The 57671-nt window shown below is 30.0% G+C and carries 53 protein-coding genes, 1 tRNA gene and 2 pseudogenes (2 of these 56 cut by a window edge); 20 read left to right on the top strand and 36 right to left on the bottom strand.

Annotation, left to right across the window (positions count from 1 at the left end; genetic code table 11):
* The 4 genes in view from L8W55_RS02385 to L8W55_RS02400 are tightly spaced (at most 21 nt apart) and all read left to right on the top strand, a layout consistent with a single transcriptional unit that may run on beyond the window.
* Positions 1-74: the end of a peptidylprolyl isomerase gene (locus tag L8W55_RS02385; RefSeq protein ID WP_263677147.1), read on the top strand. The gene continues 1405 nt to the left of window position 1, outside the view; only the last 74 of its 1479 coding nucleotides appear in the window; its start codon lies beyond the left edge, outside the window; the stop codon is at positions 72-74.
* Positions 71-1450: a cell division protein FtsA gene (gene ftsA, locus L8W55_RS02390; RefSeq protein WP_263675245.1), complete on the top strand. Its 1380-nt coding sequence runs from the start codon at positions 71-73 to the stop codon at positions 1448-1450. Before L8W55_RS02385 ends, ftsA begins: the two co-directional genes overlap by 4 nt.
* A gap of 11 nt (positions 1451-1461) precedes the next feature.
* A complete protein-coding gene (gene ftsZ, locus L8W55_RS02395; RefSeq protein ID WP_263677148.1) occupies positions 1462-2568 on the top strand; it encodes a cell division protein FtsZ in 1107 nt (368 codons plus the stop codon).
* A 21-nt stretch (positions 2569-2589) separates the two neighbouring features.
* Complete coding sequence (locus L8W55_RS02400) at positions 2590-3954, top strand: nicotinate phosphoribosyltransferase (protein WP_263677149.1); 1365 nt, start codon at positions 2590-2592, stop codon at positions 3952-3954.
* On the opposite strand, the gene ispG is transcribed toward L8W55_RS02400, so the two are convergent.
* The 6 genes from ispG to L8W55_RS02430 form a co-directional block, all read right to left on the bottom strand.
* Positions 3951-5015 carry a flavodoxin-dependent (E)-4-hydroxy-3-methylbut-2-enyl-diphosphate synthase gene (gene ispG / locus L8W55_RS02405; protein WP_412175261.1) on the bottom strand — a complete coding sequence of 355 codons (1065 nt, stop codon included), beginning with the start codon at positions 5013-5015 and terminating at the stop codon, positions 3951-3953. The genes L8W55_RS02400 and ispG overlap by 4 nt on opposite strands.
* Before the next feature lie 55 nt (positions 5016-5070).
* Complete coding sequence (locus L8W55_RS02410) at positions 5071-6564, bottom strand: C69 family dipeptidase (RefSeq protein ID WP_263677151.1); 1494 nt, start codon at positions 6562-6564, stop codon at positions 5071-5073.
* Between the two features lie 120 nt (positions 6565-6684).
* The gene (locus tag L8W55_RS02415) at positions 6685-8529 is read right to left on the bottom strand and encodes a primosomal protein N' (protein WP_263677152.1); all 1845 of its coding nucleotides are present in this window, start codon (positions 8527-8529) and stop codon (positions 6685-6687) included.
* A complete protein-coding gene (locus L8W55_RS02420) occupies positions 8526-8996 on the bottom strand; it encodes a type II secretion system protein (RefSeq protein WP_263677154.1) in 471 nt (156 codons plus the stop codon). Before L8W55_RS02420 ends, L8W55_RS02415 begins: the two co-directional genes overlap by 4 nt.
* On the bottom strand, positions 8997-9236 hold the full coding sequence (locus tag L8W55_RS02425; protein WP_012661889.1) for a hypothetical protein: 240 nt from the start codon (positions 9234-9236) through the stop codon (positions 8997-8999).
* The gene (locus L8W55_RS02430) at positions 9223-9456 is read right to left on the bottom strand and encodes a hypothetical protein (RefSeq protein WP_012661890.1); all 234 of its coding nucleotides are present in this window, start codon (positions 9454-9456) and stop codon (positions 9223-9225) included. Before L8W55_RS02430 ends, L8W55_RS02425 begins: the two co-directional genes overlap by 14 nt.
* A 155-nt stretch (positions 9457-9611) precedes the next feature.
* On the opposite strand from L8W55_RS02430, the gene uvrB reads away from it, so the two are divergent.
* On the top strand, positions 9612-11585 hold the full coding sequence (gene uvrB, locus L8W55_RS02435) for an excinuclease ABC subunit UvrB (protein WP_263677155.1): 1974 nt from the start codon (positions 9612-9614) through the stop codon (positions 11583-11585).
* A gap of 18 nt (positions 11586-11603) precedes the next feature.
* On the opposite strand, the gene efp is transcribed toward uvrB, so the two are convergent.
* From efp to pheS, 8 genes are read right to left on the bottom strand one after another with little or no spacing between them, the layout of a single operon-like run.
* Entirely contained in the window at positions 11604-12173 is a 570-nt protein-coding gene (gene efp / locus L8W55_RS02440) for an elongation factor P (RefSeq protein WP_039618934.1), read from the bottom strand.
* Between the two features lie 60 nt (positions 12174-12233).
* Positions 12234-13814, bottom strand: a complete 1581-nt coding sequence (gene serA / locus L8W55_RS02445; protein WP_263677157.1) for a phosphoglycerate dehydrogenase — start codon at positions 13812-13814, stop codon at positions 12234-12236.
* Positions 13811-14290 carry a hypothetical protein gene (locus L8W55_RS02450; RefSeq protein ID WP_263675239.1) on the bottom strand — a complete coding sequence of 160 codons (480 nt, stop codon included), beginning with the start codon at positions 14288-14290 and terminating at the stop codon, positions 13811-13813. Before L8W55_RS02450 ends, serA begins: the two co-directional genes overlap by 4 nt.
* A 6-nt stretch (positions 14291-14296) precedes the next feature.
* Positions 14297-15964 (bottom strand): 30S ribosomal protein S1, encoded by a 1668-nt coding sequence (locus L8W55_RS02455; RefSeq protein WP_263677158.1) that lies wholly within the window; start codon positions 15962-15964, stop codon positions 14297-14299.
* 55 nt (positions 15965-16019) lie between these two features.
* Complete coding sequence (locus L8W55_RS02460) at positions 16020-16856, bottom strand: 4-hydroxy-3-methylbut-2-enyl diphosphate reductase (RefSeq protein ID WP_263675237.1); 837 nt, start codon at positions 16854-16856, stop codon at positions 16020-16022.
* Positions 16846-18132, bottom strand: a complete 1287-nt coding sequence (gene aroA / locus L8W55_RS02465; protein WP_263677159.1) for a 3-phosphoshikimate 1-carboxyvinyltransferase — start codon at positions 18130-18132, stop codon at positions 16846-16848. Before aroA ends, L8W55_RS02460 begins: the two co-directional genes overlap by 11 nt.
* Positions 18129-20459 (bottom strand): phenylalanine--tRNA ligase subunit beta, encoded by a 2331-nt coding sequence (pheT, locus tag L8W55_RS02470; protein WP_263677161.1) that lies wholly within the window; start codon positions 20457-20459, stop codon positions 18129-18131. The genes aroA and pheT overlap by 4 nt, the downstream gene beginning before the upstream one ends.
* Positions 20456-21439, bottom strand: coding sequence for a phenylalanine--tRNA ligase subunit alpha (gene pheS, locus L8W55_RS02475; protein ID WP_373274314.1), 984 nt, complete (start codon positions 21437-21439; stop codon positions 20456-20458). Before pheS ends, pheT begins: the two co-directional genes overlap by 4 nt.
* A 93-nt stretch (positions 21440-21532) precedes the next feature.
* Here pheS and L8W55_RS02480 point away from each other — a divergent pair, with 93 nt between their 5' ends.
* Positions 21533-21898, top strand: a complete 366-nt coding sequence (locus L8W55_RS02480) for a PKCI-related HIT family hydrolase (protein ID WP_039626806.1) — start codon at positions 21533-21535, stop codon at positions 21896-21898.
* Positions 21899-21915: 17 nt separating this feature from the next.
* On the opposite strand, the gene pckA is transcribed toward L8W55_RS02480, so the two are convergent.
* Genes pckA through L8W55_RS02505 form a run of 5 tightly spaced genes read right to left on the bottom strand, consistent with a single transcriptional unit; the run spans position 21916 to position 29387 of the window.
* Positions 21916-23490, bottom strand: coding sequence for a phosphoenolpyruvate carboxykinase (ATP) (gene pckA, locus L8W55_RS02485; protein ID WP_263677164.1), 1575 nt, complete (start codon positions 23488-23490; stop codon positions 21916-21918).
* A 10-nt stretch (positions 23491-23500) separates the two neighbouring features.
* Positions 23501-25285, bottom strand: coding sequence for a biotin/lipoyl-containing protein (locus L8W55_RS02490; protein ID WP_263677165.1), 1785 nt, complete (start codon positions 25283-25285; stop codon positions 23501-23503).
* Between the two features lie 58 nt (positions 25286-25343).
* Positions 25344-26678, bottom strand: a complete 1335-nt coding sequence (locus L8W55_RS02495) for a sodium-dependent transporter (RefSeq protein WP_263677167.1) — start codon at positions 26676-26678, stop codon at positions 25344-25346.
* Between the two features lie 9 nt (positions 26679-26687).
* The gene (locus tag L8W55_RS02500; RefSeq protein WP_214116048.1) at positions 26688-28025 is read right to left on the bottom strand and encodes a sodium-dependent transporter; all 1338 of its coding nucleotides are present in this window, start codon (positions 28023-28025) and stop codon (positions 26688-26690) included.
* Between the two features lie 9 nt (positions 28026-28034).
* Entirely contained in the window at positions 28035-29387 is a 1353-nt protein-coding gene (locus L8W55_RS02505; RefSeq protein ID WP_263677171.1) for a sodium-dependent transporter, read from the bottom strand.
* Between the two features lie 194 nt (positions 29388-29581).
* Between L8W55_RS02505 and L8W55_RS02510 the strand changes: the two genes are divergently transcribed.
* The 5 genes and pseudogenes from L8W55_RS02510 to L8W55_RS07945 all read left to right on the top strand — a co-directional run.
* Positions 29582-29905 (top strand): F0F1 ATP synthase subunit C, encoded by a 324-nt coding sequence (locus L8W55_RS02510; RefSeq protein WP_012661906.1) that lies wholly within the window; start codon positions 29582-29584, stop codon positions 29903-29905.
* A gap of 25 nt (positions 29906-29930) precedes the next feature.
* Positions 29931-30016, top strand: a tRNA-Leu gene (locus L8W55_RS02515).
* Positions 30017-30035: 19 nt separating this feature from the next.
* Positions 30036-30470, top strand: a complete 435-nt coding sequence (locus L8W55_RS02520; protein ID WP_263677172.1) for a hypothetical protein — start codon at positions 30036-30038, stop codon at positions 30468-30470.
* A gap of 166 nt (positions 30471-30636) precedes the next feature.
* Positions 30637-31302: pseudogene (locus L8W55_RS07940) on the top strand (PAS domain-containing protein); the annotation flags it as partial.
* 102 nt (positions 31303-31404) lie between these two features.
* A pseudogene (locus tag L8W55_RS07945) lies at positions 31405-31830 on the top strand (methyl-accepting chemotaxis protein); the annotation flags it as partial.
* A gap of 12 nt (positions 31831-31842) precedes the next feature.
* Here L8W55_RS07945 and L8W55_RS02530 read toward each other — a convergent pair.
* The 8 genes from L8W55_RS02530 to L8W55_RS02565 all read right to left on the bottom strand — a co-directional run bounded on the left by L8W55_RS02530 (position 31843) and on the right by L8W55_RS02565 (position 40450).
* The gene (locus L8W55_RS02530) at positions 31843-33006 is read right to left on the bottom strand and encodes a metal-dependent hydrolase (protein WP_263677174.1); all 1164 of its coding nucleotides are present in this window, start codon (positions 33004-33006) and stop codon (positions 31843-31845) included.
* Positions 33003-33905, bottom strand: a complete 903-nt coding sequence (locus tag L8W55_RS02535; protein ID WP_263677175.1) for an NAD(P)H-dependent glycerol-3-phosphate dehydrogenase — start codon at positions 33903-33905, stop codon at positions 33003-33005. Before L8W55_RS02535 ends, L8W55_RS02530 begins: the two co-directional genes overlap by 4 nt.
* Positions 33906-33907: 2 nt before the next feature.
* A complete protein-coding gene (gene gatB / locus L8W55_RS02540) occupies positions 33908-35326 on the bottom strand; it encodes an Asp-tRNA(Asn)/Glu-tRNA(Gln) amidotransferase subunit GatB (RefSeq protein ID WP_263677176.1) in 1419 nt (472 codons plus the stop codon).
* 126 nt (positions 35327-35452) lie between these two features.
* Positions 35453-36133, bottom strand: coding sequence for a F0F1 ATP synthase subunit A (locus L8W55_RS02545; RefSeq protein WP_263677177.1), 681 nt, complete (start codon positions 36131-36133; stop codon positions 35453-35455).
* Between the two features lie 62 nt (positions 36134-36195).
* Positions 36196-37740, bottom strand: coding sequence for a phytoene desaturase family protein (locus L8W55_RS02550; protein WP_263677179.1), 1545 nt, complete (start codon positions 37738-37740; stop codon positions 36196-36198).
* The gene (gene radA / locus L8W55_RS02555; RefSeq protein WP_263677181.1) at positions 37695-39035 is read right to left on the bottom strand and encodes a DNA repair protein RadA; all 1341 of its coding nucleotides are present in this window, start codon (positions 39033-39035) and stop codon (positions 37695-37697) included. The genes L8W55_RS02550 and radA overlap by 46 nt, the downstream gene beginning before the upstream one ends.
* Before the next feature lie 3 nt (positions 39036-39038).
* Positions 39039-39905: a signal recognition particle-docking protein FtsY gene (gene ftsY / locus L8W55_RS02560; protein WP_263677183.1), complete on the bottom strand. Its 867-nt coding sequence runs from the start codon at positions 39903-39905 to the stop codon at positions 39039-39041.
* The gene (locus L8W55_RS02565; RefSeq protein ID WP_263677185.1) at positions 39905-40450 is read right to left on the bottom strand and encodes a TlpA family protein disulfide reductase; all 546 of its coding nucleotides are present in this window, start codon (positions 40448-40450) and stop codon (positions 39905-39907) included. Before L8W55_RS02565 ends, ftsY begins: the two co-directional genes overlap by 1 nt.
* Positions 40451-40517: 67 nt before the next feature.
* Between L8W55_RS02565 and L8W55_RS02570 the strand changes: the two genes are divergently transcribed.
* The 4 genes from L8W55_RS02570 to L8W55_RS02585 are packed head-to-tail and all read left to right on the top strand — an operon-like array spanning position 40518 to position 44449.
* Positions 40518-41147, top strand: a complete 630-nt coding sequence (locus L8W55_RS02570) for a 5-formyltetrahydrofolate cyclo-ligase (RefSeq protein ID WP_263677187.1) — start codon at positions 40518-40520, stop codon at positions 41145-41147.
* Positions 41071-42624, top strand: a complete 1554-nt coding sequence (gene rny / locus L8W55_RS02575) for a ribonuclease Y (protein WP_047208531.1) — start codon at positions 41071-41073, stop codon at positions 42622-42624. The genes L8W55_RS02570 and rny overlap by 77 nt, the downstream gene beginning before the upstream one ends.
* An 8-nt stretch (positions 42625-42632) precedes the next feature.
* On the top strand, positions 42633-43196 hold the full coding sequence (locus tag L8W55_RS02580; RefSeq protein ID WP_263677189.1) for a DedA family protein: 564 nt from the start codon (positions 42633-42635) through the stop codon (positions 43194-43196).
* Positions 43193-44449 carry a ComEC/Rec2 family competence protein gene (locus L8W55_RS02585; RefSeq protein WP_263677191.1) on the top strand — a complete coding sequence of 419 codons (1257 nt, stop codon included), beginning with the start codon at positions 43193-43195 and terminating at the stop codon, positions 44447-44449. The genes L8W55_RS02580 and L8W55_RS02585 overlap by 4 nt, the downstream gene beginning before the upstream one ends.
* Here the strand turns inward: L8W55_RS02585 and L8W55_RS02590 are convergent.
* Genes L8W55_RS02590 through L8W55_RS02600 form a run of 3 tightly spaced genes read right to left on the bottom strand, consistent with a single transcriptional unit; the run spans position 44396 to position 47300 of the window.
* Positions 44396-45208, bottom strand: a complete 813-nt coding sequence (locus tag L8W55_RS02590; RefSeq protein WP_087685400.1) for a YihY/virulence factor BrkB family protein — start codon at positions 45206-45208, stop codon at positions 44396-44398. The genes L8W55_RS02585 and L8W55_RS02590 overlap by 54 nt on opposite strands.
* The gene (locus L8W55_RS02595; protein WP_263677192.1) at positions 45208-46590 is read right to left on the bottom strand and encodes an FAD-linked oxidase C-terminal domain-containing protein; all 1383 of its coding nucleotides are present in this window, start codon (positions 46588-46590) and stop codon (positions 45208-45210) included. Before L8W55_RS02595 ends, L8W55_RS02590 begins: the two co-directional genes overlap by 1 nt.
* On the bottom strand, positions 46590-47300 hold the full coding sequence (locus L8W55_RS02600) for a plasminogen-binding N-terminal domain-containing protein (protein ID WP_412175262.1): 711 nt from the start codon (positions 47298-47300) through the stop codon (positions 46590-46592). The genes L8W55_RS02595 and L8W55_RS02600 overlap by 1 nt, the downstream gene beginning before the upstream one ends.
* 125 nt (positions 47301-47425) lie before the next feature.
* Between L8W55_RS02600 and L8W55_RS02605 the strand changes: the two genes are divergently transcribed.
* Genes L8W55_RS02605 through tpx form a run of 3 tightly spaced genes read left to right on the top strand, consistent with a single transcriptional unit; the run spans position 47426 to position 50459 of the window.
* Entirely contained in the window at positions 47426-48583 is a 1158-nt protein-coding gene (locus L8W55_RS02605; RefSeq protein WP_114640562.1) for a peptidoglycan DD-metalloendopeptidase family protein, read from the top strand.
* A 1-nt stretch (position 48584) separates the two neighbouring features.
* A complete protein-coding gene (gene mgtE / locus L8W55_RS02610; RefSeq protein ID WP_263677194.1) occupies positions 48585-49928 on the top strand; it encodes a magnesium transporter in 1344 nt (447 codons plus the stop codon).
* Between the two features lie 12 nt (positions 49929-49940).
* Positions 49941-50459, top strand: a complete 519-nt coding sequence (gene tpx, locus L8W55_RS02615) for a thiol peroxidase (protein WP_263677196.1) — start codon at positions 49941-49943, stop codon at positions 50457-50459.
* Here tpx and L8W55_RS02620 read toward each other — a convergent pair.
* The 4 genes from L8W55_RS02620 to waaF all read right to left on the bottom strand — a co-directional run bounded on the left by L8W55_RS02620 (position 50456) and on the right by waaF (position 54162).
* A complete protein-coding gene (locus L8W55_RS02620; protein ID WP_087699265.1) occupies positions 50456-51841 on the bottom strand; it encodes a replicative DNA helicase in 1386 nt (461 codons plus the stop codon). The genes tpx and L8W55_RS02620 overlap by 4 nt on opposite strands.
* A gap of 12 nt (positions 51842-51853) precedes the next feature.
* Positions 51854-52756, bottom strand: coding sequence for a cysteine synthase A (gene cysK / locus L8W55_RS02625; protein WP_263677197.1), 903 nt, complete (start codon positions 52754-52756; stop codon positions 51854-51856).
* 96 nt (positions 52757-52852) lie between these two features.
* Entirely contained in the window at positions 52853-53155 is a 303-nt protein-coding gene (locus tag L8W55_RS02630; protein WP_039619003.1) for an HU family DNA-binding protein, read from the bottom strand.
* A 92-nt stretch (positions 53156-53247) separates the two neighbouring features.
* Complete coding sequence (gene waaF / locus L8W55_RS02635) at positions 53248-54162, bottom strand: lipopolysaccharide heptosyltransferase II (protein WP_263677198.1); 915 nt, start codon at positions 54160-54162, stop codon at positions 53248-53250.
* A gap of 53 nt (positions 54163-54215) precedes the next feature.
* Here waaF and L8W55_RS02640 point away from each other — a divergent pair, with 53 nt between their 5' ends.
* Both L8W55_RS02640 and L8W55_RS02645 read left to right on the top strand, forming a co-directional pair.
* Positions 54216-55031, top strand: a complete 816-nt coding sequence (locus L8W55_RS02640; protein WP_263677199.1) for a glycosyltransferase family 2 protein — start codon at positions 54216-54218, stop codon at positions 55029-55031.
* Positions 55019-55747, top strand: a complete 729-nt coding sequence (locus L8W55_RS02645) for a glycosyltransferase family 25 protein (protein ID WP_263677201.1) — start codon at positions 55019-55021, stop codon at positions 55745-55747. Before L8W55_RS02640 ends, L8W55_RS02645 begins: the two co-directional genes overlap by 13 nt.
* A gap of 2 nt (positions 55748-55749) precedes the next feature.
* On the opposite strand, the gene L8W55_RS02650 is transcribed toward L8W55_RS02645, so the two are convergent.
* Both L8W55_RS02650 and L8W55_RS02655 read right to left on the bottom strand, forming a co-directional pair.
* A complete protein-coding gene (locus L8W55_RS02650; protein WP_412175263.1) occupies positions 55750-56823 on the bottom strand; it encodes a hypothetical protein in 1074 nt (357 codons plus the stop codon).
* A protein-coding gene (locus L8W55_RS02655) for a hypothetical protein (RefSeq protein WP_263677203.1) crosses the window boundary here: on the bottom strand, positions 56817-57671 show its 3' portion. The gene runs 531 nt beyond the window's last position; only the last 855 of its 1386 coding nucleotides appear in the window; its start codon lies off the right edge, out of view; the stop codon is at positions 56817-56819. The genes L8W55_RS02650 and L8W55_RS02655 overlap by 7 nt, the downstream gene beginning before the upstream one ends.

Consider the following 57671-nt stretch of genomic DNA (forward strand, 5'->3'; position numbering starts at 1 on the left):
TTAAGGAAGAATTATTAAAAAAACTTATAGAATTATATCCAATTCAACGCTATTATAAAGGAAATACAAATTGAATATTTTAGGAATTGATTTAGGCTCAATACAAACTTGCGCCATATTAGCACAAAAAAGCGAAGAAGGACTCAAAATCATTGGTTTTGGAAAGTCAAAATCAAATGGTATAAAAAAAGGAGCAATTACCAATATAGAACTTGCCTCAAAATCTATAGAAGAGGCAGTAGCTGATGCACAAATGATGTCAGGTGTGCATTATGATAAGGTAATTGTATCTATTTCAGGTGCTTATGCAAAAAGTGTAGATAGCATAGGTGTAGTTAATATACCAAATCATGAAATAGGTATTAAAGAAATTCACAGAGCAGTAAGCACGGCAAAACATACTGCAAATATACCTAGTGGATATGAAATCATTCATGTATTACCTTATAATTTTAAAGTAAACGATCTTGAACATGTAGAAGATCCTTTAGGAATGAGCGGAAATCGCCTTGAAGTTTCAACACATATTGTAATCTCACAAGAAGTGCATATTAAAAATTTAAAAAAAGCAGTTGAGCTTGCTGATCTTAGAGTAGATAACATCGTTCTTTCAGGCTATGCTTCTTCTATTGCATGCTTTGATGATAGTGAAAAAGAATTAGGTGCTATTTTAATCGATATGGGTGGAGCAGTTTGTGATATGGTCATTCATGCAGGCAATTCTATACGCTATAATGAATGCTTGCAAATTGGCTCAGTAAATATCACTAATGATTTATCCATAGCTTTACATACCCCACCAAAAGAAGCGGAAAAACTAAAATTAAATTACGCATCTTTAGCGCAAAATGAAAACTCAATCATACAAATTCCATACATGGGTGATGAAAAAAGAAAAAATGAAGTTTCAGTAGAAGTTATATCTAATGTAATTTATGCAAGAATTGAAGAAACTATTATTATTTTAGCTAAAATGCTAAGCGATAATGCTTGTGCAAATCAAGCAGGAGCAGGCATAGTGCTAACAGGTGGAATGACAAAATTTGCAGGACTTGACAAACTTGCTTCAGCTTATTTTGATAATAAAGCTGTTAGAATAGCGACCGCAAAAAAAGATACTATGGATGGCTTTAAAGAAATTTTTGAAGATGCAGAAAATAGCTGTGCTATAGGTCTTTGCTTATATGGTGGTGGGCATTTTACTCCTTATGAATTAGACTCTAATGAGAAGCTAAGATACAAAGGAGAACCTGAATTTATCAATAAACAGATTAAACAAAATCTTACCATAGAAGAGCATGAAGAAGAGAACAAAGATTTTGAAGAAATTTTTCAAGATCAAAAAGACTTTGAAGAGGAAAAAGCAGAATTAACAAAAGTTGAAACCAAAAAAGATAAAAAATCAGGTTTTATGCATAAATTTTGGAATAAATTAATAAACCAGTTCTAATAGGAGATACAATGAGCGAATATCTAGTAGAAGAAATGCAACACGCAAAAGGTGCAAAAATAAAAGTCATAGGCTGCGGTGGCGGTGGTGGTAATATGATAGATCATATGGTAAATATGGGCTTGCATGATCTTGATCTTATTTCAGCAAATACTGATGCACAAGCCATAGCTAAATCTTTAGCAAAAACTAGAATTCAACTAGGTGAGAAAAAAACTAAAGGTTTAGGTGCTGGAATGCAACCAGAAATTGGAGCAGAAAGTGCAAGAGAAAGTTTTGAAGAAGTAAAAGCGGCTTTAAGTCAAAGCGATATAGTATTTATTTCAGCAGGACTTGGCGGTGGAACTGGTACAGGTGCAGCTCCTGTTGTAGCACAAGCTGCAAAAGAAGTAGGCGCATTAACCGTTTCAGTTGTAACTATGCCTTTTGCATTTGAAGGAAAACAAAGAAAAAAATTAGCAGAAGCTGGTTTAACTGAATTAAAAAAAGAAAGTGATTCTATCATTGTAATCCAAAATGAAAAACTTCTTAGCATACTTCCAAAAAAAGCAGGCATAAAAGAAGCATTTAAACTAGTTGATGATATCTTAGCTAGAGCTGTTAGAGGTATGGTGTCTATCCTTTTAGAAGATGGCGATATTAATGTTGACTTTGCTGATGTTAGAACTGTTATGAGTCACAGAGGTTTAGCACTAATGGGCGTGGGTCATGGAGAAGGTGAAAATGCTATCATGGATGCATTATCAAGTGCTATAGAATCTCCATTATTAGATGGTATGACTATGAAAGGCGTTAAAGGCGTAATTATCCATTATAAAATTGGTCCGGAATGCTCATTGATAGAAATTTCACAAGCTACTCAAAGCATTAGCGATATAGCAGATGAAAATGCAAAAGTAATCTTTGGTGCAACCACTGATGAGAGTATGGGTGATCGTGTTGAAGTAACTATCATTGCTACAGGTTTTGAAGATAAAGCTGAAATAGAAAGTGCTAAAGAACAAGAAGAAAGTAAAAAAAATAGCTATATGAATTTGCGCAAAGCTAGCGGTGGATTCGATGAGGAAGTAATTTCTCAACTTGACGTTCCTGCTTTCTTGCGTCGTCAAATGGATTAATTTTTTAGTAAAAATCCTTATATGAATTCTTCATTATTATGTGATTTTTACGAATTAAGTATGGCTTATGCTTATTTTAAACAAAATATGCATAAGCAGATTGTTTATTTTGAAGTTTTTTTTAGAAAAGCTCCTGATAGTGCTTCTTATGCTGTTTTTTGTGGATTAGAACAAATCATAAATCATATTAATCATTTTTCTTTCTCTCAAAGCGATATAGAATTTTTAAAAAATACTCACAAATTTGATGATGATTTTTTAAACTACCTTTTAACCTTAAAATTTAGCGGAGATATACTAAGTGTTAAAGAAGGTGAATGTGTTTTTGCCAACACACCACTAATGATCATCAAAGCGCCTATAATAGAGGCTTTATTATTAGAAACTTTCATACTTTTAACCCTAAATCATCAATGTCTAATTGCCACTAAAGCTAGCAGAATTACTCAAATTGCAAAAGAAAAACTACTCTTAGAATTTGGCTCTCGCAGAGCCCATGGAGAAAGTGCAGCTTTAAATGGAGCTAGAGCTGCTTTTATAGGTGGTTTTCATGCAAGTGCTTGTACTTTAGCTGGAAAAAAATTCGACATTCCTATAAACGGAACTATGTCCCATGCTTGGGTGCAAATGTTTGATGATGAACTAAGTGCTTTTAGAGCATATTGTCAAATTTATAAAGATAATATAAGTCTTTTGATTGACACTTATGATTATAAAAAAGGTATTGAAAATGCTATTTTAGTTTTTAATGAGTTAAATGCGCAAGATTCTATGCAAAATTATTCTATCCGTATTGACTCAGGAGATTTGCTGAAAATCTCTAAATATATTAGAAAAAAACTAGATCTTGCTAACTTAAAAAAATGCAAAATCATAGCTAGTAATGCTTTAGATGAGTTTTTCATAGAAAAATTACTAAAAAACAAAGCTCCAATCGATGCTTTTGGTATTGGAGAAAAGCTTATTACTTCAGCAAGTTCGCCTATTTTTGGAGCTGTTTATAAGCTTGTTGCATTAGAAAAAAACCATCAAATCATCCCTAAAATAAAAATCAGTGCAAGCTCAAGCAAAACAACCTTGCCACATTTTAAAAAACTTATAAGGTATTATAAAAACAATAAAGCAAGTTTTGATATTTTATATACACATGATGAAAATATCAAAAATTACCAAGACTATACATATAAAAATTTACATGAACTTATTTTTAAAGATGGAAAATTAATCTATGAGCTTCCTAACTTAAAAAATATTCAAGAGTATCATAAAAAAAGTGTTGATGGTTTGGATTTTAAACTAAAAAAACTTCAAAATCCAAGTATTTATAAAGTAAAAATTTCTAAAAAATTACAAAATATGCAAAAAACTTACTTAGAAAAAAATTAATCTTTTTCTCTAAGTTTTACCTCATCTTCTACTTCAAGTAAAAATCTATCCACAAGCTCATCTTCTTTTAATTTTGCCACCACTTCACCATGTCTTATAACTAAGCCTTGATTTTTTCCAAAAGCAATCGCTACATCAGCACCCTTAGCCTCACCCAAGGCATTTACAACACAACCCATAACACTTATATTTAATGGTTCTTTTATATGCTTAGTTTTTTCTTCTACTATTTTAATCGCTTTAATCAAATCACTTTGAATTCTTCCACAAGTTGGACATGAGATGATATTAATCCCGCTTTTTTGTACTCCACTATCTTGCAAAATAGCCCTTGCTACTTTAATCTCTTCTTCAAGCTCTCCTGTCATAGAAACTCTCATTGTATCGCCTATACCTTTTAAAAGCAAATTTCCCAAGGCAATCGAGCTTTTAACCGTACTATGAAATTTAGTCCCTGCCTCAGTAACCCCTAAATGAAACGGATAATCACAAAGTGGTCTTAGAGCTTCATAAGCTTTTATGGTGTTTTGCACATCTGAAGTTTTCATAGAAATTTTAATATCAAAAAAGTCTAAATCTTCCAGTAATTTTATATTATACAAAGCACTCTCAAGCATAGCCTCTATATTATAACCATATTTATCACTAAATTGCTTTTCTATAGAGCCATGATTTACCCCTATTCTAATAGGAATTTTTCTTTGTTTACAAGCTTGCACCACTTCTTTGATATTTTCTTTTGATCCTATATTTCCTGGATTAATTCTTACCCCATCGATAAATTCAGCACAAAAGACTGCTAGCTTATGATTAAAATGTATATCCACTATTAAAGGTAAGGGGCTTTTTGCTTTGATTTCTTTTAAAGCTCTTGCATCTGCCATATCCAAACAGGCCAAACGCACTATATTTGCACCAGCAAAATAAAGTCTGTTAAGCTGCTCTAAACAGCCTTTAATATCTCTTGTTTTAGTAAAAAGCATAGATTGCACTGAAATAGGAGCATCACCACCTATTAAAACATCACCTACTTTTATTTGTCTTGTTTTGTATCTTGTCATTAAAATCACTCTAAAATTATTTTAGAGTATTATAGCCCAAAAATGGGCTATATCATTAATCTTTTTTATTTTTATTAAGAGATTTATATTTTATATCTGTATCTCTTGTTAAAAGGGTAAAAATTTGATTTGTTAAATCTTGAGTAAGTTTTTTAGCTTCCTTTTGATTTTGTAATGAAAAATCAACTAAAATTTGCTTTGCTTTATTCTTATCTTTTTTATAAAGACTTAAATATTCTTTTTCCATAGCTTCTTGTTTTAAAGATGTGTCTTTTTCAAATTTAGCATAAGCATTTTTTACAATAGGAGCATATTTATTATAATCACTCATTACAAGAGTTTGCAGCTTGCGATAAATCCAATAAATTGATTCATCATCAGCTTCATTTGTTCCTTGTTGATAGCCTGCAATAAACTCATCATTACCAAAATAATAGGGCAAATACACACTCAAATCAGCCATTCCTATTGCGACATAATTTAACCTACCTATTTCTTTAGGAAGCCACGGTCTAACTTGCATGATGTGAGATTCATAAGTTCTAAACACACTCACAACACGGTAAATGTTTTCATTTTCATTAAAATTTACATATGGATCATATTTTGTTCCATCATAGTGTGATCTTAAAGCTTTTTTTAAATCATCCACATTAAGTTTTTGTTCAGGTTGTAAAAATACATTAAAATTAGCGCCATTTTTTACATCTTGATTTAAAGATGGATTAAACATTTTTTGTATCCACCAAACTCTAGGATAATTATAAGTTAAATCTCTATCATCATTTCTTGTATAAACTTTAAAAAAATCAAAATCCTTATCTACTTTAGGATTATACGCTTTATGAATGACGGCAAAATTTATTAAATTTTTAGAATGCAAGGTATTTTCATCGTTAAATTTTAATTGCTTCAACCTACCCTGATTTGCGCTAACAAAATACGAATTATTAGGAATTTTTACAGCCATCCACTGATGCGCTGTAGCGCTTTCTAAATACCAAATTTCTTTAGAATCCACAAAAGCTACTCCAAAGCCCTCAGCAGCTCCTTGCTTTTCTATAATATCACCCAATAATAAAACACCTTCTTTTGCGCTTTTAATTCTTGGAAGCAAAACATCTAAAATATCATCTTCACTAATACCATTTTTCTCATTATAAGGATCAAATTTTAAAAGTTCATCTTTTGCATAAATTGATTCAGTAGCACTTATCCCAACACCCATTTCATTAAAACCAGTAGCACCGTGTAATTTACTTTGCCAATTAGCTATGGTGCTATATTGAAAAGATTTAGTGGGTAAAGGGTAAGTAAAATCATTCATTCCTTGATGTGCTTTAGTGCTATAAATACCTTTTTGATGTTCAACTCTTGGGTGGATTAGAAAAACTTGTGCTTTATCTGCTTTACTATCAGCACTTCTTGCAACCAACATAGAGCCATCTTTACTTGCTTCATTTGGTACTAAAATAGTAGTACAAGCTAAAGCATTATTAAGCAAAGCACCAAAAAGTACACAACTTGTAAGAAAACTAAACTTTTTCATTTTCTCTCCTTTAAATTTAAGAAATTAAAAAAGTATATTATTATCAAAATAAATTTAAAATTAAAAATAAAATATTGTTTTTATTATAAAATAATAATTATTTATAAATAAATATATTTTTTAAGAAAAATCAACTGGATCTATATCGCAAGTAATATTTTTAAAATTTAAAGCAAAATGCTCAAATTTTACAAGTTCTTGATGGGTATTGGCACGTAACAATACATAAAAACGCCATTTTTTATTTAGCATTTCAATACCACAAGCACCATGTCCTACTAATTGCACTTGTTTTAATTCTTGAACTTTATTAGCTATAAATTCACACAAATTTAATGCTTTGTTTTTATCCTCATCTTCAATAATTAACCTTAAAAGTCTTTTAAATGGAGGGTAAAGCCCGCTTCTAGCATTTAATTCATCTTTTAAAAAACTATCATAATCTTGTATATATTTTTCAAAAAAAGATCTATTTTTAGTTTGTAAAAGCACCCTACCCTCACCCTTACGACCTGCACGACCTGCTACTTGCATAGCAAGAGCCAAAGTCTCTTCCAAAGCTTTAAAATTAGGCCTAAATAAGTACTCATCAAGCCCCAAAATCACACTTAAATCCACGTTGTGATAATCATGTCCTTTAGCAAGCATAGAAGTGCCTACTAAAATATCAATTTTTTCTTGATTAAAATCTTTTAAAGTCATATCAAGCTTTTTTACACTGCTAATCTCATCACTATCAAATCTTTTTATGATGGGATTAAACTCAGCTAATTCTCTTTCTAAAAGCTCACAAAGCTCTGCCGTGCCCATTTTTTTAGCTTCAAGCATAACTCCATTGCAAGTTGGACAGATTTTATCGATTTCTTTGGTGAAATTACAATAATGGCATTTTAATGCATTTTTATTTTTGTGCAAACTCAAAGCAATAGAACAAAAAGGGCATTTAATGGTATTAGCGCATTCTTTGCATAAAATTTGTCTAAAATTTGCCCTTGTAGGCAAAAATACCACGGCTTGCTTTTTATTTCTTAAACTAATTTTTAATTCTAAAAGCAATTTTAATGAAACACCAAGCTCACTCTCATCATACAAAAACTGCTTTTTACTTTCAAAAAAGGTTCCTTTAAGTCTAAAACAAGGATGTTTATAAAAACTTACAACACTTGGAGTAGCCGAACCTAAAAGAACTTTTATATGCATTTTTTTTGCTATAAATAAAGCCAAATCTCTGGCATTGATTTTTGGATTATTAGAAGCTTTATAAGAATTATCATGCTCTTCATCAATAATAATCAAACCTAAATTCTTAAAAGGTAAAAACAAAGCCGATCTAGCTCCCACCACTAAAAGAGCTTTTGAATTTGCCAAATCTTGCAAACATTCTTGCTTTTTTTTCTTAGTAATTTTAGAATGCCACAAGAAAAAATGCTCGCCAAAATACACTTTTAATCTTTTTTGCATTTGCGGAGTTAGAGCGATTTCTGGCATTAAAAGCAAAACCTGCTTTCCTTGCTCTAAATATTCTTTTATCAAGCTAATATAAATTTCAGTTTTGCCACTTCCTGTATCACCAAATAGCAAACTAGTTTGTTTGGTTTTTATAAACTCCAAAGCCTCTTGCTGGTTTTTACTTAAACTAGGTGCTTTTTCTATATGAATTTTTTCATTTTTATATTCTTTAATGCTTTCAAACATACCCAAAACAAAAGCTATTTTACTAGCATAATAATAAGCAATAAATTGAGCAAGTTCGTATTGGTATTGCGTTAGTTTAAAACCTGTTTTTTCCTTTATAGCTTGGGTTTTAAAATCAGGCTTTGGGCATTTTTGTAAAATTATAGCTTTAAGATTTTTTTTCCTTGCAAGATCAACCACTACCTCATCTAAAATTTCAAATTCTTCCTCACTCTCATAAGTTAAGGTATCTAAATAATATCCTTTAATAGCAAGTTGATAAAAATTCAAAACCCATAATCCTTACAATTTAAACTCACACATTCTAAAAAAACCTTTTCGCTATTATAAGAAAAATCTATGTAATTTTTAGCATTTATAAAAAATCTATATTGAGTATTTGCTATTTTCATCCACGATTTTTTAGATGAAATGATTGGTTTTTCTAAAACACTATAAGTACATTGTTTTGTATTTTTATGATTTTGAGAATTAGAACATATAAATAATTTTTGATTTTCACTATTTATTAAAGCTTCATCTAAAATTGTTGGAAAATCCTTACTTTCTTTAAATAAAAACTGATTTTTGAGTAAAGACAAAGAAGCATTGATAAGCTCTACCTCACTTTTTACTTGAATGAGTTTAGCATCGTTTTTTCCAAAAGAAAAATACGGATAAGCAATTACGCTAAGAATAGCAATAATCATCATACAAAAAACAAGCTCTATCAAAGTAAAAGCTTTTTTTATTTGCATTTATTTTATTTCTTCATCGATAGTATTGATAAGTTTATTGAGTTCTTTTTTTAAGATATAGTTTTCGTAGCTAAGTTTTACAAAAGCATTAATGAAATTTGCAAGCTCTATCTTGCCTGTGCCTCCAGAAATTAAAGCAATTTCATCTTCAAGATGATTTGCAAATTCATTACTACATGTTACAACAAAATCTTTTGCATAGACATTAATTGTAACTTTTCTTTGGTTATTGTTTGCCAAGAACTGCCTCTATTTTTTTGATCACATCTTCGCTTTCAATATTTTTATTTTTAAGCTCTTCTTCTAAACGCGCGATTTGATTGTTTTTAGCTTCATTTTGTGCTTTTACACTTACTAATTCATTTCTTAGATTTTCATTGATTTCACATACTTCATTATATTTAGCCAAAAGCTCATTTACTTTATCTGTCATTGTGTTGATTATTCTTTCATCATACATATTTTCTTGCCTTTATTGATTTTATATTTTAGAGTATTTTAAACACATAATTGTAACAAAAAAAAATTTAATTTTGCATAGCTTTTTGTTTTAAAATTTAAATTTTTACAAAAAATTTTGTGTAAAATTAGCAAAAATACAAGTTAGGAAAATTTATGTTTGAACTTACTAGTGATTTTAAGCCAAGTCCTGATCAAAAACAAGCCATTGATGGTATAATAAAAAGCATTAAAGCAGGCAATAAATACCAAACCTTACTAGGTGTTACAGGTAGTGGAAAAACTTTCACTATGGCAAATATCATTAAAAACTTAAACATGCCTACTCTTATCATGAGTCACAATAAAAGTTTATGCGCGCAACTTTATAGTGAATTTAAAGGCTTTTTTGCAAATAATCATGTGGAGTATTTTATAAGCTATTATGATTATTATCAGCCAGAAGCTTATATACCAAGAACGGATGTTTTTATAGAAAAAGATAGCTCTACTAATGAAGACTTAGAAAGATTAAGACTAAGCGCAAGTGCTTCGCTTTTAAGTTATGATGATGTTATTTGTATAGCTAGTGTTTCGGCAAATTATGGCTTGGGAAATCCAAGTGAGTATGTAGGTATGGTTTTGATTTTAGAACTTAGTATGCAAATTTCACAAAAAGAACTTTTAAAAAAACTTGTAGATATGGGTTATAAACGCAATGATAATTTCTTTGATAGGGCTGATTTTAGAGTAAATGGAGATATAGTAGATATATATCCAGCTTATTATGAGGATGAAGCTATTAGGCTTGAGTTTTTTGGCGATGAGCTTGAGGCGATGTATCATTATAATGTCTTAGAAAATAAAAAAGGTAAAGACTTAAAAAAATTTATACTTTACCCAACCAGTCAATTTAGCGTAGGTGAGGCTAGACTTAAAGAGGCTATAAAAGGTATAAAAGCTGAATTAAATGAACGCCTTGCTTATTTTGAAAATGAAAATAAACTCGTAGAAGCACAAAGGCTAAAACAAAGAGTAGAATTTGACCTTGAAATGCTTCAAAGCACTAGCATGTGCAAAGGAGTTGAAAATTACGCCTTGCATTTAACAGGACTTAAAAGTGGCGATACACCTTATACGCTTTTTGATTATTTTGCTATTAAAAACCAAGATTTTTTAGTCATTGTAGATGAATCTCATGTATCTTTACCGCAATTTCGTGGGATGTTTGCAGGGGATAGAAGCAGAAAGCAAACTTTGGTTGATTATGGTTTTCGTTTGCCAAGTGCTTTAGATAATAGACCTTTGATGTTTGATGAATTTATTAATAAAAATTGTAAATTTTTATTTGTTTCAGCTACACCTGCGCCTTTAGAACTAGAATTAAGCAAAGAAAATATTTTTTATCAAATCATGCGTCCAACAGGACTTTTAGATCCTAAAATAGAAATCAAAGATAGTGAAAATCAAGTAGAAATTTTATACGATGAAGCTAAAAAAGTTATAGAGCGTAATGAAAGAGTTTTAATAACTGTTTTAACTAAAAAAATGGCTGAAGAGCTTAGTAAATACTACTTAGAACTTGGCTTAAAAGTAAAATACATGCATTCAGAAATTGACGCAATAGAGCGTAATGAAATCATCCGTGGTTTAAGAAGTGGTGCTTTTGATATTTTAATCGGGATTAATCTTTTAAGAGAAGGACTTGACTTGCCTGAAGTTTCTCTTATAGCTATTATGGATGCAGATAAAGAAGGCTTTTTAAGAAGCACCACTGCACTCATTCAAACGATGGGACGTGCTGCTAGAAATGTCAATGGAAAAGTATTGCTTTTTGCCAAAAAAGTCACAAAATCCATGCAAGAAGCTATCGATACTACCAATGAAAGAAGGGCTTTACAAGAAGCTTATAATAAAAAACACAACATCACACCAACCTCAGTAAAAAGAAATATAGAAGAAAGTTTAAAACATGAACTTGAGCAAGGAGAAATTTATCGCAAAGGCAAAGAACTTGAAAAAATGCCTGCAAAAGAACGCGCCAAAATAGTAAAAGAATTAAGAAAACAAATGCTAGAAGCGGCTAAAAATCTTGAATTTGAAAAAGCAGCAATGCTTAGAGATGAGATTAATAAATTAAGAACTTTATAATCCCTTAAAAATAAGGGATTATTTATTTGCTCTTTCTATATACTCTCCACGCACAGTATCAACACGGATTACTTCTCCTTCTAGTACATGGAAAGGAATTTGCACTACTGCACCTGTTTCTAAAGTAGCTGGTTTTTTGTTTGAGCCTTGAGTGTCACCTTTGAAATTTGGTGCTGTTTCGATAATTTTAAGCTCCATTACTTGAGGTACTTCCACACCGATTGCTTTTCCATTGTGAAATAAAACATCCACCATGGTTCCATCAAGCATCCATTTTTTAGCTTCACCCACATCTTCATCGCTAATTGCAACTTGCTCATAAGTTTGAGTATCCATAAATTGACAATTTTCACCATCATCATATAGATATTGCATTTGTTTTTCTTCTAAATTTGGAGATTCACATTTATCTCCTGCATGGAAAGTTTTTTCTAAAACCTTACCATCGATAAAAGATTTAATTTTAATACGTACAAAAGCAGGACCTTTTCCTGGTTTTACGTGTTGATATTCTACGATTTTAAAAGGAATACCATCAATTTCTATTTTTAAACCTTTTTTTAAATCTCCCATTCCATAAGAAGCCATATATTTTCCTTAATTTTAAAATTAAAAAATAATTGTAACAATTAAGGCTTATAAAAAGCCTTAAATTTCTGCATATTCTGCAAAAATACAAGCATCAACAGCTCTTAATTCTTCAAGCAAAGCTTTTGAAATTTTTGCATCAAGCAAAATCACAGCTAAAGCTTTTCCAAAACCATTTCTACCAAGTCTAAAATCAGCTATATTGACATTATTTTTAGCTAAAATTCCACTAACATTAGCAATAACCCCTGGTATGTCATTATTGTTTAAAATTATCATTTTCCCTTTTGGTTTAAAATCTACATCAAAACCATTTAGCTCTACTATCCTTTGTTCATTTTCGCCAAAAATAGTTCCTGAGATAGAAAGGCTGGAATTATCTGTGATTACCTTTATGGTGATTTTATTACTATAGCCACTACTTGGTAAAATACAAGAAGAAAGTTCCACGCCCTTATCTTTAGCTACAAAATGTGCGTTAATATAATTAATATTTTCACCTAAAATTCCTCTTAAAACACTCACTGTTGCAAAAGTTAGCAAAGACTCATTATACTCACTAATTTGTCCTTCACTTTCAAGCTTAATCGCTTTAATGGGAGTTTTATCAAGCTGAGCAGCCAAAAAGCCCATTTTTGAAATAAGCTCAATATAAGGTGCTACAAAACTTGGTAAATCTTCAGTTTTAATTGGTAAATTTAAAGCATTAGGATAAGAAATTCCTCTTGCAGCATTTAAAGCCTGCTCACATGCTTGGATAGCTATATTTTCTTGACTTTCTAAGGTATTTGCACCAAGATGAGAAGTAACAGAAACATTTTCAAAGTCTAAAAATGGATGATTAGTTGCGGGTTCTTTATTAAACACATCGATACCAAGCCAAGCTATTTTACCACTTTTTAATCCCTCACACAATGCATCTTCATTATAAAGACCACCTCTAGCACAATTTATCAATCTTACACCATCTTTCATTTTAGAAATTTCTTCAAAAGAAATCATATCTGTTGTTTCTTTTGTTTTTGGTGTATGTATGGTAATAAAATCACTTTGAGTTAAAATTGTATCTAAAGAATTCACGCACTCAATACCCAAATCAGTCATTTTAGAAGCTACCACATAAGGATCATAAGCTATAACTTTCATACCAAAAGCTTTTGCGCGTACAGCTACTCTTGAACCTATATTACCAAAACCTATAACCCCTAAAGTTTTGTTCATAAGTTCAACACCATACCACTTTTCCCTTTCCCATCTTCTTTGTATTTTTAAAAAATTATGAGCATTGACAAAAGATCTTGCAGAACATAATAGATGATTCATAGTAAGTTCAACTGCTGCTATGGTATTAGCCGTTGGCACATTCATAACTATAATGCCTTTTTTAGAGCATTCATCTATATCAACATTATCAACCCCAACGCCTGCTCTAACTAAAGCTTTTAAATTAGAACATGCATTGATAAATTTCAAATCCACATCTGTTGAACTTCTAGTAATAGCCACATCTACATCACTTAATTTTGTTAAAAGCTCATCTTTAGGTAAATGTGCTGCTTCAATAAGTTCTACATCATCAGCTTTTCTTAAAAGCTCCACACCCTTGTCTAATATTGCATCACATACAATAATTTTTTTCATAACCAAACCTCCTTTAATTTTGCATTTATGTTGTAAATTTTTAATTTGTCGATCAGTGCGTTTAAAACTTTTTCATTATTTGTATCTAAATAAATTGCCACTTCATCTTTGCTTTGTGTTAAAGTATATTTGATAAAAAAAGAATGCAATGTTTGCTTTAAACAAAACATAGAATAAACATCATTTTTATTTACATCAAGCATATAAAATTTTTGTTTTGGTTTTACTACAGAATCATCCATATTAAAACTCATATAAAATTCATTTGCCGCTGGAGAAAAATCATTAATTTTAAGATTTGAAAGCTTATCTTGCCAAGTTTGTGGCAATTCCTTTTTTATTTCATCAAAAGAATATTTAACATTTTGTGAGATAGGTAAATTTCCAACATTTACATATCTCACCATAAAAACAAAAGCAACAATCAAAGCTAGGCTTAAAAAGCCTAAAATACCATAAAGGGTATATTTTTTCATTTGTTATTAAGAAAGTTGATCTTTGATAATATCACCTAAAGTTACTTTATCATTATCATTGATTTCGTTTAACGCTTCTCTTTCTTTCATTCTTGCAAGACTTTTTACGCTTAAACGAATTCTATTTTTCTTTTCATCAATGAAAACAATCAAAGCTTCTATTGTATCGCCTACTTTTAAACTTGAAAAATCAATATTACCCAAATCTTCTTTGTGAATTAGCGCATCAACACCCTCTTCAAGCTCTACAAAAACTCCAAAATCTTTAATATCTCTAATTTTTCCCGAGATAATATCATTTACTTGGTGTTTTTGTGCATAAACTTGCACAGGACTTTTTTGCAATTCTTTAGTGCTTAAAGAAATTTTTTGATTTTCTTTATCTAGCTTGATGATTTTAACTTCTATAACATCACCAACTTTATACATATCTTTGCATTTATCGTTTCTATTCCATGAAGCGTCTTCATTGTGCAATAAACCTTCTAAGTTTGCAATTTTTACAAAGGCGCCAAAATTAGTTACAGAAGTAACACTACCTTTTACCACATCACCTACTTTGTGTGATTTTAAAAACTCATCAAAAGGTTTTGCTAATAAATTTTTTAAAGAAACTCTAAGTCTTCTTTCTTTAGCATTAATCTCAATTACTTCCACATCAAGCTCTTGGCCTTCACTAATATAATCTTTTGGATTTTTAGCATTTTTATCCCAAGAAATTTCACTTATATGTAAAAATCCCTCTATATCATTTCCCAAATCAACAAAAGCACCATATGGCTCTATATTTGAAACTGTAACCTTAATAGTGTCACCAACCTCTAAACCATCTTTAATTTCATCCCAAGGATCAGGCATAGCAAGTTTGATAGATAAAGAAAGATGTTTTTTATCTTTATCATATTTAATCACTTTTACAGGAACCTTATCACCCTCATTATATAATGAACTAGGATTTACTGGCCCTTTATAAGAAATTTCACTATAGTGAACCAAACCATCAACACCGCCTACATCAACAAACATACCATAGGTAGTGATTTTTTTAACAACACCTTCTATAATTTCTTCTTGATTTAACACATTTGAGATAATCTCTTTGCGTTTTTTTCTTTCTTCATCTACTATTTTTTTTCTAGAAACTACTATGCTTTGAGCTTCTTTATCTATTTTGATGATTTTAACTTTGAAAGTTTTATTGATGATGTTATTTGAATCTTTAAAGCTACTTTGTGATTTTGGCAAGAAAAATTCTACTCCATTTTCATCCACAGCCACAAAACCGCCTCTATTTTTACCAATGATTTTCACATCAAACATACTTTCATCATCTTTATAATTATCAATAAATTCTTTAACTTTTTGCTTTCTTAAAGCTTTTTTATGAGAAAGTAAAGATCTGCCACCGCGAGAACCCACTATAGCAACTTCTAATGTATCGCCTTCTTTGAAGATAAATTCGCCTTTGTCGTTTTGAATTTCTTCTATTGCTAAAATACCTTCTGATTTTTGCCCTACATTTACAAATACTTCATCGCCTTTAATCGCGACAATTATACCCTGTGTAGTTGCCTCCTCATCAGACTTAAAAGATTCTTCAAGCATTTGCTCAAAATCTTCTTCTATGATAATATCCTCTAGTCTGTTTTGAACTTTTTTGTTCACCTCGCTCATCGTGGTCCTTTGTTTTAAATTTTAATTCTTGATTATAGTATTGTTTTCTTTAAACTTAGTTAATTTTGGTATATTCTTTGATTTTTTCCAAAACCAAATCAATCACCCAATCCGGTGTAGAAGCACCTGCACTAATACCGCATTTTTCTTTGCCACTAAACCATTCTTTTTGAATTTCTTTTTCATTTTCGATTAAATAGCTATCCTCGCAGTAATTTTTTGCTATTAAAAAAAGTTGCTTAGTATTAGCTGAATTTTTTCCTCCAACTATTATCATTACATCACTTTTTTTAGCAAGCTCATTGATTGCTTCTTGATTTTTAAAAGTCGCATCACATATGGTATTAAAAACACGCACTTCTTTAACTCTAAGCATTAAAAAATTCACAATCTCCATAAATTTTTCTATCTTTTTTGTAGTTTGTGATACCACTGCAATTTTAGAAGGCAATTTAATATCAAGCAACTCTTTTTCATCAAGCACTACATAAGCCTTAGTACTTACATAACTTCTCACCCCTTTTACTTCAGGATGATTTTCATCTCCAAAAATTACAACTTCATAGCCTTCATTGCTCATTTGCTCACAAATTTTTTGAGGTTTAGTCACAAAAGGACAAGTTGCATCAAAAATTTCTATATCTTTTTGTTTTAATTTTTCTAAATCTTGCTTTGTAATACCATGGGTTCTAATGATAGCTTTTTTTTCTGTGCTTAATTCATTGATATCATTTAATGTTTTAACATTATAATTTTTCCAAAGTCTTGTGATTTCTTCATTATTATGGATTAAAGGACCTATGGTAGCTGCATCTTTAATCTGTTCAGCCTTTTTAATAGCTCTTTTTACCCCAAAACAAAATCCATAGCTTTTTGCTAGTTCAATCTCCAATTTTAGCTCCTATTTGCTTTAAAATCTCAATAAAATTTGGAAAAGAAGTTTTAATACATTCACTATCATCTACTTCCATTCCACATCTTAAACCTAAAATTAAAAAACTCATCGCAATTCTATGATCTCCAAAGCTTTCTATTTTAGCACTTTTAGCTTCGCCGCCTTCTACTTCAAAACCATCTTCAAATTCTTTTACCTTTATGCCACATTTTTGCAAATTTAATACAATTGATTTGATTCTATCGCTTTCTTTTACGCGCAATTCTTCAGCATTTTTTATAACGCTTTTTCCCTTTGCACAAGCAAAAGCTATAGCCAAAGCTGGAATTTCATCAATCAACCATGCGATATTTTCACTCACATTTACCGCCTTTAAAGGCGCACTTTCAACACAAATTTCTCCAATACTTTCAAAATCTTCATTGGTGATATTATAAGTGATCTTTGCACCCATTTTTTCTAAAATTTTAAAGGCTTCAATGCGTGTTTTATTTAACAAAACATTTTTTAAAACTACTTTTGAATGAGGTAAAATACAAGCAGCTAAGGCAAAATAAAAGGCCGATGATGGATCATTTGGCACACATACTTCAAATGCTTTTAATTTTTCTTTTAAAGGATTGATTTTGATAAAAGTTTTTTCCTCATTTAGATATTCAATACAAGCTCCCATTTTATTAAGTATAATCTCACTATGATCTCTTGAAAGCTCAATTTCTTTAAAATAACTTTCTTTTTTGGCAAATAAAGCTGCTAAGATTAAAGCTGATTTTACCTGAGCTGAAGCAATATTACTACTAAAATCAAAACCATCCAACTTAGCTCCTTGTATACAAATAGGTGCTAAATTTGCATTAGCTCTTCCATAAATTTTAGCCCCTAAACTCATCAAAGGCTCACTTACACGTCTCATCGGCCTAGCATTTAAATAACAATCCCCACTAAGTACAAAAATTTCATCTTCAATAGCGCTTAAAAGACCTATTAAAAGTCTCATAGCTGTACCTGAATTGCCACAATCTAAAACACAATTTGGAGATTTTATATATTTTGGAGCTTTAATGCAAATTAATCCATCAATTTCTTCAACCTCAGCTCCCAAAGCTTGAATAATTGCTAAAGTATGTAAAGTATCTTGTGCTTTTAAATAATTTTTAATTTTGCAAGTTCCTTGAGTGAGTAAAGAAAAGATAGCAAAGCGATGAGATATAGACTTATCAGAAGCTATATCTTCAAGCTCTGCTCTAAAAGAACCAATAGGACTGATTTTCATCGAAGTTTTAAACCATGCTCATCATCTAAAGCTTTGATGATTTTATCAATATATTCAAGGATAATATTATCTTCTAAGGTTTTTTCAAAATCTCTAAATACTAAATTAATAGTCAAGCTATAAAAATCGCCTAAATTCTCATCTGTGTATAAATCTACTACTCTAAAACTTTCTAATCTTTCAATATCTAATTTAGCAATAGTGTGTTTGATTTTTTCATATTCAAAACCCTTAGGTATAACTATACTTAAGTCCCTGCTCATAGATGGAAATTTAGAATAAGCTTTAGCGGTTTTAAAGTCTTGTTTTAAGCCTTCTAAATCAAGCTCACAAATATAAGTTTTAACCAGATCTCTTTTATTTTCTATACTTAAATGCACTCTACCTATAAACCCTACACGCTTGCCGTTTTTATATACATTTGCTTGCTCATATGGGCTTAAAAATGTATATTCTGATTTTTGCAAACTAAACTCACCTATAATGCTCTTTAATTCTGCTAAAAAAGTATAAAAATCTACCAAAACAAGCTTGGCTTTATTTGTGATTTTAGCTTCTTCTTTGTAGCCACTAAAGATCATTGCAAATTTAGCATGCTCGTTTGAAAACTCATCAAAAACACTGCCGCACTCAAAAAGTTTGATTTTCTTTTTTGAATTTCTTAGATTAAAGCTTGCTGCATTTAAAAGATGATTTATCAAAGTACTTCTTAAAGTATTAAGCTCATTGGTGATAGGATTAATAAGCTTATTTTTAATACATTTAAATCCTAATTGACTTAATTCTTCTTCATTATCTAAAACATAATGCACGCTTTCAAAATATCCATTACTACTTGCTTTTAATCTTAAATTTTTAAGCTCTTGATAATCAAAATATACTTTATTTAAGCGATTTTTTTCTTTAAATTCTAAAGCTTTTGATGGGATATTGTCAATGCCAATAATTCTTACTATCTCTTCACTAATATCAGCTATATTTGCTATATCACTGCGATGAAGTGGGATTTTGATATTAAATTGTTCATCATTTACCACACTTATTTCAAAGCCTAGTTTTTTAAGAATTTTTACTAAATTATTTTTATCTATAGGCATACCAATGATTTTATCAATCTCTGCACCAAAAATACCAATAATATTTGCTTCATTTTCTTTAAAAACTTGTTGACTTCCTGAAAAAACACCCATCGCGCTAATTTTTAAGCACTCATTAAATAAATACTCCATTCCCAAAGAAAGCTTAGGCTCACTACCTCTTAAAGAACGATATATAGTGTCATTTTTCTTTTTATAAAAGGCTATTGCATTTGCTATAGTTTGAGGATGAGTATAGCTTGCTTCTATAATGATGATTTTACTTTCATCATTGATTTTAAATTTATCTTCTTGCTCTATACCTGCTAAAGCAATCAATTCATCTTTATAATAAACTCCATATTCTCCATGTTCTTGAGTTTTAATTTCTAAGATAATCTTTTCATCGATTTGACATTCTTTACAAAGCTTATGAAAATCATAAGCACAAAAAATCACTCCACTTGCATGAGTTGCATAAGTTAAAAGATTTTCTATGTTGTTGTTTTTATATAATTCAATCAAAGCAAGACGAATTTGTATCGTAATATTTAGCTTAAATTCTTCTTTAATCTCTAATGCTTTATAAGCAAAAAAGCCTTCAACATCGCTTTGATTTTTAATACTTAGTATTCTTCCTATACCTACGCTATTTTCACTTTCTTTTAAAGGATTTAATTCTTTTAAATTTAAATCAAGTGCTGCACTTAAATCTCTAGCAACACCATATAAACTCAAGCAATCTCCGCGATTTGGAGTAAGTTCTATTTCAATTAATTCATCATTAAAAAGTTCATAATCATTTAAGGCTTTTCCTAGAACTAATTCCCCCATGCTTTCATCTAAAACCATAATACCTTCATTGCTTTTTCCAAAACCAAGCTCACTAGAAGAGCAAATCATACCCATAGATTCAACTCCTCTAAGTTTGGCAGGTTTTATCTCAAGTCCATTTGGAAGCACTGCACCCACTAAAGATACGGCTACAAATTGATCTTTATCAACATTTTTTGCCCCACAAACAATTTGTAAAATTTCATTCCCAACATCTACTTTACAAATATTCAATTTATCTGAATTTTCATGTTTAACTTTTTCTAAAACCTTACCTACTACAACTTTTTGAGGAGCTTTAACACTTTTGAAACTATCAACTTCTAATCCTATAGAATTTAAAGTATTTACTATAGTTTGTGTTGATATTTCACTTAAGTCAATCCATTCATTTAACCAATTTCTACTAATAATCATCTAAATTGCTCCAATAATCTTAAATCACCTTCAAACATAGAACGCAAATCAGGAATTTTGTGTAAAAGCATGGCAAAACGCTCCACACCCAAACCAAAAGCATAGCCACTTACATTTTTATAACCAACAAATTTATAAACATTAGGATCAACAACGCCACATCCTAAAACTTCAAGCCATCCTGTTTGCTTACAAACCCTACATCCACAACCTTTACAAAACACACAAGAAATATCTACTTCAGCAGATGGCTCTGTAAAAGGAAAAAAACTAGGTCTAAAACGCACTTTTACATCACCAAACATATGTTTTAAAAAATGTTCTAGCATATCTTTTAAATTTGCAAAATTGACTTTATCTCCCTCTTCTACCACAAGTCCTTCCACTTGATGAAACATAGGCGTATGGGTAATATCAAAATCTCTTCTAAAAACTGCACCTGGTGCTATCATTCTAATAGGTGGCTTTTGAGATAGCATAGTTCTAATTTGCACTGGAGAAGTTTGAGATCTAAGCAAGGTTTTATCTTCAAAATAAAAAGTATCTTGCATATCTCTTGCAGGATGATTTTGTGGTAAATTTAATGCTTCAAAATTATGAAAATCATCCTCAATCAAAGGCCCTTTTTCTATACTGAAATTTAAAGCTGTAAAATATTCTATGATTTTATCCATAGTTTGCATGATTGGGTGCAAAGCACCAGCATTTGAAGTTTCATCAAAAAAGCTAAAATCTTGCACATCTTGTTTCATTTTTTCATTTAAAGCTTTTTCTTCTAGTTCTTTTAATTTTATTTGATAAGCTTCATTAAATTCATCTCTTGCTTTATTTAAACCATTAGCAAATTCTTTTTTTTCTTCACCTTGCAAATCTTTTAACTTTGCAAATTCTAAAGTCAAAATACCTTTTTTTCCCAAAACACTTACTTTTATATTTTCAAGTTCTGCTAAAGTATTTGCAGAAGCAATTTTTTCTAACATATCTTGCAATTTTAGCTCCAACTAAATTTTTTTTAAACATTCTAATGTAAAATTATTTAAAATTAGCAAAAATAATAAAAAAAGGACTATTAAATGAGAGAAAAAACCGTATTTGAATTAATCGTAGAAGGAAAAATTCCTGCTAATAAAGTTTTAGAAAGTGAAAAATTTTTAGCTTTTCATGATATCAATCCTAAAGCACCTATTCATATTTTAATCATTCCAAAAGAACATTTTGAAAACTTTCAAGAATTAAGACCTGAATTAATGAGCGAAATGACACAATTTATCCAAGAACTAGCTACTCTTTTAGGACTAGATAAAAGTGGGTATAGATTAATCACAAATTGTGGAAAAAATAGCGGACAAGAAGTTTTTCATTTACATTTTCATATGTTAGGTGGATTTGAGCTTCCAAAAAATAAAGAAACCCAAATCAATCCTGAATCACTATTCTAAAAAGAGCTTAACTCTTTTTAGATAGCAGGACCAGCTAATTTAAATTCTGCTCCTTCTTTTACATCTTCATAGCGTTTGAAATTTTCTATAAACATTTTCGCAAGCTTTAATTTAGTTTCTTCATAAGCTTTTTTATCCTCCCAAGTATTAATAGGATTTAATAGCTTACTTTCTACACCTGCTAATTCTTTTGGAACTGCAAGATTAAATAAATCATAGTTTTCAAACTCACAATTTTGTATGCTACCATCTAAAATCGCATTAATGCAAGCTCTAGTAGCTTTTATACTCATTCTTTTACCTACACCATAAGCTCCACCGCTCCAACCGGTATTTACCAAATAAACATTCACATTATGCTTGCTAATTTTTTCACCCAAAAGTTTTGCATAAATAGTTGGGTGTAATGGCAAAAACACTTCCCCAAAACAAGCCGAAAAAGTCGCAACAGGCTCAGTAATACCTCTTTCAGTTCCTGCTACTTTAGCAGTATAACCACTTAAAAAATAATACATTGCTTGTTCTTTACTAAGCTTACTAACCGGAGGTAAAACACCAAAAGCATCTGCTGAAAGGAAAATGATATTGCTAGGATGACCCGCACTAAGGCTTGGCTCGTGATTTAAAATATGTTCTATCGGATAAGAAACTCTAGTATTTTCAGTTTTAGAACCATCATTAAAATCAACACTTAAATCATCTTTTAAAACTACATTTTCTAAAAGTGCATTTTGCTTTATAGCTCCATAAATTTCTGGCTCACTTTGAGGGTCAAGATTGATACATTTTGCATAACAACCTCCTTCAAAATTAAACACACCCTCATCATCCCAACCATGCTCATCATCGCCTATTAATTTTCTTTTTGGATCGGTTGAAAGAGTGGTTTTGCCTGTACCGCTAAGCCCAAAGAAAAGCGCCACATCGCCTTTTTCTCCGACATTAGCACTACAATGCATAGGAAGTTTATTTTCTAGTGGAAGCCAATAATTCATCATAGAAAAAATTCCTTTTTTCATCTCTCCGCCATACCAAGTCCCACCAATTACTGCTATATTTTTTTCTATGTTAAAAATTACAAAAACCTCTGAATTTAAACCATCTTTTTCATAGTCTTCATTCACACATTTACAAGCATTATATACCACAAAATCAGGCTTAAACTCTTTAAGATCTTCTTCTTTTGGGCGAATAAACATATTTTTTACAAAATGCGCTTGCCATGCAATTTGTGTCACAAAACGCACAGCTTTACGACTTTTTAATGAAGCCCCACAATATGCATCTTGAATATAAATATCACTATTACTAAGTTGCTTTTTAGCTTTTGCTAAAAGTTTTTCAAATAATTCCTCACTAATAGGCTGATTAATCTTACCCCAAGCAATATATTTTTGTGAAGGATCTTGTTTTACAAAATATTTATCCTTAGGACTTCTTCCGGTAAAAATTCCCGTATCCACACTAAAGGTACCATTTTTAGTACATACACCTTCATTATTATTTTTTTCGTGTTTTAAAAGCTCATCATAGCTAAGATTATGAAAAACTTGTCCGATGTTTTCTAAACCTAAATTTTCTAAACCTATCATTTTTGCCTCCTTATTTATAAGTCATTAAAGCTTGGCCTTCACTTACACTCTCACTAGCATTTACCAAAAGTTCTGCGATTTCTCCATCTTTACTTGCACTAACTTCAATCTCCATTTTCATAGCTTCAAGTACAGCTACAACTTGCCCTGCTTTTACACTATCATTTTCTTTGACTAAAATTTTAAATACATTTGCATTCATACTCGCAACGATGGCATTAGCACTATCATCTACTTGCGCCTTTTTCACTTCTGTTTTGTCTGAATTTACCTTGACAGCACTTTTAACATTAACATCTCTATCAAAACCTGCACTTACTTCTACATGGTATTTGTTACCATTAACTGAAACAGTAAATTGATTTTCATTAACAAGACTTGGTTTTAATTTGCTATTTTTTCTAACATTAACCTTAGCTTCGCCTTTTAAGAAAGCTATACCTTTTTCTTTGCAAGCTGCAACGATAAAAATATTTTCTTCACTTGTTTCTAAATTTTCTTTTTCTAATAAGTTTTTAATATAAGCTATACTTTTACTCTCATCTGCATCAGCAATATCTGTGGCTAATTTTGTAGTTGGTTCTAATTTTAATTGCTCACTTGCAAGCTTAATTACTCCAGGATCTGGAGCAACAGGAGTTTTTCCAAAATATCCTAAAACCATCTTACCATACCCATCTGCTATTTTTTTCCAAGGTCCAAACATTACATTATTAAAAGCTTGTTGGAAATAAAACTGCGATACAGGAGTAACCGAAGTGCCATAACCACCTTTTTCTACCACTTCTTGCATAGCTTTTATAACTTGAGGAAATTTATCTAAAATATTATTATCTCTCATCATTTGTGTATTAGCAGTTAATGCTCCACCTGGCATAGGTGAAAAAGGTATTAAAGGATTTACAGCTGTTGCTTCAGGTGGTAGAAAATAATCTTTTAAACAATCTTTTAGCACTTCTTCGTATTTTAAAATTTTTTCTTCATCTAAACCAAGATCAAAATTACTTCCCTTTAGAGCATGAAGCATGGTTAAAATATCAGGCTGAGAAGTACCACCACTAACAGGAGCTGCAGCTAAATCTATACCATCAACACCTGCTTCTAAAGCTGCTAAATAGCATGCTATGCTTACCCCTGCAGTTTCATGCGTATGTAATCTTATATGCATATTTTCAGGCAAGTTTTTTCTAGCCATTTTAATAACTTCATAAATTTTATTTGGATTTGAAGTTCCACTTGCATCTTTAAAACAAATACTATCAAAAGGAATTTGTGCTTGTAGGATTTCTTTTAAAATTCTTTCATAAAAAGGTACATCATGTGCACCTTTACATTTTGGAGGTAAATCCATTAAAGTAATAGTAATTTCATGTTTTAAACCATGCTTAACTATACACTCTCCACTAAATTTCAAATTATTTACATCATTTAATGCATCAAAATTTCTTATGGTAGTTGCACCATGCTTTGCAAACATTTTTGCATGCAAGTCAATAATTTCTTTACTACCTGTATCAAGTGCTACGGTATTAACCCCTCTTGCAAGAGTTTGTAAATTTGCTTCTTTTCCAACGATGGCTCTAAATTTATCCATCATTTCAAAGGCATTTTCATTTAAATAAAAAAATAAGCTTTGAAATCTAGCTCCACCACCAAATTCAAAATGCTTAATGTCTGCTTCTTTGGCTGCTTCTAGGGCAGGAAAAAAGTCATTCATTAAAACTCTAGCACCATAAACAGATTGAAAACCATCTCTAAATGTGGTATCCATTACATCAATTAATTTTTTAGCCATAATTTTTCCTTATTTTTACATCTTTGCAATTATAACTCTACTTTCTTAAAAAATAAATTTATAAAATTTGATTTAACATAATGATAATAATCGCAATAGGTGCAACAAATCTAAGCAAAAAATACCATACTTCAAAAACAGCTTTACTCATAAATTTAGAAAATAAATTATAAATTTTTATTTTATCTACAAAAAATCCTACAAAAATAGCACTTGCAATAGCTCCAAGTGGGAGCATAAAATTAGAAGTTAATTTATCCAAAATATCAAAAAAACTTAAACCAAAAAAGCTAAAGCTAGCTCCATAACTAGCACTAAAAGATAAAATACAACTTATTCCCAAAAGAAAAACTACAAAACCTATAAAAACCAAAGCTTTTTTTCTTGAAATTTTATATTCATTCACAAGATAAAAAGTAAAAGGTTCTATCATAGAAACTGCTGAAGTAATTCCTGCAAAAAATAAAGCCAAGAAAAAATAAAAGGCTAAAAAATGCCCAAAAATAGTGCCTAAATTAGAAAACAAAGTTGTTAAAGATATAAATACAAGTCCAGCACCTTCTGCGGGATTAGCATTAAATTTAAATATAAAAGTAAAAACAATAAGCCCCATCATCAAACCTATACTGATATTTAAAAGCACAATTACAATTGAACTTGTAATTAAATTTGTATCATCTTTTAATGAAGCTGCATAAGTGGTAATACAACCTATACCTAAACATAAAGTAAAAAAAGCAAGACCTAAAGCTGTTAAAACAGAGTTTAAACTAAGCTTAGTAAAATCAGGATAAAACAAATAAACAAAAGCTTCCTTAAAACCATCTTGAAAAAAACAATACACTAGCATTAAAACAAGCATGATAAACAAACTTGGCATAATCCAAACATTAAGTTTTTCTATACCACTTTTAACCCCTCTTGAAACAACAAATAAAGTAAGAAAAAAAGCAACTAAAAAATACAAACTACTTTCTAAAATACTATTTTGTATTAAATTTCCAAATAAAGCTCCTGCTTCTTGAGTATTGCTAGGTAAATAATAAATCGAAGTTATCATGTATTTTAAAACCCAACCCATAATAACAAGATAAAAAGATAATACAAAAATTCCACCGAGCATAAAAAATCCAGCAAATTTCCATTTTTGAGCATATTTAGTTGCTAAGCTTTTATAAGCATTTACAGGATCACTTTGACTTAATCTTCCCATGGCAATTTCAGCCAAAAATACACAAAATCCTATACTAATAGTCAAAAGCAAATACAAAAGCACAAAAGCAAAACCACCATTTTGGCCTACTAAGGTTGGAAATTTCCAAGCATTTCCAAGCCCTATAGCCCCGCCCGCTACTGCTAATACAAAACCTATTTTAGAAAATTTATCATTCATTTTAATACCTTAGAAAAAAAGCTGTCTAGCCATGATTAAAATCACCGCTAATGGAGAAATATATCTTAAAAAAATATACCAAATTTCAAAATACACCCCGCGCATAAAGGGACGAAATAAAATTTGTAAAGCTTCTTTTTTAAGCACAAAACCCACAAAAAATGCTGTAATTAAAGCAGAAATTGGCATTAATAAATTTTGTATGAAAAAGTCTAAAATATCAAAAAAACTTTTTCCAAAGAAATTTAAACTTGGCGCACTTACATGATAAAAAGAAAGTATAGATAAACTTCCAAGAAAATAAACAATCATACCCACAAAAACCAAAGCTTTTTTTCTTGAAATTTGATAACGATTTATAAGATAAAAGGTAAAAGGTTCTATCATGGAAATAGCTGAAGTAATTCCTGCAAAAAACAATGCAATAAAAAAGGCTATGGCTAAAATATTTCCCAAAAATCCTAACTTTGCAAAAAGTGTTGTTAATGATATAAATATAAGTCCTGGTCCTTGTTGAGTAGGATCAGCTCCAAATTCAAATATAAAAGTAAATACAATAAGCCCCATCATTAAACCAATAATAGTATTAATAATGATAATATTTAAAGCACTGCTTATAAAATTTGTTTTATCGGGCAAACTTGCTGCATAAGTTAAAATCACACATACGCCCAAAGACATACTAAAAAATGCAAGCCCTAGTGCATCTAATATAGAATTAACACTTAATTTTGAAAAATCAGGCACGAATAAAAACTCACTCGCTTTAGAAAAACCATCCATGCTAAAAGAATATCCAAGCATTAAAATAAGCAGTATAAATAAGCTTGGCATCATCCAAACATTGAGTTTTTCTATACCACTTTTAACACCTTTTGATACTACATAAAAAATAACTATAAATACAAAAGTAAAACATATAAATTGAGATAAAACATCATTAGAAAGTAAATTTCCAAAAATAGCTCCTGCTTCATTTGTATCTTTAGGCAATTCAAAAAACCCAAAATAAGCATATTTTGCTATCCAACCTATAACAACACTATAAAAAGACACTAAAATAATAGCACCAAGCATAAAAAATCCCGCAAATGACCAAGCTTTTTTGTTTTTTGGCGCTAAAGTATGATAAGCATTTACAGGATCTTTTTCACTAAGTTTTCCTATGCTAAGTTCTGCTAAAAATATCACAAAAGCCACACCCAAGGTTAAAAGTAAATACACCACTACAAAAGCTGATCCGCCATTGTTACCCACTAAAGTTGGAAATTTCCAAGCATTTCCAAGCCCAACAGCTGAACCTGCCACTGCTAATACAAAACCTATCTTAGAAAATTTTTCATTCATCTTTTAACCTTAAAAAAATAATTGTTTTACCATGATTAAAATCACCGCTAAAGGTGAAATATATCTTACAAAAAAATACCAGCACTCAAAATATTTACCCCTCATATAAGGATAAAATAAAGTTTGCAAAGCTTCTTTTTTAAGCACAAAACCTACAAAGATTGCCCCAAATAATCCACCTAAAGGCATCATTAAATTTGAAGCAATAAAATCTAATATATCAAAAAAACTTTTTCCAAAAAATTCTAAAGAATCTTTACTCCACTCAATTCCTGATAAAATACACAAACTTCCCAAAAAATATACAATGAAAGCTATAAAAATCAAAGCTTTTTTTCTTGTAAAATTATAAGAATTGATTAAATAAAAAGTTAAAGGCTCTATCATGGAAACTGCTGAAGTAATCCCTGCAAAAAACAATGCAATAAAAAAAGCCACAGCTAAAATATTTCCTAAAGGTAAAAAACCGATTGGATCAATATTTGAAAACAAACTCATTAAAGATACAAAAATCAAACCTGGACCTTGCTGAGCTGGATCTCCATTAAATTCAAATATAAAAGTAAATACAATAAGCCCCATCATAATACCAATAATAATATTAATAATAATAATATTAATAGTACTTGTAATAAAATTTGTTTTATCTGATAAACTTGCAGAATAAGTTATAATCGAGCCCACTCCAATAGATAAAGAAAAACAAGCAAGCCCCAAAGCACTCAAAAACGCTCCTACCCCAAGCTTGGAAAAATCCGGAGAAAACAAAAACTCACTCGCTTTAGAAAAACCATCCATGCTAAAAGAATATCCAAGCATTAAAATAAGCAGTATAAATAAGCTTGGCATCATCCAAACATTGAGTTTTTCTATACCACTTTTAACACCTTTTGATACTACATAAAAAATAACTATAAATACAAAAGTAAAACATATAAATTGAGATAAAACATCATTAGAAAGTAAATTTCCAAAAATAGCACCACTCTCTTCTATGCTTTTTGGCAAAGGAAAAAACCCAAAATAAGCATACTTCACAATCCATCCTATAATCACACTATAAAAAGAAACAATCAAAATAGCACCTATTAAAGAAAAGCCAACTATAGACCAAGCTCTTTTGTGTTTTGGTGCTAAAGTATAATAAGCATTTACAGGATCTTTTTCGCTAAGTTTTCCTATGCTAAGTTCGGCTAAAAATATCACAAAACCTACTCCCAAAGTCAAAAGGAGATACAAAAGTACAAAAGCTGAGCCTCCATTTTGCCCTACTAAAGTTGGGAATTTCCAAGCATTTCCAAGCCCAACGGCTGAACCTGCTACTGCTAACACAAAACCTATTTTAGAAAATTTTTCATTCATAAAAATAACCTTAAATTTATAAAACTATAAAAAACTTTTAATGTAGCTAAAAAAAACTTTAATTTGTTTTAAAATAGATATATTAATTTAAATTTCAATAATTTTAAAGCTATATTGATATATAATTTCGCTTTTATAAATCACGAGTAGGGATACGCAAGCCGAAAGGATTTAAATTTTTATAAGGAAAAACTATGAAAAAAATCGTATTTTTAATGCTAGCTTTAAGCGGTTTTGCATTTGCAGCTGAAGGTTCTATGAATCAATGGTTAGCTTCTTTTTCTATCTTAGCAGCAGGTTTAGGACTTGGTGTTGCAGCCTTAGGTGGTGCTATTGGTATGGGTAATACTGCAGCAGCAACTATAGCAGGTACTGCTAGAAACCCTGGTCTTGGTGGTAAATTAATGACTACTATGTTTATTGCTTTGGCGATGATTGAAGCTCAAGTTATTTATGCGCTTGTTATTGCTCTTATCGCTCTTTATGCTAACCCATTCCAAGCATTAGTAGCAGCTTAATTTAAAGCCCTATTTAGGGCTTTATGCGGTTATGGTGGAACTGGTAGACACGCCATCTTGAGGGGGTGGTGCGCTCAGCGTGTGCGAGTTCAAATCTCGCTAACCGCACCATTTTAAGGAAATTTAAAAAATGGCTTTTTATCTCTTAATTAGTGCAATAGCTTTTTTAATTCTTTTCTTTGCTATTAAAAAATACACCTTAAAATTAGACGAGCAAGCTTTACTTGAGCCTATAAAAAATGATATCTATCCTGAATTTTGTGATCTAATCAATGAAGAAATAAGAAATATCAAAAATAATCTTTTACAAAATACTTTTACACTTCAAAATGAAAATCATAAAGATGAATTTTTAGAAAATTTAAGCGATATGAGTAGAAAACTTAATCATATTCAAACCATGAATTTAAGTAAAAAAAATAGTGCTTTATGGGAAGAAACTCTTTTTGAGTTTTTGAAAGAGTTTGAAAAACTTAACGAGCAATACCTAAATAATGGTGAAAAAATCAATGATTCAATGAGAACTTCTTTGCAAGAAAAATTCTCTAATTTAACAAAAAACTAATATAAACAAATTATTTATTTTGAAAAACACTATATAATTTAAAATTATTTTATAAAGGGGTTTTATGTTTATCAACAAGAAAAAAATTAATGAACAAATTACTCAATTGGAGCAATCTAACCAAGCCTTTCAAGATATACTTAATGCTATAAGCAAAACCATGGCAATGATAGAATTCCAAACAGATGGAACCATCATTAGCGCCAATGAAAATTTTCTAAAAACCATGAATTACTCTCTAGATGAGATCAAAGGAAAACACCATAGTATGTTTTGCTTACCTGAGGTAGTAAAATCACAACGCTATGTTGATTTTTGGAGAGATTTAAAAAGTGGTAAATCGAGAAATGGGCTTTTTAGACGTATTGCAAAAGGTGGAAAAGACATTTATCTTGAAGCAAATTATCTCCCTATTTTAAACCAAAATAACGAAGTATATAAGGTTATTAAATTTGCTAATGATATCACTCAAAGACACTATGAAATGCTTGATCTAAAAAACACCATAGATGCGGCTAATCGTTCTATGGCTATTATTGAATTTAATCCTTATGGAGAAATTTTAAATGCTAATGAAAACTTCACTCAAACTATGGGTTACTCATTAAGTGAAATCAAAGGAAAACACCATAGTATGTTCTGTGAAGAAAAATTTAGAAATTCAAAAGAATATACAATTTTTTGGGAAGAATTAAGAAGTGGTAAATTTCAATCAGGAAAATTCATACGCTTTGGTAAAAATAACAAGCTAATCCATTTAGAAGCAAGTTATAATCCTATCAAAAATGATGATGGAGAGATTTACAAAGTTATTAAATTTGCAACAGATATTACTGAGCAAGTTGTAAGAGATGAGGAAAAATTAAAACTTATCAGCGAATTAGCTGAGCAAAATGATAATTTAACTCAAGAAGGTGATAGCGTCATAGAAAATACAGTTCAAAATATTCAAGGCATTGCTGATATGATGAATAATAGTAGTAATTTGGTTTCATCATTAAACGAGCAATCAGAAGAAATCAAAAATATTATTCAAACTATTAGCGATATAGCTGATCAAACTAATCTTTTAGCACTAAATGCAGCTATTGAAGCAGCGCGTGCAGGTGAGCATGGTAGAGGCTTTGCTGTAGTTGCTGATGAAGTTAGAAATCTAGCTGAAAGAACTGGACATTCAGTAAATGAAATTACTACTACCATTAATTCTATTAGAAATGTAACAGCTGAAGTAGTACAAAGTATAAAAGATGGCTTAAGTGGAGTAAATCAAAGTGTGGATTTAGCTAAAGAAGCTAGAGAGTGTATGGAAAAAATTAGAAATAGCTCAGCTCAAGTAGCACAAGCTATGCAAAATAAATAAAAAGTTTTTAGCTTAAATGCTAAAAACTTTTCCTGCTATAAAGCTTTTCTCTACCTTACCTTGTAAGATATCATTTACATATAAACCTTCCCCTTTAAAAGAAAGATTTTCATCAAATACAACCAAATCAGCATCAAATCCAATTTCTATTTTACCTTTGTTTAATCCCAAAAATTGCGCTTGATTATAACTTGTAAAATCACATAATTCTTTCCAAGTTAAAATACCTTCTTTTACTAAATATGTAAAACATAAACTCATATACATAGCTATGGCATTAACTCCAAAATCTGCTTCATCAAAAGCTGAATCTTTTTTAGTGCTAGGAGTATGTAAAGAACTTAAGAAAGTAATTTTTTTATTTTGAAGTAATTTTTTAAGGCTTATTAATTCATCTTTTGCTCTTAATGGAGGTAAAATTTTTGCTTGAGTGTTGAAATTTTCACATGTACTTTCATCTTTGATTAAATGATGGATTGAAATTTCACTATATTGATCATGCAATAATTCAAATGATCTTGCAATTGCTAAAGAACTAAAACAAGCTTTGTTTTTATAAAATTCCACTAGTTCTTTCATTTTTGCTACTTCACTAGTTTCAGCTATATCGCTAATTCCTATAAGTCCTAATTCAAAGCTTATTTGTCCATCATTCATCACTCCATGATCATCAAAACTCTCATCAAAACACTTTAAAAACACCGGAGTTGATTTCATATTAGCATATTGCATACATTGTCTTAAATAATTTGCTCCTAAAGTACTTGAAAGCTCTAAGCCTTTTGCGCCCATATCAATTAAGGTAGCAATATTTTTTAATTTTTCTGTTTTATCTAATACATTAATAGTAGGTAAAACATTAATATCTAAAGATTTTAATTTATCAAAATAAAGCGCATAGCCTTGAGTGTTAGCTTCTAAACTATCTTTTAAAACAATAGTCCCTACCCCACCTTTTAAGCATGCTTTTTCAAGATTATATAATTTATCTATACTAAATTCATTATCAAGCAAACTAACATTTAAATCAATAAACGAAGGAAGTAAAGTCTTACCTTCTATATCAACAATATGCTCATCATCATTTAAATCATTAGCAATTTGAGTGATTTTTCCATCTTCTATTTTAAGATCAAGCTTTTGCTCACCATAAATTTTTGCATTTTTGATAATCATGATATTTCCTCCTTTGATGACATCAAATCTTTCAAAGATTCCCAAGCATTCTTACCCTCTAACATTAAGACTACTTCATTAACAATCGGGGTATAAATTTGAAATTGTTTTGATAAAGAATGTATAGCATAAGCAGTTTGCACTCCTTCGGCTACCTCGCCAAGTTCCATTAAAATATCTTTTATATTTTTACCACTAGCCAAACTTAAACCTACTCTATAATTTCTTGATAGATTGCTTGAAGCTGTTAAAAATAAATCTCCAGCCCCACTAAGTCCTAAAAAAGTTTCTTCTTTAGCATTAAAAAATTGTCCAAAGCGGTGCATTTCCACCAAGCCTCTTGAAACCAAAGAAGCTCTTGCATTATTACCTAAATTTAAACCATCACAAACCCCGCTTGCAATTGCTAAAACATTCTTATATGCACCACAAATTTCAGCGCCTTTAACATCAGAACTTGTATAGGTTTTAATATAATTTGGAAAAAAACTTGCAAATTGATTACAAAGTTCTTGATTTTTACCACTAATAACCAAAGCGCAAGGTTTTTTTTCTAAAACTTCACTTGCAAAAGAAGGACCACTTAAAAAACAAAGTCTATCACTACTTATGAACTCACCAAAAACCTCATCCATAAATTTTAAACTTTTACAATCAATACCCTTAGAAGCTACAAGAATTTTTTGATTTAAATCTTTAAAATTATTTACAAGCCACTCATGTATTCCTTGAGCATATAAAGCAAAAACCAAATATTCATATTCTAAAGCTTCTTTGGTGCTAACAAAATAAGAAAGATCTTTTTCGTGAAAAGAAGTTATCACGCATTCGTTTTTAACGCTCAATGCATCATATAAAGCACTTCCCCATTTTCCTGCACCAACAACTGCTATTTTCATATTTAACCAAGTTTTACTTTTAAAATTTCATTCACTTTAGCAGGATTAAATGCACCCTTGCCTGCTTTCATTGCTTGCCCAACAAAGAAACCAAAAAGTTTATCTTTACCACTTTTATATTCAGCTACTTTATCTTCATTGTTTGCTAAAATTTCATCAATAATCTTTTCAATAGCACCATCATCACTTACTTGTTTTAAACCAAGTTTTTCAATAGCATTATCAATTTCAACTTCTGTATTTTCAAACACATAAGCTAAAATATCCTTACCTGCTTTAGCGCTAATAACACCTTCTTCTATGCGCTTGATTAAAATAGCTAATTTTTCTTGTTTTACAGGTGAGTTTTCTATGGTCAATTCGCCTTTTAAAAGCCCCATTAACTCAGTCGTAAGCCAAGTAAGACAAAGTTTTGAGTTTAATTTTTGATTAATTAGATACTCAAAATATCTACAAAGCTCTAATGAAGAAACAATCACTTCACTATCACTTTCTTTAATACCTAACTCGCTAACAAATCTAGCTTTTTTCTCATCAGGAAGTTCAGGTATATCTTGACTTAGCATTTCATCATCTAAAATTACAGGTAAAAGATCAGGATCAGGGAAATATCTATATTCAGCAGAATCTTCCTTGCCTCTCATACTTCTAGTAACTAAATTAACCGTATCAAATAATCTTGTTTCTTGCACAACTTCTTGATCGTATTTTCCATCTTCCCAAGCTTCACTTTGACGTTTTACTTCATACTCAATCGCCTTTTGGATAAAACGAAATGAATTTAAGTTTTTAATCTCCACTCTAGTATAAAGCTTATCATCACCCTTTGGACGAATACTAACATTAGCATCACATCTAAAACTACCTTCTTGCATATTTGCATCTGAAATATCTAAAAATCTTATAATAGAATGTAACTTTTTCAAATAAGCCACTGCCTCATCAGAACTTCTAAGTTCAGGCTCACTAACGATTTCAAGCAAAGGCGTGCCTGCTCTATTTAAATCTACTTTTGAAAAATTACTCTCATGTATATTTTTTCCTGCATCTTCTTCTAAATGAGCTCTAGTAATACCTATGCGTTTATTTTCTCCATTTACATTGATAAACAACTCGCCATTTTCCACTATAGGAATATCAAATTGCGAAATTTGATAAGCTTTTGGCAAATCAGGATAAAAATAATTTTTTCTATTAAAAATACTTTTTTTATTTATAGTTGCATTAACTGCTTTTCCAAATGCTATGGCTTTTTTTACCGCTTCTTGATTTAATACAGGTAAAGCACCTGGTAAGGCTAAACATGTTGGGCATACATTAGTATTTGATTTTTCTCCAAAAGAAGTTGCACATGAGCAAAAGATTTTTGTTTTTGTATTTAATTGTGCATGAACTTCAAGTCCTATAACAACTTCAAACATTAAAATTTTCCTTAGAATTTTTTGTTTATTCTAGCGTTTTTTATTTCAAAAAGAGTTTAAAAAAGAATAAAAGAAGTATATTAAAAAAAGAAAAAAAGCAAAAAATAATTTTTTGCTTTTTAAAAATTAATGATGTTCATCAACTACAGTTGCACCTGCTAAATAAACATAAGTTAAAATCATAAAAATAAAAGATTGTAAAAATGCCATAAAAGTTAAAAGCATATAAGCAGGTAGTGGCGCAACCCAAGGCACAAGAGCTAAAATGACTGCTAAGAATAAATCATCTCCCTTGATATTACCAAATAAACGGAAAGATAAAGAAATAACTCTTGAAAAATGAGAAACCACTTCTATAGGAAACATTAAAGGTGCTAGAATTTTCACAGGTCCCATGAAATGTGCAAAATACTTAAAAAATCCTTGAGTTCTAATGCCTTCAAAATGATAATACACAAATACTATAATAGCCAAAGAAGCACTAAAATTTAAACTAGCACTTGGAGCCTCAAAACCTGGTATAATCCCTATAATATTACTAAAAAACACCATAAAACCTATAGTTGCAACTAAAGGTAAATATCTTCTAGCAGCTTCATCACTACCCATGGTATCTCTACCCATACTTAGAATGCCTTCCATATAAGCTTCAGCTAAATTCTGACTACCTCTTGGAACAATTTGCATGGATCTTGTAGCAAGTTTTGCTAAAATCAAAGAAATCACAACTACTATACCTAAGTGAAAAAAGTATGCAAAAGTGTGACTAGAATCTATAAAAGAACTAAATAAAAATAAATCTTTCATTAAAAATCCTTAGCAGAATAAATATTTCAAAGCTAATATTATAGAAAAAATTTGCTTATATTTTAATGAAAATTCATTTTATTAGCGCAAAAATATCCACCCAAAATCGCACCTGTAAAACCACCGCCAGGAAATATAAAAGCATTGGCAAAATACAAATTTTCTACACTTTTGCTTTTATAATGTAATCTGTATTTAGCCCCTTCTTGATCTTGAGAAAATCCATAAATTGTTCCCTCATAAGCCTTAGTATATCTTTGTATAGTTTTTGGAGTGGCTAATTCTTGATGGATTAAGTGTGAACTTAAATTCGGAAAAATCTCATCTAGTCTTTGCACTATGGCTTTTAATACTTCTTCTTTTTTAGCTTTATAATCTTGCTTATTTAAATCCCATTCTTGATAATTTGAACTAAAAGCTACAACACCTATATATTTATCGCTAGCTAAGCCACTATCAACCTTAGAGTAATTTACAAAAGCCATAGGTCTTTTTTTGATATCTAGTTTTAAAATATTAGTATTTTCATATGAACTATTTAAAAAATCATCTTCAAATACAAAATTACAATAATCCATATTTTCATAAATTTTAGAAATATCTTTATCATAAATAAAATAAGCACTTACCAAAGAACAAGCACGCTTTTTAGATTCTATTGCTTTGATTTCTTGGGTTAAATTTAAATCTTTAAGCAAGTCTTTATATACGATTAAAGGATCACAATTAGCAATAATTTTTTGCGCATAAACCGTGTGAGTTTCATTTTTATGAGTATATTCTACTCCATAAGCTTTTTGATCTTTTGTGAGTATTTTAACAACTTCAGCCTTGGCTAAAACCTGTCCTTGATTTTCTTTGATAACCTCAGCCAAAGCATCACTTAAAGCTTGCGAGCCACCTTTAATATACACCCCACCATCATAATAATGCTTTTGAGCAATGCCATGAAAACTAAAAATAAATTCTTTACTATCATGATGATAATAACTCATATTTGCGTTTAAAATCTTTTTTAACTTATCATTTTTAATATAAGCATTTAAAACATCATAAACTTTTTTATTAAGCAATCTATTTTTAATAAATATCCAAGAAGTGCTAAATGGAAATAACAATAATTCACTTAATTTTAAATCCCAAGGAAATCTTCGAATAGCATAAGCTTGTGTTTTTATAGCTTTAAAATATTTATCTATACCTTTACTTTCTTGTGGAAATTCTTTTTTTAAAACCTCTTTCACTTTTTCTATACCATGAGGTAAAGTTAGATTATAATTTTTACTTTTAATACTCCAAGCACTTGGTAAAGGTAAAATTTCAATTTTATTTTTTATACCAAGTTTTTCAAAAACCAAATGCTTCATGTCAGTTTTTGCTTCACCTAAATCCATCTCATGAAGTCCCGCATCAATCAAAGCGCCTTTTCTCTTAAAGCAAGTAGCGCAACCACCGATTAAAGAATGCTGTTCTAAAACTAAAACTTTTTTTCCGTTTCTAGCTAAAAAAGCACCCGCACTTAAGCCTCCAAGACCTGAACCTATAATAATTACATCAAATTTTACATCCATTCTAAAACCTCGCGTAATTCTTTGGCTACGAAACATTTTAAACCAAGTTCTTCCATAGGCTTAACTGGCACTATGGCATTTTTAAATTTTTGCATTTTAGCTTCTTTTAAACGCACATCAAGTGAAAATACTTCTTTGATCTCACCATTTAAACTAAGCTCGCCCACAAAAACACTATCTTTGCTTAAAGGGCGGTTTTTAAAACTTGAAATAATCGCTGCAACCACCGCTAAATCTGCTGCAGTTTCACTAATTTTTACCCCACCACTTACATTAATAAAAACATCATAATGCCCCAAAGGAATTTCAAGTTTTCTCTCAAGTAATGCTATGAGCATATCTAAACGATTTTTTTCATAGCCTGTTGCACTGCGTTTTGGATAAGCACTCTCACAAACTAAAGCTTGAATTTCTAGTACTAAGGCTCTACTTCCCTCCATTACCACGCTTAAAGCACTACCACTTACTGCCTTACCACGCGTAAAAAATCTATTAGCTATATCTTTAGCACTAATTAAACCCTTAGAAGTCATTTCAAAAATACCAACTTCAGAAATATTTCCAAAACGATTTTTAAAACCTCTTAAAATTCTTATTTCTTTATTAGCATCACCTTCAAAATAAAGCACTACATCTACCATATGCTCTAAAATTCTAGGTCCAGCTATAGCTCCGTCTTTAGTAATATGTCCTATGATAAAAGTGCTAATATTATTAGCCTTAGAATAGCGCATCAACTCAAAAGTAATTTCTCTAACTTGAGTGATACTACCTGCTGCTGAAGTAATTTTATTAGAATATAAAGTTTGAATAGAATCAATAATTAAAATTTCATAATCTTTTTTAGAAAGCTCGCTTAAAATATCTTCCAGGCAAAGCTCAGTAAGTAAAAATAAATTTTCACAATTTGCATTCAAACGATCTGCGCGTAGTTTGATTTGAGATTTACTCTCCTCTCCACTTACATAAAGTACTTTTTTACCGCTTTTAGCCAAATTTGAAGCAATTTTTAATAAAAGCGTGGATTTTCCAACCCCAGGTGAACCCCCAATTAACACCAAAGAACCCACAACAAGCCCACCACCTAAAACTAAATCAAGTTCATTATCATCAGTACTAATACGTGTGAAATTTTCTGCTATAACATCATTTATACATACTGCAGAACTTGGAGTGTTTGAAAGCGAGTTTAATTCTTTTAAAACTTTAACTTGTTCATGCTTTAACTCAACAAAACTATCCCAAGAACCACATTCAGGACATTTTCCTAGCCATTTGCTTTGTTGATTTCCACAAGCTTGGCATTCAAATAAAATATGTTTTTTAGCCATAAATTACGCAAAAATCTCTTCAACTAAAGTTTTAACATATTCATTAGGATTAAACTCATGAATTTGTCCTAGCTGCTCCCCTACTCCTACATATAAAATAGGAAGCTCAAGTTCTCTTGCTATACTAAACAAAGCTCCACCTTTAGCAGTTCCATCAAGTTTTGTAATAATCACTCCATCTAGTTTTACTAAATCATTAAAAGCTTTTGCTTGCAAAATTCCTGCCACACCTTGAGTACCATCAAGTACAAGGATTTTTCTATGAGGAGCTCCTTGCATAGCTTTATCGCTTATACGAACGATTTTTTCAAGCTCATTAGCAAGATTTTTTTGATTTTGCAAGCGTCCTGCTGTATCTAAAATAACCCTATCATAGTTTTTTGCTAAAGCTTTAGAAATAGCATCATAAGCAACTGCTGAAGGATCGTGTCCTTGTGAAGTAGCTATGATATCTATATCTAATTTTTGCGCCCATAATTTTAACTGCTCTATAGCTCCTGCTCTAAAAGTATCACAAGCTCCAAGTATAACTTTTTCACCATTTTCTTTATGTAAATGCGCCATTTTAGCAATGCTTGTAGTCTTGCCCACTCCATTTACACCTAAAATCAAATCCACAAAAGGCTTGGCATTAGCAAGTTCTGGTCCATCATAAATAAAATAAGTCCCCATAACACGCTCTAAATCAGCCTTTTTAACCTCATCATTTGGAGGAAGATAATAAATAATCTCTTCAACTATCTCATATGCCACATCAGCTTCTAAAAGCATTTCTTCAAGTAAATCTTTAGTAATGATTTTATTTGAAGCCTTAACTAAATGAATACTTTCTAAGGTTTTTTTCAAACCATTTTTTAAAAATCCAAACATTACATTATCGCTTTTTGTATATCTATATCTAACATTTCTTCAGGGATTATCCCTAAATACTCTTTAATCTTTTCGCCTTTTGCATTAAACAACACCATTGTTGGTATAGAACTGACATTTAAAACCTTAGAAAAAACAAAATTATTTTCTCCAATAGCTACTGGAAATTTCATTTTTTCATCTTCTATAAAAGTTAATATTTCTTGCTCTTTATTTTCTTCTAAAAAAAGCGCTATTACTTCAAATTTTTCTTGATATTTGTTATTTAGATTGTTTAAATATGGAATTTGAGCCTTACAAGGTGCACACCAACTTGTAAAAAAAACAAACAACTTAGCTTTAGCCGTATCATCAAAATTAAATGCTTGCTCATGATATTTCACATACATTTTTCTACCATCTAAAAATTTTAAAGTAAAATCAATATTTTCACTTTGAGTCAAACTCGCATTGTCTGTATTTTCAGTACCAGAATTTTCTTTATCACTAGAGCATGAAGCAAAAAATACCGCGATAAAAATTACTAAAAAAATTTTAAATTTCAATTCTTATCCTTATGATTTTTTAAGCTTAAAAGTATAACATAAAAAGTTAAAAACTTTAAGGAAAGCCTTGATAAAAAACAATTTTAGAATAAAACAAAAATCCAAAATGCATTTAAAATTAAAGTATCAATACAAAAGGGATTTTTTGGTTTTTCAAGAAATAATGAAAATTCTAAATTTATACAAAAATTGTAGAAATATCCTTATATATATCCCTTTAAAATATGAAATTAATCTTTATAAATTCAGACATTTTCTAACAAAAAAATATCAAATTTTCGTCCCATTTATGCAAGATAAAAGTTTAAAGGTAGTAAAATTAAGATTAGCTCTTGAAAAAAAGAGCTTTGGGGTGTATGAGCCAAAAGATTCTTTTTTGCAAACTCGCATTGATGTTGCAATTATTCCTGTAATAGGTGTAGATGTAAAATTAGGAAGAATCGGTCATGGTCAAGGTTTTTACGATAGGTTTTTTGAAAGCATTTCTTATAAAAAACCTTTGGTTATTTTTACGCAAATGATCGATGCAAAATCTGATCAATTTTTTAGCCAAGATCATGATATAAAAGGAAATTTTTATATAAACCCTTATAAAAAATATTTTAGGAAAGTTAAAAACAATGATAGAAATATTAGTCGCATTAATAGCCGTTTTTATAGGCGGAGGGATTGGGTATATAGTCGCCAAAAAGATTAATGATGCAAATTTCAATATCTTTTTAGAGCAAGCAAAAGCAAAAGCAAAAGCCATTGAATATGAAGCTGAACTAACACTTAAAGATGCTAAAAATTCGGTTGCTGAAGCTGAATTTGCGGCAAAGAAAAAATTTGATGAAAAAATTCAAAAACTTCAAAAAGAGCATTCTATTAAACTAGAAGAGCTTAATAAAAAAGAACAAAATCTTCATTATCAAGAAAAACTTCATGAGGAAAATAAAAACAAGTTAGCAAAAGAACAGCAAGCTATAAAAGCTTTACATGAAGAAAATGAAAATTTAAAACAAAATTATGAAACAAAGCTTAGCGAAGTATTAAAAATTCTTGAACATTCAGCTGGTCTTACACAAGAAGAAGCAAAAAATATAGTTTTACAAAAAGTAGAAGAAAACTCAAGAGCTGAGATTGCCCATATTGTTAGAAAATACGAAGAAGAAGCTAGAAATGAAGCTAAAAGAAAGGCTAACTTTATCTTAGCGCAAGCTACTTCAAGATTTGCAGGAGAATTTGCTGCTGAAAGATTAATCAATGTAGTAAATATCAAAAATGATGAGCTAAAAGGTCGTATTATAGGTAAAGAAGGGAGAAATGTTAAAACCTTAGAAATGGTTTTGGGTGTTGATATTATCATCGACGATACACCTGGAGCGATTATAGTAAGTTGTTTTAATCTTTATAGACGCGCTATTGCTACAAAAGTAATTGAGCTTTTAGTTGAAGATGGCAGAATTCAACCTGCAAAAATAGAAGAAATTCATGAAAAAGTTTGCAAAGAATTTGAAGATAATATCTTAGAAGAAGGTCAAACTATAGTAATGGATTTAGGACTTAATAATATCCATTCTGAAATTGTTAAATTAATAGGAAAATTAAGATATAGAGCAAGTTATGGCCAAAATGCTCTAGCACATTCTTTAGAAGTGGCACATTTAGCTGGAATCATAGCAGCTGAGTGTGGCGGGGATGAAAAATTAGCAAGAAGAGCTGGGATTTTACACGATATAGGCAAGGCTTTAACACACGAATTTGAAGGCTCTCATGTGGATTTAGGAGCTGAACTTTGCAAAAGATACAAAGAACATCCGGTTGTGATTAATGCAATTTATGCTCATCATGGGCATGAAGAAGCTATTAGCATAGAATCAGCTGCAGTTTGTACAGCAGATACACTAAGCGCTGCACGCCCTGGAGCAAGACGTGAAGTTTTAGAAGCCTTCTTAAAAAGAGTGAGCGAACTTGAAGATATAGCAAAGAGTAAAGAAGGGGTTAAAAAAGCTTATGCTATTAATGCTGGTAGGGAAATTAGAGTTATTGTTAATGCAAAATTAGTCAATGATGATGAATCTGTGCTTTTAGCCAAAGAAATAGCTGAAGAAATTCAAGAAAAAGTACAATATCCTGGTGAAATAAAAGTCAATGTCATCAGAGAGCTTAGAGCTATTGATTTTGCAAGATAAGGTTTTTCATGCAAGAAATGATAGATAATCTAAGCACTTATGGCTATTTGATTTTATTTTTTTATTCTTTTGGTGGAGGTATGGTTGCTATACTTGCTGCAGGAGTGCTTTGTGCAAGTTCTACTAAACTTGATTTGCATTTGTGTATATTTTTAGCCTTTTTAGCTAATACCATAGGCTCAACTTTATTATTTATCTTGGGAAAATACTATAAAAAAGACATAATGCCTTATTTTAAAAATCATAGAAGAAAAATCGCTCTTGCTATGATGAAAATCAAAAAATATGGTGATTTGCTTTTAGTGGTGCAAAAATTTATCTATGGAGTAAAAACTATCATTCCTATAGCAGCAGGTCTTTGTAAATTTAGCTTTGTAAGATTTTTTATCATCAATACCTTAGCTAGTTTGATTTGGGCTGTTGTTTTAGGTTATGCTGGTTTTATTTTTGGAAATACTCTAAAAGAAGCTTTTGAAGCATTTGCCAACTATCCTTACATAGCCCCTGCTTTTATAATCACTTTAATTTTTATTATATGGTTATATTTATCACGCTTTTCTAAGAAAAAATGAGTTTAAAATTCTCTATAAAAGAAACTTATAGAGAATTTTTTATTTTATTATTATGCTTTTTAGCAATTTTTAGTTTAAATCTCATCTATGAGTATAAAAAATATCAAAATTTTAAACTTACTAAGCATTTATTACCTAAAGATAATATCGTTTTATCTTCTTATGAAAAGACTAATAAAAAAGGTAAAAAATATCAAGTTTTAAAACTTAAAAATTCTGATTTTATTTTTTACACCACTAGTTTTAAAGATCTAAATTTAAGTAAAAATGATGTGATAAATCTTAGAGTTATCACTAAAAATATTAACTTCAAAGATTATCTTAGTAAAAGTTTTTATGCACCAAGTTATGATTTTAACAAAACCAAAACACAACAAGAAAATACCTTAATAAAGTATTTTTTAAATCAACATCAAAATGAAAAAATCAAAGAATTTTATGGGGCTTTATTTTTTGCCAAAAATATTTCAAGTGAGCTTAGAAATGATGTAAATTTTTATAATATCGCGCATTTAATTGCTATTAGCGGGTATCATTTGGGCTTGTTATTTAGCTTTTGCTTTTTGATTTTTGCTCCTTTATATGCTTTTTTTCATAAACGATATTTTCCTTATAGAAGTTTAAAGCTTGATATTAGTATTTTTGCTTTCTTGCTTTTAATTTTTTATATATTTTTAATAGACTTTAGCCCTTCTTATACAAGAGCTTTATTAATGAGCTTTTTTGCTTTTTATTTATTTAGTAAAAATATAAAAATACTCAGTTTTAAATTTTTATTTTTAAGTATAGTCTTTTGCATTAGTATTTTTCCAAAACTTCTTTTTAGCGTTGGGTTTTTATTTTCTATTTTAGGAGTTTTTTATATTTATTTATATCTTTATCATTTTAAAGATCAATTTTCAAATTTTACTCATGTTTTTTTGCTAAATATCTGGACTTTTTTAGCAATGATTATCCCTGTATTATACTTTTTTCCTCTACTTAGCTTTCAGCAATTTTTAGCCATACCTTTAAGTTTAGCCTTTATAGTATTTTATCCTTTGGTTTTAATCTTGCATATTTTCTCTTATGGAAATTTATTAGATTTATATTTAATGCATTTTTTTGAGTTTAAAATACATGCGATTAATCTATCAATACCTTTTGTGTTTTATTTTATTTATTTAATTTTATCTTTAGTCTCTATATTTAATAAATACTTAGCTCTTTTTGTAGTTTCTCTTGGGCTTATTCCCTTTATTTTCTTGATTTAAAAGCAAATAAGCCTTTAAGCCCAAAAGATAAATAATCCAAGAAATGTAAATCCACAAAAAGAAAAATAATATTACAGAAAAAGAACCATATACATTTAAATAAGTTTTATTATATACAGCATAATACACAAAAATCATCTTAGAAATATACCAAATCACAGAAGCACCAAAAGAACTAATAAGTAAAGTTTTTAAATCACCTTTTTTACTTACTGAACTTGAATAAGATACAAAAAATAAAGCCCATATAATCACATAGGGTAAAATCTCAAAAAAATTTAAAGCAATATTAAAATCATCTAAGGTTTTTTGTATAAAACCTGAAATATAAAAACTCACCCCAAGCCCAAGTGGAGTTAAGGTTGCTAAAGTCCAATAAGAACTTATACTATGCCAAAGACTTTTAGAATCTTCTTCTAAGAGCTTATTAATCACATAATCATAACCTGAAAAAAAAGCCAAAGAAGTCAAAGCCATAGCTAAAAGCCCTATAAGTCCTAAATTTACACTGTTTTTTAAAAATGTATTGATGTATTGTATGATTAATTCTTGTTGAGTTGGGATTAAAAAAGTAAAAATTAAATTTTTAATTCTTTCTTGATACATTTCAAAACTTGGAATTTGGGTAAAAACCCAAAAACACAAAAACAAAAGTGGTATTAAAGATAAGATAGTATAAAAGCTCAAAGCCGCAGCATAATTTAAAATTTCTTTATCTCTTAAAGCTAAAAGAATTTTAAATAAGTTTTTAAAACTCATCAAAGTCCCATTTTGAAAGGATTGAGTATATTATTTGGATCAAATGCTTTTTTGATATTTCTCATTAAGTCCATTTCAGCTTCACTAAAAGCAAGCTTCATAAAAGGAGCTTTTGAAATGCCTATGCCATGCTCTCCACTTAAAGTCCCACCTAAAGAGACTGTAAGCTTAAACACCTCTTCCACAGCTTCATAACCTTTTTTAACTAATTCAGGATTGTTTTTATCACTTACCATTACATTAGTATGCACATTCCCATCGCCAGTATGACCAAAACAAGGGATTTTAAAACCATATTTTTTAGAAATTTCAGCTATGCCTTTTAAAAGCTCAGGTAGTTTTGAACGTGGCACTGTAATATCTTCATTAAGTTTTAAATTTCCATACATTGCTATGCTTTGAGAACAATTTCTTCTAGCAAACCAAATATCAGCTGCTTCTTGCTCATCTTTTGCTATTTTAAACTCTCTTACGCCAGATTCATAAAAACTTTCTTGCAAGATTTTTAAATCTGCTTCCAAAGCCTCTTCTACATTACCATCTACATCAGCGATTAAAATCGCACCCGCATCCATAGGCAAGCCTTTTTGAAATTTTTGCTCTAATGCTTGTATGCTTAGTTGATCTAAAAATTCCATAGATACAGGAGTCACACCTTTGGCTAAAGTTTTATAAACTGCATTCATCGCTTCATCAATACTGTTAAAAATCCCCATAGCTGTCTTTTTAAATTTTGGCAAAGCTACAAGTTTTAAAGTAATCTCACTAAGCACAGCCAAAGATCCCTCACTTGCTATTAAAATTCCAGCTAGATTATAACCTGCTACATCTTTTATGGTTCTTTTACCTGCTCTAATGATTTCTCCATTAGGTAAAACAGCTCTTAAAGCCATTACATAATCTTTAGTTATACCATACTTAGCAGCCCTCATACCCCCTGCATTTTCGCTTACATTTCCCCCTAAAGAAGAATACTCCATACTAGCAGGATCAGGTGGATAAAATAAACCGTATTCTTTTACTTTTTCTTGCAAAGCCATATTTATCACACCAGGCTGTACCACTGCGACTAAATTTTCAAGATCAATTTCTAAAATTTTATTCATATGCTTTTCAAAGCTTAACACCACTCCACCATTAACAGCCAAGCTTCCACCGGTAAATCCACTACCTGAACCCCTAGGAATGACGATGATTTTATTTTCATTGCAATATTTTAGAATTTGACTAATATCATTTTCATCTCTTGGAAAAAGCACTCCATCGGGCAAATAATGCTTTTTAGTAGCATCATAGCTATACGCTCTTTTATGGATAGGATCAAAATGCGCGTTTTCAACTCCTAAAAGATCTTGAAAGAATTTTTGATGAATTTCTTGCATTATTTTTCTCTAGTTAAGCTAATTAGTTTTTCATAATATACATAATAATTTCCAATAGCCTCATCATTTAAGCTAAAAATATCACTTTTATAACCTGTAATTCTTGAATAAAATGGAATTTGCAAACTTTGAGCTTGTGGTATGGCAAATTCTTCTATCTTGCCAAAATCTTGACAATCAACTATCTCAGCTTTCTTTTCTAAAGCTACTACCAAAAGCCCCACAGCATTTTTTGAACAAAAAGATCTAAAATCTGATCTTCTTGGAGTTTGGCGGTATTCTTGTATCATATGCGCACCAAATAAATCAGGATGTAAAAAATAAATTCTATTTAATTTTTGAGCTATAAAATCATACACACTTTTATCAGGAGCTATAATCAAAGCTCTATCATATAAATAATTTAAAACTATTTTATCGCCTACTTGTGGCAATACATTGGGCAAAGGCATAGCATCTTGAGCTAGCATATCAAAAACTTTAAATTGTAATTTAACTAAGCCATTTTCACGCCCTATCACACTAGCTCTTGCAATAATAGATTTTTGTGTATCAATTTCATGTACAACTATACCACTTGAGTGTAATAAAATTCTAGGATCATCTTTTATATAACCATAAATATCATCTACTTTTTCAAGTTTTGTTTGTATTAAATCAAAATTTTTAGCTTGTAAAAATGCTAAAAAACAGCAAAGCATTAAGATAATTCTTGACAATTTATACTCCTTAAAAAGTGTAAAAATAAATTATATTGTTTTTTCCTTACAAAATTGTAAGAAAAATTAAGTAAAATACAAATTTATGTTTAAATTTTAGAAGGCTTTAAATTATCATGAAAAAAATTTTCATATCTTTACTTATATCCATAAAACTTTTTGCTATTTCAAGTGTTGAAGAACTTTCTTGGGAAAATGGCAAAACTTTACTTGATTTTTTACAAGATCATTCTATACCACTTAATTTATATTATAATCTTGATACCGAAGATAAAGAACTAAGCGCAGAAATTGCAAGTGGTATTAAATACCAAATGCTAAAAGACGAGCAAGGTGAACTTGAGCAAGTTTTAATCCCAATTAGTGATGATTTACAAATTCATATTTACAAAAATAATGAAAACAAATTCGTATTAAGTTTTACTCCTATTTCTTACACTAAAGAAAAAAGAACTATTCGCGTAGCTATTAACAACTCAGCTTATCAAGATGTCTATGATGAAAGTGGTAGCGTAACCTTAGCAAGAGCCATGGTAAGAGCTTTTAAAAATAGTGTTAATTTTAAAAATGTCAGAAAAGGCGATAGTGTAGTATTAATTTATGAGCAAAAAAGAAGATTAGGAAGACTTTTTGGCGACATTAACATCCAAGCAGCTTTAGCTAACATTAGAGGTAAAGAATATTCTGTGTTTTTATATAAAGATTCTTATTACAATGCTCAAGGAAAAGAGCTTGAAAATTTCTTTTTAACCAAACCTGTTAAATACACAAGAATTTCAGATCGCTTTACTAGAGCAAGATATCATCCTATCTTAAAACGCTATAGAGCGCATTTAGGTATTGACTATGCGGCTCCAACAGGTACTCCGGTTAAAAGTGCAGGAGATGGGACGATTAGCTTTGTTGGAACAAAAGGTGGTTATGGTAAGGTTGTACAAGTAAAACATGTATCAGGTTATATGACTTTATATGCTCATCTTAGTCGTTTTGCAAAAATCAAACGTGGTCAAAAAGTCAAACAAGGCCAAGTGATTGCTTATGTAGGCTCTACTGGTATGAGTACTGGGCCACATTTGCATTTTGGACTTTATCTAAATAACAAAGCAATTAATCCTGAAACCATAGTAAAAATTCCAAAATCAAGCCTAAGCGGTAAAAACAAAGAAGAATTTTTAAAAATGGCAAAAGAGTATGAAAATCGCTTGCAAAGCATTGATGAAAACTATAAAAATCCACCAAAAGAACAAAATATAGAAAATTCTATGGAGCTTTGAAATGATGAATGATTTTTTAGAAGCACAAGAACTTTTAAAAAATATTTCCAAAGATCAAAGCACCTATGAAACCAATGAAGCCCTAAAGACTATCAAAAGATACAATGAAGAACTTTATTTACAAACTCTTAAATCTTTTGATACTTACACACTTGCAAATGTAGCTACTATAACACCTGAACATATCTTAGAAGATATTTTAGAACACTTAAGCATTATAAAGATTGCAAAAGCGGTAGAAGAGCTTGAAAGTGATGATGCAACAGATTTGATTAAGCGTTTTGAAGAGCTAAATCTACAAAAAACTTTAGCCATTTTAAACCGCTTAAGTTCCGAAGATAAAGAAGAAATTTTACGCCTTAAAAATTATGATGAAAATACCGCTGGTGCTTATATGCAAACAGAAATTTTCACAGCTTCTATTGATGAGAGTATAGAAAAGGCTATTAAAAGATATAGAATTTTAAAACACTCAGGACAAGTGGATCAAATTTTTCAAGTTTATATCATAGATAATCAAGGAAAGCTTTGTAATGCTATCAACTTAAGCGATCTTTTGATTTGGGATTTTAAACTAAGTTTTGCAGATATTATTAAAAATAATAACGAAAAATATAAATGTTATAGCATTAAAGATCATGAAGATATACAAAAGGCTATTGATATAGTAGAAGATTATGATTTGAGTGTTTTAGCGGTTGTAAATGATGATGAAGTGCTTTTAGGTAGAATTACCTATGATGATATCCATGATTTAATCCAAGAAAATGCAACAGAACAAATTTATAACTTAGCCGGAGTTGATGAAGACGCCGAAGAAGAAAGTGCTTTTAAAGCAGCTAAAGCTAGAGCTTTTTGGCTTATGATCAATCTTACTACTTCATTAATCTCAGCTAATATTATCAGTCTTTTTTCAGGCGAAATAGAACAACTTGTAGCCCTAGCAGTTCTTATGCCTATCGTAGCTTCTATGGGAGGCAATACAGGCTCACAAGCTTTAGCAGTAACGGTTAGAAAACTTTCACTCAATGAAGTAGAATTTAAAGACGCTAAAAAAGTTATATTAAGAGAGAGTGGAATTTCTTTATTAAATGGGCTTATATTTGCTAGCATTATGAGCATTATAGCCTTTATATGGTTTAAAACAGCTCTTTTAGGACTTGTTATAGCCTTATCAATGCTAATTAATCTAGCATTAGCAGGCTTTGTGGGTTCTTTTGTACCATTAACTTTGAAAAAATTTAAAATCGATCCTGCGGTAGGATCAAGTGTAGTGATTACTGCAATTACCGATGGTTTGGGATTTTTTAGTTTTTTACTTTTAGCAAAAATGATTTTATTATAAAAAAGGGAAATTATGTCAAGCATTATATATAAAGATCAAGAAATAGAACTTATAGGAGATGAGCTAGAAGTTGGCGATAATGCTCCAAGAATAACTCTAAGAACTAAAAATCTTGCTCCAGTAGAAATAGCACCACCTGGAAAAACTCAAATTTTATTAACCTTTCCTAGTTTAGACACTCAAGTATGCTCTAAGCAAGCAAAAGAAACTAACAAAAAATTAGCTTCTATGAAAAATATCGAAGTTATTATTATTAGTATGGATTTACCTTTTGCTATGGATCGTTTTTGTGCTACTGAAGGGGTTGATGATATTATTGTAGCAAGTGATTTTGCTTTTAAAGATTTTGGTACTAATTATGGAGTTTTAATAGGCGATAGTGTGTTTGCAGGATTACTAGCAAGAGCAGCCTTTGTAGTCAAAGATGGAAAAATAGTGTATAAGCAACTCGTAGAAGAACTAATGGGAAAAATTGATTTTAAGGATTTAGAACTTTTTATGCATAAAAATTATGGTTACCCTTTGAATTAACCTTCAAAGTTTGTAACCACAAAATCTTCTTTTGGAGCTTCAATAAAGCATGATTTTTCTTTTAAAAAAAGCAAATCCACATGCCCTACAGGACCATTTCTATTTTTACCTATAATGAGTTCAGCCTTTTCTTGAACAGGATTTGGCATAAATTTTCTCTCATAAGTTTTGCCTTCATTTTTAGCTTTATTTTCTCTTTCTTTTTCTTCTTGCTCTCTATAAACCTCATCTCTATATACAAATAAAATCGTATCTGCATCTTGTTCTATAGCGCCACTTTCTCTTAAATCACTAAGCATAGGACGCTTATTTGCTCTACTTTCTAATGAACGATTTAATTGCGAAAGTGCCACTACTGGCATATTTAATTCTCTTGCTAAAAGCTTTAAACCTCTTGAAATTTCACTCACTTGTAAATGCCTATCATTAAAAGCTGAATTACTCATCATAAGACCGATGTAATCAACTACGCAAAGTTCAATACTCTCATCTTGAGCTTTGATTTTACGTAAAATCGAACGAATATCAGCTATACTAGCATAGCCACTGTCGTAAATATAAAGATTTTTTTGCGCATATTCATTGCAAGCATCACCCACCCTACTCCACTCATCATCGTTTAAATCTGCGATTAGAATTTTTTGCAAAGGAATGGAAGTTTTTGCGCTGATTAATCTTTGCATGATTTGTGTAGCAGGCATTTCTAGTGAAAACATCACAACACCTTTATTTTGTCTTAGTGTTTTTTCTATAAAATTAAGACAAATTGTAGTTTTTCCCATGCCAGGGCGTGCTGCGATGATTACAAGATCGCCAGGTTTAAAGCCTTTTGTCATTTTATTAAGCTCACTAAAACCTGTATCAAGTCCTAAAATATCTTTGTTTTCTGCTTCTTTTTGCTTTTTAAACTCATCCATAAGCTCAGACATTACCATAGTCATATCTTTAATACTATTACTATTTACACGGTTAGTAAGATTAAAAATCTCTTTGCCTATTTCATCTGAAATTTGAGAAATGCTTTTATCTTCATTAACCCTTGTAGGTATAGTATAAGCAAAATTTAAAAGTTGGCGTCTAATGGACTTTTCTCTTAGCTCATAAGCATATTTGCTCACATCCGCTATGGAAGTAGTGGCTAAAACTTCAGCTAAAATTTGTTCATCTACTTTTTTGTGTTTTCTTATAAAACTTGCACTTATAGGCTCGCCTGCATTCACACAAGCTAAAATAGCTTTGTAAATATCTTGATGAGCTTTGAGTGAAAAATCATTAATCTCAATATCTGAAGAAATGCTAAAAAAAGAATCCTCACTATATATGCAAGAACTTAAAATCGCCCTTTCAAGATCTAAATCAAAATGCTCATTATTTTGACTCATACATACTCCAAATTATAAATTTGCAAATAAATCAGTTGACAAATATCGCTCGGCTGTATCATTTAGCATAGTTAAGACTTTTTTATCGGGATTTTCTAAAGCAATTTTTCTAGCCATATATACATTTGCACCACTTGAAATTCCTGCCATTATGCCATTTTTACCAAGCTCTAAGGCTGTATTTATAGCATCTTCATTACTTACACAAACTATCTCATCTATAATTTTTTGATTTAAAATTTTAGGGATAAAATTTGCACCTATACCTTGAATTTTATGGCTTGCAGCGGTATTTTGGCTCAAAAGTGGCGAAGATGCAGGTTCTAAGGCTATGATTTTGACATTAGGATTGTGTTCTTTTAAAATTTCTCCCACTCCACTAATAGTCCCACCTGTACCAAAACCTGCTAAAAAAATATCAAGATCAGGCAAAGCTTTTAAAATTTCTAAGGCAGTATTTTTTCTATGTGCGTTTTTGTTGTTAATATTTTCAAATTGACTTACCATAAACGAATTTGGAATTTCACTCAAAAGCTCATTAGCTCTATCAAGCGCTCCTTGCATACCTTTGCTTGCCTGAGTAAGCTCTAGCTTTGCACCAAAAAAACTCATCATTTTTCTACGCTCAATACTCATAGACTCAGGCATAGCTATGATAAGTTTAAGCTTTAAGCTTGCACAAATCATTGCTAAAGCTATGCCGGTATTTCCACTTGTGGCTTCTATAATGGTTGTTTCTTGATTGATTTTACCTTCATTTAAAGCTTGTTTTATCATCTCCACGGCCGCTCTATCTTTTATAGAATGACTTGGATTAAAATACTCGCATTTAGCATAAAGATTTGGAGCAAATTCTTTTAAAGAAACAATCGGGGTATTACCTATACAATCTAAAATATTATTATAAACTGACATTGTTTTCCTTCTAATTTTTTAAAAACAATATCAAAAGAAAATTAATACTTAACTACGAAGAAAAACGCAAAAGTTTTTTAACTTTTGCGCAAAGAATTATTTTTTAGCTTTTTTAGCAGTTTTAGCAGCAGCAACTGCGTCTTTAAGGTTTTTACCTACTTTAAATTTAGCAACTTTAGTAGCAGGTACTTTGATAGTAGCACCAGTGCTTGGTACTCTAGCTTCTCTAGCAGCTCTTTCAGCTACAGAAAATGTACCAAAACCGATAAAGCTAATGCTATCACCTTTAGCTAATACATCAGTAATAGTAGCGATTACTGCATCAGTAGCTGCAGTTGCATCTTTTTTAGTTAGCCCAGCAGTTTGAGCAACTTGAGAAATAAAATCTGCTTTAGTCATAAAAAGCTCCTTGATTAAAAATGATTGTTAAGTTTAACACATTTATCAAGCTTTTGCAAGAGGTTTAAACCCAAATCGAAAATAAAAATATGTTAAAAAAATGTTTTTGCTAAATTTATTACCACTTCAGGCTTTAAATCTTTCATACATTTGTGGTGTTTTAAAGGGCAGACCTTTTGCATACAAGGCATACAAGCTAAATTTAAATGTGCTATTTTAGCATTTTCTTGCCAAGGCGAGGTTTGGCTGAATTTGGTCGAGCCAAAAACGGCCACCGTTTTTACCCTATAAACTGCACCTATATGCATAGGACCACTATCGTTTGTGATGAGTAAATCAAGCATAGAAATATTTTTACATAAAGTATAAATACTAGTTTTACCACAAAGATTTTTTGCCCTTATGCCTTCTTTTAAAAGATAATGTTCAATTTCATTACAAATTTCTCTCTCGCTTTCTACTCCAAAGATTAAAATTTGATGAGTTGGGCTAAATTCTTTTGCTACCCTTGCAAAATAACTCGCCTCCCATCTTTTCGCACTTCCAAAATGCGCACCTGGATTTATACCTAAAATTTTTTGAGTTGATTTTGCTTTTATAGGGAGTTTTAAAGAATTTGAAGTAGCTTTAAAATTTAAGGCTTTTTCTATGAAATTTAAGTATTTTAAGACTTGATGTTCTTCTTTTAGAATATTTTTATCAAAATAAAATCTTTTTTTTGCTTTGATTAGATTTAAAATGATCTTGCTTGAAAATGCCGAGCGAAACGAAAAAGCTAGATCAAATTTACCAAGGTTTTTTCTAACTTGTAAAATTTGCTTATATCTTTGCTTTTTATTTTCTACTAAAATTTGAGCATTTTCAAAGCATTTAAAAAGCTCTATACTCACAAAAGAACCATAAAAAGTAAATTTAGCTTGGGGATGTTTTTCTTTTATAGCATAAATAGCTGCACTAGCCATCACCGCATCGCCAAGCCAAGTAGGAAGGTTGATAAAAATATTCATGATTTTCCTTAAAAATAAAAGCTATAATTATATCAAAAAAATAAAGAGCTAAAATGAGCCAAATTTCCATCATATTACCAACTTATAATGTAGAAAAATATATAGCCAGAGCATTAGAAAGTTGTATTAACCAAAGCTTTAAAGATATAGAAATCATTGTAGTAGATGATTGTGGAAGTGATAAAAGTATAGATATAGCCAAAGAATATGCTAGTAAAGATGATAGGATAAAAATCATACATAATGAAGAGAATTTAGGAACTTTTGCTAGTAGAAATATAGGTGTATTAAATTCAAGTTCACCCTATATAATGTTTTTAGATCCTGATGATTATTTAGAACTTAATGCTTGTAAACTTGGGCTTGAAAAAATTAAAAATGTAGATATGGTAGTGTTTGATGCATATGTACATAGAGTGAAATTTAAGAAATTTTATAGATTTAAACAAGATGAGCTTTTTAATAAAGATGATTTTATGGAATTTTTACTTAAGCAAAAACATTTTTGCTGGAGTGTTTGGGCAAAAGTATATAGAAAAAATTTGATATTAAAAAGTTTTGAATATGTTGATTTCAAAGAAAGGCTTTACTATGGGGAGGATGTGCTTTTTAACTATATAAATTTTATAATTAGTGAAAGTTTTTTTATATCTCAAGAATGTATATATCATTACGAGTTTAATGAAAATGGTAGATATGAAAACAAAAATAAAGAAATTTTATGGCAAAATTACGAGCATAAAAAGCAAAGTTTAAAATGCATTAAAAAATTAGCTAATATTTTTTCACATAAACATTTTAATGAAAAAATATTAGAAGTTTTAGAGAAAGAAATTTTAGGGTTAGAGAGTAGAGTTTGGAAAAAGTAAAAGTTTTTATCATCAATCTAGAACGCTCAGAAGATAGAAAAAATTTTATGCAAAAACAGATTCAAAAACTCTTCACATATAATCCGAATTTAAAAAATCAACTAGAATTTAAATTTTTTAAAGCTATCGATGGTTCTAAAAATGAACATTTACAGTTTAAAAGCCACTTCCCATGGTGGTGTCAATTTGTACTTGGACGCGAACTTAGCGATAGTGAAAAATCATGCTTTGCATCTCATTATAGTTTATGGAAAAAATGCCAAGAACTTAATAACCCTATCATCATTTTAGAAGATGATGTTATTTTTAGTGATGAGCTTTTAAACAACTCAAATATCATTGAAAAATTACTAAATAGCAACTATGAATACATAAGATTTTATTACCTTTTTGATAAAAGAATACACCATTTAAATAACAATTTTTACATAAGCTACGAGAATACTGGTGGCACGCAAGGATATTTTATACACCCAAATGCTGCAAAAAAGTTTATTAAAAAGGCAAAATATTGGTTTAAGCCCGTAGATGATTATATGGATATGTATTATTATAATAAAATGCAAAACATCATCTATAAACCATTTTTACTTGACTTAAATCATGTAGAAACCACCATAACACAAAGAAAAAAGAAACTTAGCATACCATCTAAAATTATAAGAGAAATTGTAAGATTTTATTTTTACATTTTGAAATCTCTATCTAAAAATTAGCTTCAAAAAATATAATCTTTTGTATCATATTGTTCTTTTTTATCAAATTTCGAATAATCAAATTGATTTTTGAAAGATAGAATTTTCTCTTTTTCTAACAATTTAACATCAATATAACTTTTATACTTAAAAAAATCATTTTTCATAAAATCATCTACTGAAATCAATTCCACGTCATCAATAGTGTTATGTTTTCTTATTTTCTCACATGGAAAATGGTAATTTAATAATTCTGTATGAAATATCTTATACCTCTTTATGTTCATTTTTTCTAAATAATATATTTTTTTTCCTATAGTATCTCTATTTTCTTGCCAACGCAAATTAATATTCTTAATTAAAAACTGATCGTTTCCTACATTATTTAAACAACCAAATTTTGGAAATCTTCGTATATAAACATCATTGTTTTTATAAATAAAGTCCATTCTAGAATAAGCTACTAAGTCAAAATTATCTCTAGGAATATAAAAACTCTTATACAGTTTTTGTGCATCATAGATATGATCCACATCAATTTTCACTAACCATTCATTTTGAGGTATATATTTCATTAAAAAATTACAGTAATAATAAAATTTATTAATATCTTCCTTTGGATTATTAATATCGACATTGTAAGGGTATTTAATTGGTATGAAAGTCGGATACTGCTTGCAAAATTCCAAAATAATTTCTTCGCTACCATCTGTACAATCATTATATCCTATCACTCCTCTTTGTATAGCCGGTAAAATACTCTCCAATGAAGCTCTTAAAGTAATAGCTTCATTTTTCACTCTTATATACGCCCAAGGATTTAATGATGATTTTGGATTTTTTGATTCCAAATCAAAACTAAAAAAACCTTCATGTTTACCACTACACAATTTATTAATACCTATAAAATGCTCATTATTAACACTCTGTATTTTTTTCAGAATTCCACTAGGAATTTTACTATCAATATCATCAAAATATAATTGCTTTGGTCCTATAAAAAAATTTCTTATTTTTTTTCTATATTTTTTACTAAAACAAAAAAGACAAATCATTCTACTTAAAAAGAATTTTATATAATATATACTCATTAAAATCTCTTTCTTAAACAAGTTTTTTTCAAAAGCTTTCCTAGTGTAATTTTATGGCGTTTTTTGTGAAAATATTTTGGAATACACTCAAGACTTTTGAGATAAATATCATAAATATGTTTATATTTTGGAGAATTATTTATGTGATAGTTGATAAGTAATTTCAAAAAAGAGCTTTCGCCTTTATTTGGCAAAAGTAAACTCATAAATTCTTTCTTTCTAGTTTTAAAAATTTCTTGAAGATACTCTTCAGCTGCTTTTATTTTTCCTTGTTTCATTAAACAATCTACAATATATATTCTATACTTATCATTTTCATTGTCAAATTCTAACGCCATCTTTAAGTAACTTTCAAGAATTTCAAATTTTTCATTATTCTTCAATCCGCTTAAATATAAATGAAACAATGAGAATGCTTTTTGATCTGGATGCAATTTTAGCAAATTAAAATTTTTTTTCATTACATTATAAAATTCTTTTTTGCTAAATAATTCATAAGGATTAATATGTTGTCCATGTCCGGCAATTATAGACGATAATCTAGTTACAGCCGAATAAGTTCCATAAATTTTATCTGCTTTTGACATTAAAGTTATATCGTATATCAACATTTGAGTTGGTGTTAAAGAATCAAAATCTCTCAAATCATTGGCGAAGAAAATATTTTTGGATTTCACTATTCTTAATATTTCTTCTACAGAAGAAATATCATCTGTAAAGACAACTATTTTATTTCCCAAAGATAATTCTTTTTGTATTATCTCGATAGCTATTTCATATGGAGTTGCATGATATGTTGTACTAAGATTATACTTCCTGAAATTAGCATATGAATAGACTGTATCACCATTTCT

This window comes from Campylobacter sp. FU_520 (assembly GCF_025772385.1).
GTDB classification, from domain to species: Bacteria; Campylobacterota; Campylobacteria; order Campylobacterales; family Campylobacteraceae; genus Campylobacter_D; species Campylobacter_D lari_C.

What these genes read in the sequence shown, in the direction of transcription:
- L8W55_RS02420 (WP_263677154.1), bottom strand. Translation starts at nt 8,996, where the DNA reads ATGCAAATAAAAAAAGCTTTTACTTTGATAGAGCTTGTTTTTTGTATG.
- rny (WP_047208531.1), top strand. Translation starts at nt 41,071, where the DNA reads ATGATAGAAATATTAGTCGCATTAATAGCCGTTTTTATAGGCGGAGGG.
- L8W55_RS02430 (WP_012661890.1), bottom strand. Translation starts at nt 9,456, where the DNA reads ATGTATGATGAAAGAATAATCAACACAATGACAGATAAAGTAAATGAG.
- L8W55_RS02630 (WP_039619003.1), bottom strand. Translation starts at nt 53,155, where the DNA reads ATGACTAAAGCAGATTTTATTTCTCAAGTTGCTCAAACTGCTGGGCTA.
- gatB (WP_263677176.1), bottom strand. Translation starts at nt 35,326, where the DNA reads ATGTTTGAAGTTGTTATAGGACTTGAAGTTCATGCACAATTAAATACA.
- L8W55_RS02480 (WP_039626806.1), top strand. Translation starts at nt 21,533, where the DNA reads ATGAGAGAAAAAACCGTATTTGAATTAATCGTAGAAGGAAAAATTCCT.
- pheS (WP_373274314.1), bottom strand. Translation starts at nt 21,439, where the DNA reads ATGTTAGAAAAAATTGCTTCTGCAAATACTTTAGCAGAACTTGAAAAT.
- L8W55_RS02535 (WP_263677175.1), bottom strand. Translation starts at nt 33,905, where the DNA reads ATGAAAATAGCAGTTGTTGGTGCAGGAAAATGGGGAAGTGCTTTATAT.
- cysK (WP_263677197.1), bottom strand. Translation starts at nt 52,756, where the DNA reads ATGTCAGTTTATAATAATATTTTAGATTGTATAGGTAATACCCCGATT.
- uvrB (WP_263677155.1), top strand. Translation starts at nt 9,612, where the DNA reads ATGTTTGAACTTACTAGTGATTTTAAGCCAAGTCCTGATCAAAAACAA.
- L8W55_RS02580 (WP_263677189.1), top strand. Translation starts at nt 42,633, where the DNA reads ATGCAAGAAATGATAGATAATCTAAGCACTTATGGCTATTTGATTTTA.
- mgtE (WP_263677194.1), top strand. Translation starts at nt 48,585, where the DNA reads ATGATGAATGATTTTTTAGAAGCACAAGAACTTTTAAAAAATATTTCC.
- ispG (WP_412175261.1), bottom strand. Translation starts at nt 5,015, where the DNA reads ATGACAAGATACAAAACAAGACAAATAAAAGTAGGTGATGTTTTAATA.
- L8W55_RS02500 (WP_214116048.1), bottom strand. Translation starts at nt 28,025, where the DNA reads ATGAATGAAAAATTTTCTAAGATAGGTTTTGTATTAGCAGTGGCAGGT.
- L8W55_RS02400 (WP_263677149.1), top strand. Translation starts at nt 2,590, where the DNA reads ATGAATTCTTCATTATTATGTGATTTTTACGAATTAAGTATGGCTTAT.
- L8W55_RS02545 (WP_263677177.1), bottom strand. Translation starts at nt 36,133, where the DNA reads ATGAAAGATTTATTTTTATTTAGTTCTTTTATAGATTCTAGTCACACT.
- ftsY (WP_263677183.1), bottom strand. Translation starts at nt 39,905, where the DNA reads ATGTTTGGATTTTTAAAAAATGGTTTGAAAAAAACCTTAGAAAGTATT.
- efp (WP_039618934.1), bottom strand. Translation starts at nt 12,173, where the DNA reads ATGGCTTCTTATGGAATGGGAGATTTAAAAAAAGGTTTAAAAATAGAA.
- L8W55_RS02495 (WP_263677167.1), bottom strand. Translation starts at nt 26,678, where the DNA reads ATGAATGATAAATTTTCTAAAATAGGTTTTGTATTAGCAGTAGCGGGC.
- serA (WP_263677157.1), bottom strand. Translation starts at nt 13,814, where the DNA reads ATGAAAAAAATTATTGTATGTGATGCAATATTAGACAAGGGTGTGGAG.
- L8W55_RS02550 (WP_263677179.1), bottom strand. Translation starts at nt 37,740, where the DNA reads ATGTTTCGTAGCCAAAGAATTACGCGAGGTTTTAGAATGGATGTAAAA.
- pckA (WP_263677164.1), bottom strand. Translation starts at nt 23,490, where the DNA reads ATGATAGGTTTAGAAAATTTAGGTTTAGAAAACATCGGACAAGTTTTT.
- L8W55_RS02450 (WP_263675239.1), bottom strand. Translation starts at nt 14,290, where the DNA reads ATGAAAAAATATACCCTTTATGGTATTTTAGGCTTTTTAAGCCTAGCT.
- L8W55_RS02455 (WP_263677158.1), bottom strand. Translation starts at nt 15,964, where the DNA reads ATGAGCGAGGTGAACAAAAAAGTTCAAAACAGACTAGAGGATATTATC.
- aroA (WP_263677159.1), bottom strand. Translation starts at nt 18,132, where the DNA reads ATGAAAATCAGTCCTATTGGTTCTTTTAGAGCAGAGCTTGAAGATATA.
- radA (WP_263677181.1), bottom strand. Translation starts at nt 39,035, where the DNA reads ATGGCTAAAAAACATATTTTATTTGAATGCCAAGCTTGTGGAAATCAA.
- L8W55_RS02520 (WP_263677172.1), top strand. Translation starts at nt 30,036, where the DNA reads ATGGCTTTTTATCTCTTAATTAGTGCAATAGCTTTTTTAATTCTTTTC.
- L8W55_RS02585 (WP_263677191.1), top strand. Translation starts at nt 43,193, where the DNA reads ATGAGTTTAAAATTCTCTATAAAAGAAACTTATAGAGAATTTTTTATT.
- ftsZ (WP_263677148.1), top strand. Translation starts at nt 1,462, where the DNA reads ATGAGCGAATATCTAGTAGAAGAAATGCAACACGCAAAAGGTGCAAAA.
- waaF (WP_263677198.1), bottom strand. Translation starts at nt 54,162, where the DNA reads ATGAATATTTTTATCAACCTTCCTACTTGGCTTGGCGATGCGGTGATG.
- L8W55_RS02595 (WP_263677192.1), bottom strand. Translation starts at nt 46,590, where the DNA reads ATGCAAGAAATTCATCAAAAATTCTTTCAAGATCTTTTAGGAGTTGAA.
- L8W55_RS02410 (WP_263677151.1), bottom strand. Translation starts at nt 6,564, where the DNA reads ATGAAAAAGTTTAGTTTTCTTACAAGTTGTGTACTTTTTGGTGCTTTG.
- tpx (WP_263677196.1), top strand. Translation starts at nt 49,941, where the DNA reads ATGTCAAGCATTATATATAAAGATCAAGAAATAGAACTTATAGGAGAT.
- L8W55_RS02505 (WP_263677171.1), bottom strand. Translation starts at nt 29,387, where the DNA reads ATGAATGAAAAATTTTCTAAAATAGGTTTTGTGTTAGCAGTAGCAGGT.
- L8W55_RS02490 (WP_263677165.1), bottom strand. Translation starts at nt 25,285, where the DNA reads ATGGCTAAAAAATTAATTGATGTAATGGATACCACATTTAGAGATGGT.
- L8W55_RS02620 (WP_087699265.1), bottom strand. Translation starts at nt 51,841, where the DNA reads ATGAGTCAAAATAATGAGCATTTTGATTTAGATCTTGAAAGGGCGATT.
- pheT (WP_263677161.1), bottom strand. Translation starts at nt 20,459, where the DNA reads ATGATTATTAGTAGAAATTGGTTAAATGAATGGATTGACTTAAGTGAA.
- L8W55_RS02510 (WP_012661906.1), top strand. Translation starts at nt 29,582, where the DNA reads ATGAAAAAAATCGTATTTTTAATGCTAGCTTTAAGCGGTTTTGCATTT.
- L8W55_RS02640 (WP_263677199.1), top strand. Translation starts at nt 54,216, where the DNA reads ATGAGCCAAATTTCCATCATATTACCAACTTATAATGTAGAAAAATAT.
- L8W55_RS02530 (WP_263677174.1), bottom strand. Translation starts at nt 33,006, where the DNA reads ATGATTATCAAAAATGCAAAAATTTATGGTGAGCAAAAGCTTGATCTT.
- L8W55_RS02605 (WP_114640562.1), top strand. Translation starts at nt 47,426, where the DNA reads ATGAAAAAAATTTTCATATCTTTACTTATATCCATAAAACTTTTTGCT.
- L8W55_RS02590 (WP_087685400.1), bottom strand. Translation starts at nt 45,208, where the DNA reads ATGAGTTTTAAAAACTTATTTAAAATTCTTTTAGCTTTAAGAGATAAA.